50 protein-coding genes (1 of these 50 cut by a window edge) are annotated in these 57,025 nt (G+C 67.3%); 27 read left to right on the top strand and 23 right to left on the bottom strand.

Annotated elements, in window-relative coordinates; all coding sequences use genetic code 11:
• Nucleotides 1-500, bottom strand: partial view of a Bug family tripartite tricarboxylate transporter substrate binding protein gene (locus ACU0BR_RS12800; RefSeq protein WP_446157217.1) — the 5' portion only. 490 nt of this gene lie to the left of the window's left edge; the window shows 500 of its 990 coding nt (coding positions 1-500); the start codon lies at nt 498-500; its stop codon lies off the left edge, out of view.
• A gap of 209 nt (nt 501-709) precedes the next feature.
• Between ACU0BR_RS12800 and ACU0BR_RS12795 the strand changes: the two genes are divergently transcribed.
• Complete coding sequence (locus tag ACU0BR_RS12795) at nt 710-1,666, top strand: LysR family transcriptional regulator (RefSeq protein WP_446157216.1); 957 nt, start codon at nt 710-712, stop codon at nt 1,664-1,666.
• Nucleotides 1,663-2,421 (top strand): sulfite exporter TauE/SafE family protein, encoded by a 759-nt coding sequence (locus tag ACU0BR_RS12790; protein ID WP_446157215.1) that lies wholly within the window; start codon nt 1,663-1,665, stop codon nt 2,419-2,421. Before ACU0BR_RS12795 ends, ACU0BR_RS12790 begins: the two co-directional genes overlap by 4 nt.
• Before the next feature lie 12 nt (nt 2,422-2,433).
• Here ACU0BR_RS12790 and ACU0BR_RS12785 read toward each other — a convergent pair whose 3' ends face one another.
• The 4 genes from ACU0BR_RS12785 to ACU0BR_RS12770 form a co-directional block, all read right to left on the bottom strand.
• Nucleotides 2,434-3,627, bottom strand: a complete 1,194-nt coding sequence (locus ACU0BR_RS12785) for a mandelate racemase/muconate lactonizing enzyme family protein (RefSeq protein WP_446157214.1) — start codon at nt 3,625-3,627, stop codon at nt 2,434-2,436.
• A 216-nt stretch (nt 3,628-3,843) separates the two neighbouring features.
• Nucleotides 3,844-5,367, bottom strand: a complete 1,524-nt coding sequence (locus ACU0BR_RS12780; protein WP_446157213.1) for an ATP-binding protein — start codon at nt 5,365-5,367, stop codon at nt 3,844-3,846.
• Entirely contained in the window at nt 5,364-6,038 is a 675-nt protein-coding gene (locus ACU0BR_RS12775) for a winged helix-turn-helix domain-containing protein (RefSeq protein WP_446157212.1), read from the bottom strand. Before ACU0BR_RS12775 ends, ACU0BR_RS12780 begins: the two co-directional genes overlap by 4 nt.
• Nucleotides 6,039-6,138: 100 nt before the next feature.
• On the bottom strand, nt 6,139-6,546 hold the full coding sequence (locus ACU0BR_RS12770) for a PepSY domain-containing protein (RefSeq protein WP_446157211.1): 408 nt from the start codon (nt 6,544-6,546) through the stop codon (nt 6,139-6,141).
• 290 nt (nt 6,547-6,836) lie between these two features.
• Here ACU0BR_RS12770 and ACU0BR_RS12765 point away from each other — a divergent pair, with 290 nt between their 5' ends.
• Both ACU0BR_RS12765 and ACU0BR_RS12760 read left to right on the top strand, forming a co-directional pair.
• On the top strand, nt 6,837-7,661 hold the full coding sequence (locus ACU0BR_RS12765; protein WP_446157210.1) for a COG4705 family protein: 825 nt from the start codon (nt 6,837-6,839) through the stop codon (nt 7,659-7,661).
• Between the two features lie 217 nt (nt 7,662-7,878).
• Complete coding sequence (locus tag ACU0BR_RS12760) at nt 7,879-8,979, top strand: cytochrome c oxidase assembly protein (protein WP_446157209.1); 1,101 nt, start codon at nt 7,879-7,881, stop codon at nt 8,977-8,979.
• 66 nt (nt 8,980-9,045) lie between these two features.
• On the opposite strand, the gene ACU0BR_RS12755 is transcribed toward ACU0BR_RS12760, so the two are convergent.
• The 3 genes from ACU0BR_RS12755 to ACU0BR_RS12745 all read right to left on the bottom strand — a co-directional run bounded on the left by ACU0BR_RS12755 (nt 9,046) and on the right by ACU0BR_RS12745 (nt 11,262).
• Complete coding sequence (locus ACU0BR_RS12755) at nt 9,046-9,954, bottom strand: cation diffusion facilitator family transporter (protein ID WP_446157208.1); 909 nt, start codon at nt 9,952-9,954, stop codon at nt 9,046-9,048.
• Nucleotides 9,955-10,049: 95 nt separating this feature from the next.
• The gene (locus ACU0BR_RS12750; protein ID WP_446157207.1) at nt 10,050-10,739 is read right to left on the bottom strand and encodes a ZIP family metal transporter; all 690 of its coding nucleotides are present in this window, start codon (nt 10,737-10,739) and stop codon (nt 10,050-10,052) included.
• A gap of 94 nt (nt 10,740-10,833) precedes the next feature.
• On the bottom strand, nt 10,834-11,262 hold the full coding sequence (locus ACU0BR_RS12745) for a MerR family transcriptional regulator (RefSeq protein ID WP_446157206.1): 429 nt from the start codon (nt 11,260-11,262) through the stop codon (nt 10,834-10,836).
• Nucleotides 11,263-11,435: 173 nt separating this feature from the next.
• On the opposite strand from ACU0BR_RS12745, the gene ACU0BR_RS12740 reads away from it, so the two are divergent.
• Entirely contained in the window at nt 11,436-12,218 is a 783-nt protein-coding gene (locus ACU0BR_RS12740) for a ZIP family metal transporter (protein WP_446157226.1), read from the top strand.
• 16 nt (nt 12,219-12,234) lie between these two features.
• Here ACU0BR_RS12740 and ACU0BR_RS12735 read toward each other — a convergent pair whose 3' ends face one another.
• The gene (locus ACU0BR_RS12735) at nt 12,235-14,574 is read right to left on the bottom strand and encodes a heavy metal translocating P-type ATPase (protein ID WP_446157225.1); all 2,340 of its coding nucleotides are present in this window, start codon (nt 14,572-14,574) and stop codon (nt 12,235-12,237) included.
• A gap of 307 nt (nt 14,575-14,881) precedes the next feature.
• On the opposite strand from ACU0BR_RS12735, the gene ACU0BR_RS12730 reads away from it, so the two are divergent.
• From ACU0BR_RS12730 to ACU0BR_RS12720, 3 genes are all read left to right on the top strand, one after another.
• The gene (locus tag ACU0BR_RS12730) at nt 14,882-15,556 is read left to right on the top strand and encodes a potassium channel family protein (protein WP_446157205.1); all 675 of its coding nucleotides are present in this window, start codon (nt 14,882-14,884) and stop codon (nt 15,554-15,556) included.
• Entirely contained in the window at nt 15,553-16,902 is a 1,350-nt protein-coding gene (locus ACU0BR_RS12725) for a TrkH family potassium uptake protein (protein ID WP_446157204.1), read from the top strand. The genes ACU0BR_RS12730 and ACU0BR_RS12725 overlap by 4 nt, the downstream gene beginning before the upstream one ends.
• A gap of 129 nt (nt 16,903-17,031) precedes the next feature.
• Nucleotides 17,032-18,450, top strand: a complete 1,419-nt coding sequence (locus tag ACU0BR_RS12720; RefSeq protein ID WP_446157203.1) for a TrkH family potassium uptake protein — start codon at nt 17,032-17,034, stop codon at nt 18,448-18,450.
• Nucleotides 18,451-18,523: 73 nt separating this feature from the next.
• On the opposite strand, the gene ACU0BR_RS12715 is transcribed toward ACU0BR_RS12720, so the two are convergent.
• From ACU0BR_RS12715 to ACU0BR_RS12705, 3 genes are all read right to left on the bottom strand, one after another.
• Nucleotides 18,524-19,807, bottom strand: a complete 1,284-nt coding sequence (locus ACU0BR_RS12715; RefSeq protein ID WP_446157202.1) for an HlyD family efflux transporter periplasmic adaptor subunit — start codon at nt 19,805-19,807, stop codon at nt 18,524-18,526.
• Entirely contained in the window at nt 19,804-21,600 is a 1,797-nt protein-coding gene (locus ACU0BR_RS12710; RefSeq protein ID WP_446157201.1) for a type I secretion system permease/ATPase, read from the bottom strand. The genes ACU0BR_RS12715 and ACU0BR_RS12710 overlap by 4 nt, the downstream gene beginning before the upstream one ends.
• 94 nt (nt 21,601-21,694) lie before the next feature.
• Entirely contained in the window at nt 21,695-22,636 is a 942-nt protein-coding gene (locus ACU0BR_RS12705) for a 2-hydroxyacid dehydrogenase (RefSeq protein WP_446157200.1), read from the bottom strand.
• Between the two features lie 180 nt (nt 22,637-22,816).
• Here ACU0BR_RS12705 and ACU0BR_RS12700 point away from each other — a divergent pair, with 180 nt between their 5' ends.
• The 3 genes from ACU0BR_RS12700 (at nt 22,817) to ACU0BR_RS12690 (ending at nt 25,983) form a co-directional block, all read left to right on the top strand.
• Nucleotides 22,817-23,839 carry a histone deacetylase family protein gene (locus ACU0BR_RS12700; RefSeq protein WP_446157199.1) on the top strand — a complete coding sequence of 341 codons (1,023 nt, stop codon included), beginning with the start codon at nt 22,817-22,819 and terminating at the stop codon, nt 23,837-23,839.
• Nucleotides 23,840-23,878: 39 nt separating this feature from the next.
• Nucleotides 23,879-25,264 (top strand): aspartate aminotransferase family protein, encoded by a 1,386-nt coding sequence (locus tag ACU0BR_RS12695; RefSeq protein ID WP_446157198.1) that lies wholly within the window; start codon nt 23,879-23,881, stop codon nt 25,262-25,264.
• Between the two features lie 71 nt (nt 25,265-25,335).
• Nucleotides 25,336-25,983 carry a TenA family protein gene (locus tag ACU0BR_RS12690; RefSeq protein WP_446157197.1) on the top strand — a complete coding sequence of 216 codons (648 nt, stop codon included), beginning with the start codon at nt 25,336-25,338 and terminating at the stop codon, nt 25,981-25,983.
• Nucleotides 25,984-25,990: 7 nt separating this feature from the next.
• Here the strand turns inward: ACU0BR_RS12690 and ACU0BR_RS12685 are convergent, their stop codons facing one another.
• Nucleotides 25,991-27,127, bottom strand: a complete 1,137-nt coding sequence (locus ACU0BR_RS12685; RefSeq protein WP_446157224.1) for a THUMP domain-containing class I SAM-dependent RNA methyltransferase — start codon at nt 27,125-27,127, stop codon at nt 25,991-25,993.
• A 350-nt stretch (nt 27,128-27,477) separates the two neighbouring features.
• Here ACU0BR_RS12685 and ACU0BR_RS12680 point away from each other — a divergent pair, with 350 nt between their 5' ends.
• The 4 genes from ACU0BR_RS12680 (at nt 27,478) to ACU0BR_RS12665 (ending at nt 32,679) form a co-directional block, all read left to right on the top strand.
• Entirely contained in the window at nt 27,478-28,470 is a 993-nt protein-coding gene (locus ACU0BR_RS12680; protein ID WP_446157196.1) for a diacylglycerol/lipid kinase family protein, read from the top strand.
• Nucleotides 28,463-29,263: a metallophosphoesterase family protein gene (locus tag ACU0BR_RS12675; protein WP_446157195.1), complete on the top strand. Its 801-nt coding sequence runs from the start codon at nt 28,463-28,465 to the stop codon at nt 29,261-29,263. The genes ACU0BR_RS12680 and ACU0BR_RS12675 overlap by 8 nt, the downstream gene beginning before the upstream one ends.
• Before the next feature lie 126 nt (nt 29,264-29,389).
• Nucleotides 29,390-30,592 (top strand): 3-oxoadipyl-CoA thiolase, encoded by a 1,203-nt coding sequence (pcaF, locus tag ACU0BR_RS12670; protein ID WP_446157194.1) that lies wholly within the window; start codon nt 29,390-29,392, stop codon nt 30,590-30,592.
• Nucleotides 30,589-32,679 carry a 3-hydroxyacyl-CoA dehydrogenase NAD-binding domain-containing protein gene (locus tag ACU0BR_RS12665; RefSeq protein ID WP_446157193.1) on the top strand — a complete coding sequence of 697 codons (2,091 nt, stop codon included), beginning with the start codon at nt 30,589-30,591 and terminating at the stop codon, nt 32,677-32,679. Before pcaF ends, ACU0BR_RS12665 begins: the two co-directional genes overlap by 4 nt.
• Before the next feature lie 26 nt (nt 32,680-32,705).
• Here the strand turns inward: ACU0BR_RS12665 and ACU0BR_RS12660 are convergent, their stop codons facing one another.
• On the bottom strand, nt 32,706-33,731 hold the full coding sequence (locus ACU0BR_RS12660) for a GlxA family transcriptional regulator (protein ID WP_446157192.1): 1,026 nt from the start codon (nt 33,729-33,731) through the stop codon (nt 32,706-32,708).
• A 186-nt stretch (nt 33,732-33,917) separates the two neighbouring features.
• A complete protein-coding gene (locus ACU0BR_RS12655) occupies nt 33,918-34,085 on the bottom strand; it encodes an SDR family oxidoreductase (RefSeq protein ID WP_446157191.1) in 168 nt (55 codons plus the stop codon).
• 142 nt (nt 34,086-34,227) lie between these two features.
• Between ACU0BR_RS12655 and ACU0BR_RS12650 the strand changes: the two genes are divergently transcribed.
• The 4 genes from ACU0BR_RS12650 to ACU0BR_RS12635 all read left to right on the top strand — a co-directional run bounded on the left by ACU0BR_RS12650 (nt 34,228) and on the right by ACU0BR_RS12635 (nt 40,973).
• On the top strand, nt 34,228-35,784 hold the full coding sequence (locus ACU0BR_RS12650) for an ATPase domain-containing protein (RefSeq protein ID WP_446157190.1): 1,557 nt from the start codon (nt 34,228-34,230) through the stop codon (nt 35,782-35,784).
• Between the two features lie 94 nt (nt 35,785-35,878).
• Nucleotides 35,879-37,849: an ATP-binding protein gene (locus ACU0BR_RS12645; RefSeq protein ID WP_446157189.1), complete on the top strand. Its 1,971-nt coding sequence runs from the start codon at nt 35,879-35,881 to the stop codon at nt 37,847-37,849.
• A gap of 82 nt (nt 37,850-37,931) precedes the next feature.
• On the top strand, nt 37,932-39,566 hold the full coding sequence (locus ACU0BR_RS12640) for an MFS transporter (protein WP_446157188.1): 1,635 nt from the start codon (nt 37,932-37,934) through the stop codon (nt 39,564-39,566).
• Between the two features lie 303 nt (nt 39,567-39,869).
• Nucleotides 39,870-40,973 (top strand): HPP family protein, encoded by a 1,104-nt coding sequence (locus ACU0BR_RS12635; protein WP_446157187.1) that lies wholly within the window; start codon nt 39,870-39,872, stop codon nt 40,971-40,973.
• 100 nt (nt 40,974-41,073) lie between these two features.
• On the opposite strand, the gene ACU0BR_RS12630 is transcribed toward ACU0BR_RS12635, so the two are convergent.
• The 5 genes from ACU0BR_RS12630 to ACU0BR_RS12610 all read right to left on the bottom strand — a co-directional run bounded on the left by ACU0BR_RS12630 (nt 41,074) and on the right by ACU0BR_RS12610 (nt 44,839).
• Complete coding sequence (locus ACU0BR_RS12630) at nt 41,074-41,892, bottom strand: COG4705 family protein (protein ID WP_446157186.1); 819 nt, start codon at nt 41,890-41,892, stop codon at nt 41,074-41,076.
• 493 nt (nt 41,893-42,385) lie between these two features.
• A complete protein-coding gene (locus tag ACU0BR_RS12625; RefSeq protein WP_446157185.1) occupies nt 42,386-42,901 on the bottom strand; it encodes a hypothetical protein in 516 nt (171 codons plus the stop codon).
• A gap of 185 nt (nt 42,902-43,086) precedes the next feature.
• Nucleotides 43,087-43,350: a hypothetical protein gene (locus tag ACU0BR_RS12620; protein ID WP_446157184.1), complete on the bottom strand. Its 264-nt coding sequence runs from the start codon at nt 43,348-43,350 to the stop codon at nt 43,087-43,089.
• An 83-nt stretch (nt 43,351-43,433) separates the two neighbouring features.
• Nucleotides 43,434-44,039, bottom strand: a complete 606-nt coding sequence (locus ACU0BR_RS12615) for a DedA family protein (protein ID WP_446157183.1) — start codon at nt 44,037-44,039, stop codon at nt 43,434-43,436.
• On the bottom strand, nt 44,036-44,839 hold the full coding sequence (locus ACU0BR_RS12610) for a DUF502 domain-containing protein (RefSeq protein WP_446157182.1): 804 nt from the start codon (nt 44,837-44,839) through the stop codon (nt 44,036-44,038). The genes ACU0BR_RS12615 and ACU0BR_RS12610 overlap by 4 nt, the downstream gene beginning before the upstream one ends.
• A gap of 83 nt (nt 44,840-44,922) precedes the next feature.
• On the opposite strand from ACU0BR_RS12610, the gene ACU0BR_RS12605 reads away from it, so the two are divergent.
• The 3 genes from ACU0BR_RS12605 (at nt 44,923) to mprF (ending at nt 49,350) form a co-directional block, all read left to right on the top strand.
• Complete coding sequence (locus tag ACU0BR_RS12605) at nt 44,923-45,246, top strand: YidH family protein (RefSeq protein ID WP_446157181.1); 324 nt, start codon at nt 44,923-44,925, stop codon at nt 45,244-45,246.
• 114 nt (nt 45,247-45,360) lie between these two features.
• Nucleotides 45,361-46,506, top strand: a complete 1,146-nt coding sequence (locus tag ACU0BR_RS12600) for a Do family serine endopeptidase (protein ID WP_446157180.1) — start codon at nt 45,361-45,363, stop codon at nt 46,504-46,506.
• Nucleotides 46,507-46,722: 216 nt separating this feature from the next.
• Nucleotides 46,723-49,350, top strand: coding sequence for a bifunctional lysylphosphatidylglycerol flippase/synthetase MprF (gene mprF, locus ACU0BR_RS12595; RefSeq protein WP_446157179.1), 2,628 nt, complete (start codon nt 46,723-46,725; stop codon nt 49,348-49,350).
• 117 nt (nt 49,351-49,467) lie between these two features.
• Here the strand turns inward: mprF and ACU0BR_RS12590 are convergent, their stop codons facing one another.
• On the bottom strand, nt 49,468-50,772 hold the full coding sequence (locus ACU0BR_RS12590; RefSeq protein ID WP_446157178.1) for an NAD(P)H-dependent oxidoreductase: 1,305 nt from the start codon (nt 50,770-50,772) through the stop codon (nt 49,468-49,470).
• Between the two features lie 155 nt (nt 50,773-50,927).
• Here ACU0BR_RS12590 and speB point away from each other — a divergent pair, with 155 nt between their 5' ends.
• Nucleotides 50,928-51,890, top strand: a complete 963-nt coding sequence (speB, locus tag ACU0BR_RS12585) for an agmatinase (RefSeq protein WP_446157177.1) — start codon at nt 50,928-50,930, stop codon at nt 51,888-51,890.
• A 444-nt stretch (nt 51,891-52,334) separates the two neighbouring features.
• Complete coding sequence (locus tag ACU0BR_RS12580) at nt 52,335-52,652, top strand: hypothetical protein (RefSeq protein WP_446157176.1); 318 nt, start codon at nt 52,335-52,337, stop codon at nt 52,650-52,652.
• 844 nt (nt 52,653-53,496) lie between these two features.
• Here ACU0BR_RS12580 and ACU0BR_RS12575 read toward each other — a convergent pair.
• A complete protein-coding gene (locus ACU0BR_RS12575; RefSeq protein WP_446157175.1) occupies nt 53,497-54,390 on the bottom strand; it encodes a LysR substrate-binding domain-containing protein in 894 nt (297 codons plus the stop codon).
• A 118-nt stretch (nt 54,391-54,508) separates the two neighbouring features.
• Between ACU0BR_RS12575 and ACU0BR_RS12570 the strand changes: the two genes are divergently transcribed.
• On the top strand, nt 54,509-55,213 hold the full coding sequence (locus tag ACU0BR_RS12570; RefSeq protein ID WP_446157174.1) for an SDR family oxidoreductase: 705 nt from the start codon (nt 54,509-54,511) through the stop codon (nt 55,211-55,213).
• 10 nt (nt 55,214-55,223) lie between these two features.
• Complete coding sequence (locus tag ACU0BR_RS12565) at nt 55,224-55,451, top strand: DUF6552 family protein (protein WP_446157173.1); 228 nt, start codon at nt 55,224-55,226, stop codon at nt 55,449-55,451.
• 12 nt (nt 55,452-55,463) lie between these two features.
• On the opposite strand, the gene ACU0BR_RS12560 is transcribed toward ACU0BR_RS12565, so the two are convergent.
• Nucleotides 55,464-55,991 (bottom strand): TetR/AcrR family transcriptional regulator, encoded by a 528-nt coding sequence (locus tag ACU0BR_RS12560; RefSeq protein ID WP_446157172.1) that lies wholly within the window; start codon nt 55,989-55,991, stop codon nt 55,464-55,466.
• Between the two features lie 70 nt (nt 55,992-56,061).
• On the opposite strand from ACU0BR_RS12560, the gene ACU0BR_RS12555 reads away from it, so the two are divergent.
• Nucleotides 56,062-57,025: zinc-binding dehydrogenase (locus tag ACU0BR_RS12555; protein WP_446157171.1), on the top strand; the 964-nt coding region annotated here is incomplete at its 3' end.

The raw sequence follows: 57,025 nt of genomic DNA, 5'->3' as shown, positions 1-57,025 counted from the left end.
GCCAGATGCAGCAGCGACCCCACCCCGGAGGAGCTGTAGCTCACGCCGCCTTCCTTCACCTTGGCGACGAGATCATCCATCGACGCGATGCCGGAATCGGGGCGTACCGCGCAGACCACGGGGTTGATCTCATAGACGGTGACGAAGCGGAAATCGTCGAGCGTGTAGGGCAGCGTGGCCTTCATCGCGGGATTGACCGAATGCGAACCCACCCGCGCGAACAGCATGGTATAGCCGTCGGGCTTGGCGTTCTGCACGGCGACCGATCCGGTCGCCCCGCCGGCGCCGGTGACGTTCGACATGATCAGCGGCTCGCCCACCGCATCGCCCAGAGGCTGCGCGATGGCACGCGCGGAAATGTCGGTGGCCCCGCCCGCACCATAGGGGATGATCATGTTGATCGGCCGTTCGGGATATTCCGCGAGCGCGGGCGATGCCAGCAGCCCGGCGCTCAGCCCGGCGCCCAGGACGCCCGCGATGGCGATGGATCTCAGGTTCATATGTATTTCCTCCCAGTCATTGATTGATCGCTTTGTTTTCGGGCCTCAGTTCGTGCCTCAGTTCGGGCCGCAGTTTTCGGGGCTGGCCGGCGCTGCCTCCCACGGCGCCGGATCGCTTGTTGACAATTCTTATGGATAAGGCATTCTTAATAAAAGATGGTTTTTCTAAAGATCAGTGTTAGAAAATCTTACACCCTTACGGGGACGGAATGTCAATCAAGACCCTGAGGACGCTGGTTGCCGTGCAGGATCACGGCACATTCAGCGCCGCGGCCGAAGCTGTTTTCATCACCTATTCGGCGGTATCCCAGCAGATGAAGGCGCTGGAGGAAGAATATCAGCTCGCCATTTTCGACCGCAGCAAACGCACACCGGAGCTGACGCCCATCGGGCTGGCGCTGGCGGCGCGGGCGCGCGAGATCGTGCGCGCCTATGACAATCTGCTGCCCTCGATCATGGGCGAGGATGCGCTGAAGGGCGAGGTCATGCTGGGCGCGGTGCCTACGACGCTGACGGGGCTGGTGCCGCTGGGCATCTCGATTCTCAAGCGCGAATGCCCCGAGCTGCATATCCGGGTGACGCTGGAGCTGACGAACGCGCTTCTGACCCAGATCCGCCGGGGCACGGTCGAGGCGGCCATCATCTCCGCCCCGTCGATCGTTCCCGAAGGCCTGGTGATGCAGGAAATCGTGGAGGAACCGCTCCAATTGCTGGTTTCCGACAAGCTCGACAGCGATGACCCGTTCGAGATTTTGCGCACCCAGCCCTTCATCCGCTTCAACCGCGGCGCGGTGGTCGGCGAAGGGATCGAGCGCTGGTTGCAGCACAAGAAGATAACCGTGCACGAAAGCATGGAGTTGCAGGGCCTCGAGGCGATCTCCTCGATGGTCATGGCCAATCTGGGGGTGTCGATCTGCCCGCGGCCCTCGGTCGTGACCACGCAGATGCCCGGCACCCGCACGCTGCCACTGGGCGATGACGCGCCCAAGCGGCTTCTGGGGCTCGTGACGCAGGAAAGCAGCGCCAAGCGGCTGGTGGTGGACCGCATCTACGCCTCGATGCGGCGCGCGGTCGAAATCGGGCGGTTTCCGCCGGATATCGCGACCGGCGCCGCGCCCGCGCCGCCCATCGAACTGCCGAGCAACACCGGGAACGGATCTCAATGAGCTTTCACACCTTCGCCCTGCTGATCGCGGGGGCCGCGGCGGGCGGCTTCATCAACGGTCTGGCGGGTTTCGGCACGGCTCTGTTCGCACTGGGGTTCTTTCTGCAAATCATGGACCCGGTGCAGGCGGTCGCGGTGGTGGTCGCGCTGTCGGTGATCAGCGGGCTGCAAGGCATATGGGTCGTCCGCCAGACGATGCTGAGCGAAAAGCGCCGCCTGATGCGTTTTCTGTTGCCGGCGCTGGCGGGCATCCCGCTGGGCGTGTCGGTGCTGAGCTATCTCGAACCGCATAGCCTGAAGATCGTGATCGGCTTTTTCCTGGTCCTTTACGGCGGGTTCTTTTCGCTGCGCAAGACCTTGCCCCGGATCGAGGGCGCACGGCCCGGCACCGACATGACCATCGGCTTCGCGGGCGGCGTGCTGGGCGGTGCGGCGGCGCTCTCGGGCGCGCTGCCGACGATGTGGTGTTCGATGCGCAACTGGACCAAGGCCGAGACCCGCGCCGTGTTGCAGCCCTACAATGTCGCGGTGCTCAGCATCACGGCAGTGATGTTCATCGTGCAGGGGGCCTATACCCGCGAAAGCCTGATCTTCATCGCCGTGGCGGTGCCCGTGACGATGCTCATGGCGCAGATCGGGATCGCGGTGTTTCGCCATGTGCGCGACGATCATTTCCGCCGGTTGCTGATCGTGCTGACCTTCGTGTCGGGGGCGATCCTGCTGGGCCGGGAATTCTTCGCGTTCATGGCGTCCTGACGGCGCGGCGGGTCACCTGGCGATTTCGCGCCGCAGGGTGACGGTGCGCAGGACCGCGTCGGGCAAGCCCGCGATCCCGAGGCCGGGGTCCGCGCCCAATGTCCAGGCGCCCGCGTCCATCCGATCGGAAGGCGTGGCGAAGGCATCGCGAAGCGGATTGGGATTCACATCGACCTCCAGCAGGCCGGGGCCACCCGCGGCCGCCAGCAGATGCGCCGAGGCCGCCAGCCCGATACCGCCGCCCAGAAAATGCGGGCAATAGACGCGCCCCGCCGCAAGCGCCCGGCGCGCCACGTCCAGACAGCCGCTGCACCCGCCCCATTTCGCCACATCGGGCTGGATGTAGTGCAGATCGCCCTGATCCAGCGCGGCGGCGAAACCGGCGGCCCCGGCGATGTTCTCTCCGCCCGCCAGGGGCGTGGCGCCCGCCGTGCGCACGCGCCGCCAATCGGCGGGCGGGCAATCGGCGCGCATGGGTTCCTCCAGCCAGCCGATGCCCGCACCTTCGATGCGGCGCATGAAATCGACGGCCTGCTGCGCAGACCAGGCCTGATTGGCATCGCAAAAGAGCCGCTCGCCCGCGCCGAGATCGGCCGCGAGTTCCTGCAACCGTGCGGCATCGCGGGCCAGATCGAATCCCACCTTGACCTTGAAGGCGGTGAACCCCTGCGCGCGGGCCGACGCGACCATGCCGTGCGCCGCGTCGATATGGATGCCGCTGGCATAGGCGGGCACGCGCGGGGTCGGGTTGGGGATCGAGGTTTGCGCCCCTGCCCCGCCATCCGCGACCGACGCGGCCAGATGGGCGGCAAGGGTCTGGCCCGCGCGCCGCGCCGCCATGTCCCAAAGCGCGGTGTCGATGCCCGCCAGCACCTGCCGGAACGGTCCGAATTCACCGCATTGCAACGCGCGCACCTGCGTCTGCGCGTCGAGCCGCGCCGACAGCGCCTGCGGGTGACCGTCCGGCCCATGGGTGGCCAACCCCAGCACCAGCGGCGCGATGTCGTCGATCAGCAGGTTCACCCGATGCTCGGCGCCCGCGGCCGGCCAGTTGGCGAAAACCTCGCCCCAGCCGACGCCGCCGTCGCTGTCGCAAAGCCGCAAGAACACCGCCGGACGGTCGCGCATGATGCCGAAGGAGGTGGCGACCGGCGTTTCGATCCTGCTGCGGCAGGCCCAGGCTTCGATGTGAACGATGTGCGGCATGGCGGCTCCGGTTCGTGGCGCGGCGGCGGGGACTGCCGACACCGTCGGGTACCCTCGATACCGGCTTTGCCCCCGTCCGCCAAGGGCGCGGGGCAGGCGTTTGTGCGGCAGGCCCTAGCGGGTCGGGCGCGGGATTGGACGCGCGCTGTCAACGGGCTGACAAAGGGCGGGCGCCGGATCTGTCTTCGCGCGGCCCGTCCTCGTGCACCTCTGATCTCATGCGGAGCCGGAGCCGGAGCCGAAGCCGGAGCCGACGGCGGCGGCGCGGCCACTGTCGCGCATGGCGGGAAATTCCAGACAGACGGCGAGCCCGGGCTCTGCGTCTTCCAGCCGCAGCTCGGCGCCGTGCAGCTCCGCGATGGCGGCCACGAGGCTCAGCCCCAGACCGCTGCCCTCGCTCGTGCGGCTGCGTTCCAGCCGGTAAAGGCGGCGCAGCACGTTCTGGCGTTCGTGCTCGGGGATGCCGGGGCCGGTGTCGCGCAGGCGCATCAAGATCCGGCGCCCCCCGTCGAGGCGCGACAGCCCCACCGTCACGGTGCCGCCGGCCGGTGTGTGGCGCAGGGCGTTTTCGATCAGATTTGCCAGGATCTGCCCCAGCAGGTTGCGATCGCCCATGACCATGAAGGCGCCCCCGGGCCCAGTCTTCGGGCCTGCCTTCGGGCCTGCCTTCGGGCCAGTCTGCGGGCCAGTCTGCGGGCCAGTCTGCGGGCCTGCCTGGGGGCCATTTTCGGCCTGCCAGCGCAGCACATGGCCCGATTCCGCCGCGGCAGGCTCGAACACTTCTACCAGGCTTTCGGCAAGCGCGCCGAGATCGACGGGCACGAAACGCTCGCGCACCGCGCCGCCTTCCAGCTGGGCGATCTGCAACAGCGACTGGAACGTGCGCACGATATCGACGGTTTCCGACTGCGCATGCTCGACGATCTGGCGGGCCTCGTTGCTGAGCCCGGGCGTGTCACCCAACCGTTCCAGCAGAACCGACACGCGCTGGATCGGCGTTTTCAGATCATGAGCGATATCGGCCGAAATCTGGCGCAGCGAATCCACCGAGGCCGCCTGCGCCGCGCCCATCCGGTTGACCGACAGAGCGATCTGCGACAGATCGTCGGTCGCCTTTTCGGCCCCCGCGACGCGCGCGTCGAGCCGCCCGGCGGTCATCGCCTCCAGCGCGGCCTGGATGGCCTCCACCCGCTTTCGGGCCTGGCGCGCCACCCAGAATCCGATGGCCGAGGCGATCAGCAGCGTCGGCAGGAAGCTGAACATCAACACGGTCGAGAAGATCTCCGCCAGCTCGATGATCTGATCGCGCCCCTTTGCCACCAGCAGCACGCCGCGCCCGACCACCGCGCTGGAGACGAGATAGCTGTCGGCCGGATTGCCCTCGACCGCCGCCATGTCCTTTTCGTTGATGATCCGCCGGCCGGTCATCACCGGGAAGTTGTCGAAATTCGTGATCCGCCGCCCGCGGTCGGTCAGATAGACCAGCACCGTGTTGCGGTGGTCCACGATCGTCACATCCTCGGCGATGCGCTCTTCCAGCTCGGCCTGGCTGGAGAGGGAGCTGTAGGATTGGAAGATCTGCGCCAGCTCATGTTCCAGATCGGAATTCAGCTGGTTGCGGATCACCATGAAGGTCGCCCCGAACCCCGCCAGCATCGACAGCGAGAAGACGAGGATCAGAATGCCCGCCAGACGGACAGGGGTGGAGCTGAGCGTGGGGGCGGCAAAGCGCGATCTCATTGCGCCTCGATACGGTATCCGGCGCCGCGCACGGTCTGGATGAGGTCATGATCGAACGGCTTGTCGATTTTGGAACGCAACCGGCTGATATGGGTCTCGACCACATTGGTCTGCGGGTCGAAATGGATATCCCAGACGGCTTCCAGCAGCATGGTGCGCGTCTGGATGCGTCCGCGCCGGCGCAACAGGTGTTCCAGCAGCGCGAATTCGCGCGGCAACAGGTCGATCGTCTGGCCGCCGCGCGTGACCTTGCGCGTCAGCAGGTTCATTTCCAGATCCCCCGCGCGCAGGGCGGTGGGTTCATCGCTCATCTGCGGGCGGCGTCCCAGCGCCGCGATGCGCGCCGACAGCTCGCCAAAGACGAACGGCTTGATCAGGTAATCGTCGGCCCCCGCGTTCAGACCCTCGATCCGGTCATCGACCCCGCCAAGTGCGGTCAGCAGCAGGATCGGCGTCAGGTTCTTGGCGCCGCGCAACGTGCGTACCACCGACAGCCCGTCCAGCCCAGGCAGCATCCGGTCGACGACCAGCACGTCATAGGACGCCACGCTGGCCTGGATCAGCCCTTCGGACCCGGTGGGGATCAGATCGACCGAATGCCCCTCCTGCCGCAGCCCCTCGGCCACATAGGCGCCGGTGGTCTTGTCGTCTTCGATGACGAGTATCTTCATTGGTCTCTCTTGCTTGTCCCGCCCCGGTCATAAAGGCGGCCCCCGCAGGGGCCACCGTCATCTTCCGCCATCATAGCGCAATCACGGCCCATCGGGCCACTCAATTGACCTCGTTGGCCTCGTCCTGGCTTTCGTCTTCGCCGTCGCCACCGTTTTCGCCCATGGAATTTTCATCCTCATTGGCCTTGGCCGATACCTTCACGCTGCCGTCCGCGGGGTTGATCATCGCGAAGACCGGCGTGCCGTCGCTTTTCAGCAGCTCGACCTCATAGGTGGCCATCTGGCCGTTGCCGTCCGCACCCTCGAAAGAGGCATCCATCGCCTTGGCGCCGGTCTTGGTCTCGGCGGCCTTGATCGCGTCGCCCAGCGAGATCTTGGCCGATTGGAATGCCTGAAGCTCCGCCGCGTTGCCCGCGCCCTCGCTCGAGGCCATTGCCATGCTGCCGCCGATAAGGCCCAGGGAAACCGCCGTAGCCGCGCCGATAGTGCTGATCATCTTGCGTTTCATCTTGATCTCCTTGCATTGCGGGCGACGTTGTGCCGCCTCTGCCAATCAAGGTGCGAACGGTGTCCGACAAATGCCTTACGGCTATATTACAGAAGCGCAATTTGGTCGACACATGGGGAAATCCGGCGCCGCGGGGGTTTTGCGCCCTGCAAACACCCGCGGGCCGCGCATTGCAGAAACGTAACATTGGCGGAAGGCCGCCGATAGGAAGGATGCGCATTTTTGCACTCCGCGCGCCCCGCAACGGGCGTGCCTGCCGAGAAGAGCCTTTGAGAAGGACGGAAAGCCCAATGCCCGGTCCCTTGCCAGTTTCGCGCCCCTCCGTGGTTTCCGCTTTGCCGCGCGAGACCGGGCACCGCGAGATCTTCAACAAGGCGCCCGAAATCACCGCGTTCTTCTGGATCATCAAGGTGCTGGCCACGACGGTGGGCGAAACCGCGGCGCAGCTGCTGTCGCGGGACGCGGGCCTGGGCCGGACACCCGCGTTCCTGCTGGTGGCCGTCGCCGCCGTGCTTGCGCTGGGGGTCCAGTTCCGCACCGCGCGCTACGTCGCCTGGATCTACTGGCCCTGCGTGCTGCTGCTGGGGGTTCTGGGCACGTTGCTGGCCGGGATCATGGTCGGCCCGCTCGATCTTGAACCGCCCGTGGCCTCTGCGATGCTGGCCGCGCTGCTGAGCACGGTCTTCGGGCTCTGGTATGTGGCGGAGGGCACGCTCTCCATCCATGCGATCCTCACCCCGCGGCGCCAGACGTTCTATTGGCTGGCGGTGCTGCTGGCCTTCGCGCTGGGGACGATCGCGGGCGATCTGGTCACCGACGCGCTGGATCTGCGTTTCGGACCCGCGCTGGCGCTGTTCGGCATCCTGGTCGGGCTGGTCTATGTCGGCTACCGCAGCCATGCGATCGCCGCGGTGCTGGGGTTCTGGGCGGCCTTCGTGCTGACCCGCCCGCTGGGCGAGGCGGCGGGCGATCTGCTGGCGCAGGCGCGTGGCGGGCTGGGGCTTGGCGCGCTGGAAACCAGCGCGATCTTTTCTGTCGTGATCGCGGTGCTCGTGACCTATCTGAGCATCAGCGGCACCGATCTCGAACCCCTGCGCGAGGACATGAGGGCCTGACCCCCCAACCACCGGAATTCGGGTGTCACGCCCGCCGCATGCTGACGCCCGCGCGCGCGCCCTCCCCTGCGTCTGTCCCCTGCCCCTGCGTTTGCCCGCTGCCCTCTGCCGCTGCCCTGCGACCTATCGTTGCGGTTTTGCGTTTTGCACATCGGCCGCCTCGCACTTCGGGCGGCGCGGTGCTAAGCGGCGGCAGCAGCTGAAAGGGGCCCGTGCCGTGCGAAAGCTTTCCCGTCCGATCCTTCTTGCCACCCTCGCGCTGTCGGCGCTGCACGCGCCGCCGGCGCTCGCGCATGGCGACGCCGTCATCGACAGCCACACCGCCTTCAGCGCGTGGAACATCACGCCGGGGCTGTCCGGCCTGCTGGTGCTGACGGCGGTTGTCTATGCGCGGGGGGCCTTGCGGCGGCGCGGCAGCAAATCCTCGATCGGCCTGACCCGGCTGCGCCACGTGCTGTTCGCGGGCGGGTTGCTGGCACTGTTCATCGCGCTGCAATCGCCGCTGGACGCCATCGCGGAGCGTCTGTTCTTCGGCCATCAGCTTCAGCACCTGCTGCTGCGCATGGTCGGGCCGATGCTGCTTGTCCTGTCGCGCCCGCAGGCTGCGCTGATCGCGGGGCTGCCGCGCGGGGTGCGGCGCAAGGTGCTCGGGCCGGTCCTGGCCAACCCGACCGTCAGCGGCACGTTCAGCTGGCTGACGCGGCCCTGGCCCGCCTTCGTGCTGTTCGTGCTGTCGCTATACGTCTGGCAGGTTCCGCCGATCCATGCGGCCGCGCTGCTGAACCCGGCGCTGCATTATGCGATGCATGTGACGATGATGCTGGCGGGCTTCATCTTCTTCGCGATGATCTTCGATCTGCGCGACAGCCCGGCGGGCGCGCCCTATGGGCTGCGGGTGTTCCAGCTGTTCGCCACGATCGTCACGAACATCCTGCTGGGGTCGCTGACCACGTTGAAATCGATGGTGCTTTACGATGTCTACGACATCCAGGGACGCCTGTTCGACATGAGCCCGCTCGCCGACGAGACGGCGGGCGGCTTTGTCATCTGGGTGCCGTCCAGCATGATGATCATCATCGCGATCATCCTGACCATGCGCGGCTGGAACCGGATCGAGGTGCAGCGCTACGCGCGGCGCTATGAATGGACCGGGTCCAACACCGCCGCGCTGGAATTCCCCGAAACCGCCGAAGAGCTGCGGATGAAGGTGCGCGGCGCGAACCTGGCGGTGGCACAGGGGCTGGGCCTGGGCGTGTGCACGCTGTTCCTCGTGGTGATGACCACCGCCGTGACGGTGGTTTCGCTGTCGCATACCTGAGGCCGCAGGCACGCCGCCCCGTCCCGACCGCGCCAGCCCCGCCCGGCAAGGCAGGGGCGCCGGGGCTCAGCCGTGGCCGTATAGTGCCGCGCCCGCGTGCATGCAGGCGCTTTTCTCGAATTCCAGGGTCGAATGGTGGATGTCGAAACGTTCCGCCAGCACCCGCTTGATCGCGGCCTTGATCTGTTCGACATCCTCCCAGCGGCCTTCTTCGATCACCACATGGGTGTCGAGCGCGGATTCATGTTCCTGCATCTGCCAGAAATGCGCGTGATGCACATCGGCCACGCCATCGACACCCGCGACCGCGTCGATCACCGCGTCAGTTTCGACCTCGGGCGGGCTGCCCAGCATCAGGGTGTGGATCGTGCCGCCGATCTCGGTGAAGGCCAGATAGAGGATGTAGAGCGCGATGCCGATGGTGATCGCCGGATCGACCCAGCGGATATCGTAAAGCAGGATCAGCACACCGCCCACGATCACCGCGACCGAGGCCAGCGCGTCCGACAGGTTGTGCACGAAGAGCGCGCGGATGTTCACGCTGTCCTTCTGCATCGAATAGGTCAGCACCGCCGTGGCCGTATCCACGATCAGCGCGATGGTGCCCAGCCAGACGACCCACCACCCCTTGACCTGCGGCGGGTCGATGAAGCGCATGCCCCCTTCGTAGATGAGATAGATCCCGATCACGATCAGCGTGGTGTAGTTGATCAGCGCGGCCACCACCTCGACCCGGCGATAGCCGAAGGTCATGCGCGCGTCGGCGGGGCGCCGGGCGATCTTGCGCGCGCCGAAGGCGATGACCAGCGACGCCACATCGGAAAAATTATGCAGCGCATCCGCGATCAGCGCCAGGCTGCCCGCGATGATCCCGCCCAGCAGCTGTGCGGCGGTCAGGATCAGGTTGGCGGCGATGGCGATGCCGACTTTGCGGTCGCCCGCTTCGGGGTCGATATGGGCGTGGTCATGGGGCAAGGGCGGCTTCCTTATGTCTCTCAAAGCGGGTTCGGGCGTTGCGGACCGCGGTGCCGGTTGCGGTCGCGGTCGTGGTCAGGATTTTGATCGGGGGGTCAGGCCATCATCTCCTCCAGCGACATCAACAGCAGGAACCCCACAAAGAACATCGCCGTCACCCAGGGCTTGTCCGGCACCTCATGCGCCTCGACCAGCAGTTCCTCTGTCACCAGATAAAGCAGCGCGATCAGGCCAAAGCTGAGGAACCCCGTGACATAGACATCCGGCAACGCCGCGATGGGGGCGGACACCAGCGCGCCCAACGGCATCAAAAGCGCCATGCCAGCCACGATCAGCAGGATGCGCGCGCGGTTTTTCACCGTTTCCGACAGCTCCGTCGTGACCGCCAGCCCAAGGAACAGCACCTCGAGGCTCAACGCGACGGTCAGCAGCAACCCGGCCTTGGCCCCGGCGGCAAAGCCGATGCCAAGCACCAGACCGTCGATGAAGATATCCGCCCCCACCATCGTCAACAACCCCGACGGCCCCTTCACCACCCGTTCCATCTGCCGGATGCCCAGCATCACCGCGATGCCCAGAAACCCGCCCAGCAATGTGGCCGTCAACGAGCCGCCATGCATCACGTCCGGCATGATTTCCCCCGCCGCGGCGGCAAAGACCACGCCGGCGGCGAAATGCTGGATCGCGCTGACCAGAACGGGACCGGGGCGCAGTTTCACCGCGACCGCCGCGCCCAGAACGGTGATGGCGGCGGGGATGAGCGTGTAAATCCAGGCGGCGGTCATATTGGCATTCCGATAATCGAGACGGGGCGCCCCGCGCCGCGGGCGGGCGGGTTTTCAGGGGTCAACCATGTCGGCGCGCCTCCTGTTCCCCGCCTCATCCGCCGATGTCGTCATGTTGGGTCAGACATTCGGAATGGTCGCGCAACACTTCGAGCACGCGACAGTCGGCTACCGCGCCGCCACTGCATTGCTCGATCATGCGCTTCAGCTCGGTTTCCAGCGCCTGCAGGCGCAGCAGCCGCTGTTCCACCTGCCGCAGCTGACGCCGCGCGATGGAATCCGCCTCGGCGCAGGAATGCCCGGGACGATCGGCCAGATCCAGAAGCTCTCTGATCGCCTCCAGCGGGAAACCCAGCTGCCGCGCGTGGCGAATGAACGCCAGCCGGTCCAGATCCGCCACGTCATAGCGCCGCTGTCCCCCGGCGGTGCGTCCGGGTTCGTTCATCAGCCCGATCTGCTCGTAATAGCGGATCGTCTGGGTCTTGGTTCCGGTTTTGGTCGCGAGTCGTCCGATGGTCAGCATGGGGTCATCCGTCTTGCCTGGTTCCGGTCATGCCCTGTCCGCCCGGGGATGGCGAACAGGGTACATGTCGAATTTGGGGGTTGCGCGGGGAGGGGGCGGGCAGGTACTGCTAATGAGAACCGTTCGCAATTCTGCGATCCGGTCGTCATGTGCGAGAGAATGGAATGGATAGTTTGCTGACGCTTTCCCCGGTCATGCTGGGCCTTCTGGGCAGCCTTCTGGCGGGCCTGATGACCAGCGTGGGGGCGGCGCCCGTCCTGCTGGGGCGCACCCCCTCGCCCGAATGGCGCGACACGTCGCTGGGCTTCGCCGCGGGCGTCATGCTGGCGGCGTCGTTCTTTTCGCTGATCATCCCCGCGCTCGTCGCCGCCGAAACACGCTTCGGCGAAGGCCCGATCCCCGCGCTGATCGTCTGCGTCGCCATCCTGATCGGCATGGGCGCGGTGGCGCTGGTCAACGAGTTGATCCCGCACGAACATTTCAGCGTCGGGCGAGAGGGGCCCGAGGCCGCGTCCCTGCGCCGGGTCTGGCTGTTCATCATCGCGATCACCATCCACAACGCCCCCGAGGGGCTGGCCGTCGGCGTGGCCTTCGGCGCCGAGGGGATGGACGGCGGCTTTCCCGTCGCGCTGGGGATCGGATTGCAGAACGCCCCCGAGGGGCTGGCCGTCGCCGTCGCCCTGCTGGGCGAGAAATATTCCGCCCGCCGCGCCTTTTTCATCGCGGCGCTGACCGGCCTGGTCGAGCCGGTCACCGGGTTCCTCGGCGCTGCGGTCATCGTCTATGCGCAGCCGCTGCTGCCCTGGGGGCTGGCCTTCGCGGCGGGTGCGATGCTCTATGTGATCAGCCATGAGATCATCCCCGAAACCCACCGGCGCGGGCATCAGAACCGCGCCACCGCCGGTCTGGCGGTGGGGCTGGTGGTGATGCTGTTCCTGGATGTCTGGCTGGGCTAGAGGCGCCCGCCCGCGATCAGTGGCCATGGGCGAGCGCGGAGCCTGACACGGGCATCGCGGCGGCGCGGACCGGGTCGCGATGTGTCACCCCCTCGCCGCCCGAGGGCGCGGCGGGATCGGTGCCCTTGGCGCGCAGCAGCCGCAGCGCGTTGCCGACAACCAGCAGCGACACGCCGACATCGGCGGCAATCGCCCCCCACATCGTCGCCATGCCAAAGGCGGTCAGCGCCACAAAGGCGGCCTTGGTCGCCAGCGACAGGCCGATGTTCTGGCGGATGATCCCCAGCGTGCGCCGGGAATGGTCGACCAGCCAGGGCACCCTGGCGATATCGTCGGTCATCAGCGCGATGTCGGCGGTTTCGATCGCCGCGTCCGAACCCACGGCGCCCATCGCGATGGCGAAATGCGCCCGCGCCATGGCCGGGGCGTCGTTCACCCCGTCGCCGATCATCGCGACGACCTTGTGATCCGCGACCAGCGCCTCGATCGCGGCAACCTTGTCTTCGGGCAGCAGCTCGGCGCGCACCTCGTCGATGCCCACCGCATCGGCCACCGCGCGGGCCGTGCGGGCATTGTCGCCGGTCAGCATGACGATCTTCTTCACGCCCTGCGCATGCAGCCGCGCCACGATCCTTTCCGCCTCGGGGCGGATACGGTCGCGCAATTCCAGCACCCCCAGCAGGCCGCGGTCGTCGCCCACCGCGACCAGCGTGCTGCCCGCGCCCTCGATCCGCTCCACGATCTCGCGCGGCAGTTGATCCGCCAGCTCCTTTTCACGCGCGAAACGATCGGACCCCAGCCAGACGGCCCGCCCCTGGACCTGCCCCTCGACCCCCCGGCCGGGCACGTTGCGCGTGTCGTCAGCCGCGCCGACAGCGATGCCCAGCCGCTTGGCCTGCGCCAGGATCGCCTGTGCCAACGGGTGCGACGACCGCGATTCCAGTGCGGCGGCGGCGGCGATCAGATCGTCCTGCGTCGTGCCGTTCAGCGGATGGATGCCCGCCACCTCGGGGGTGCCCATGGTGATGGTGCCGGTCTTGTCCATCGCCAGCGCCTCCAGCCGGGCGGGGGCCTCGACATAGGCGCCGCCCTTGATCAGCACGCCGTTGCGCGCCGAAGACGCCAGCGCCGCCACGATCGACACCGGGGTCGAGATCACCAGCGCGCAGGGGCAGGCGATCACCAGCAGAACCAGCGCGTTGTAAAACCAGAACGCCCAGGCGCCGCCAAACAGCAACGGCGGCACCACGGCCAGCACCACCGCCAGAACCATCACGATGGGGGTGTAGATGCGCGCGAATTGCGTCACCCATTGTTCCACCTCGGCGCGGCGCGAATGGGCGTCGCCCACCATGCGGATGATGCGCGCCAGCACCGTGTCGCCCGCCCGTTTCGTCGCGCGCACCGTCAACGTGCCGTCGCCGTTGATGGTGCCGGCATAGACCTCGTCGCCCTGCTCTTTCGCGATCAGCGCGCTTTCCCCGGTGATGGGGGCCTGATCGACCTCGCCCGCGCCATGCTCGACCGTGCCGTCCAATGCGATCCGGTCGCCGCCGCGCACGATGAACCGATCCCCGACCGCCAGCTGGCTGGCCGGCACGTCCTCTTCGCTGCCATCGTCACGCACCAGCCGCGCGGTGGGCGGCGCCAGATCCAGCAAGGCAGAGACGGCGTTGCGCGCGCGCCCCACGCTCCAGCTTTCCATAAACAGCGACAGCGAAAAGAAAAAGGCGACCGTCGCGGCCTCGAACCAGGCGCCAAGCCCGATGGCCCCGGCCACCGCGACCACCATCAGCAGGTTCATGTCGGGCGCCATCCGGCGCAGTGCCGACCACGCCTTGGGCGCGACCAGCCAGACACCGGCCAGGATCGCCAGCGAAAAGGCCGCGATTTCCGCCCAGGGCATCGCCGTCGCGCCATGATCGGTAAAGATCCGCAACATGCCCGCAGGCCCCGTCTCCACCGCATGATAGAGGAAACCCACAGCCCAAAATCCGCCCGACAGGCCGGTGAACAGCTTTTGCCGTTTCAGATGCTCTGCCCGGTCGGCATCGGCGCGATCCGCATCCCACAGGCTGGCGGACATGCCGGTCTTGCCGATCAGCGCGATGATCTTGTCATCGGGCAGCGGCGTCGCGCTGTCGAGCACGGTCATGCGCCCGTTGATCACGTCGAAGGCCAGATGTTCGGTGCCCCCGACCGAGGGCCCCAGCGCCTTGTTCAGGATCGAAACCTCCTCTGCGCAATCCAGCCCGTTGACCAGAAAACTGCGCCCGGCCGCATCCACATCGCCCACGGGACCGATATCGCCGCACATCGTCCCTTCTGCGCCATGGCCGCAACAGCCACCCCCCATGCGGTGGGGGTGCGCGTGTGCGTGGTAATTCCCATGGGGGTGGCCGCCCCCGGCTTCGGTCTTGTGGCCGTCGTGCGGCTCCGCGCTATGATCGTGCGGCATCGGTTCGCTCCTGGATTCGTGCGTCCAGCAACAGATAGGAGCTACAGCCACTAGAGGTTCAAGAGAGTTTTTTCGCCTTCCCTTCCGTCCGCGCCAAGCTGTCGCTAGGCTGCCGCCGTATCAGCCGGGCCACGGCGCGACCGGCACCCGACAGGGCACCCCGAGGCCGCGGCCCGCCCCGGCGCTCAACAAAGGAACGACACCAATGGCACCTTCCCCGATGCGCAGCTTCGCCGTGATCGGTCTGGGCACTTTCGGCAGCACCGTCGCGACCGAGCTTGCGCGGTTCGGCAACCCCGTGCTGGGCATCGACAGCGACGAGCGGCGGGTCAACCGGGTGGCCGAGGACCTGACCGAAGCCATCATCGCCGACGGCCGCGATGAAAATGCGCTGCGTGAAGCTGGAGTGGGCATCTACGACGTGGTGCTCGTGGCCATCGGCGAAGATCTGGAATCCAACATCCTGTGCACGATGAATGCGCGGCTGCTGGGGGTAAAGACGGTCTGGGTCAAGGCGGTGAACCGAACGCATCACCGCATCCTGTCCAAGCTGGGGGTCGACCGCGTGATCTTGGCCGAACAGGAAATCGGCCAGCATATCGCGCAGATGCTGCACAACCCGCTGGTGCGCGACTATGTCAGCCTCGGCAACGGATATCATGTGGTCGACCTGCAGGTGCCCGAGCAGCTCGACGGGCAGCATGTCGCCGACAAGAACCTGCTTCCGCCCTTCGATCTGGTGGCGCTGGGGCAGATGCGCGAGCAGACGTTCATACCCTGCAACGAAGACGCGATTCTGAAAACCGAGGACAAGCTGCTGCTGCTGGGTCGGCGCCAGGATCTGCGCCGCTTTGCCGAAAGCTTGCGGTCGGCCACGTGACGCGTCCCTTCGTCAGGCATGTCGACGCGCGGCTGCTGCGCCGGGTGCCGCCGCCCCTGGTTCTGATGCTGCTTTACGCGGCGCTGATCGTGCTGGGCACGTTGGTGCTGAAGCTGCCGCCTGCCGTCACGACCCCCATCACCTGGTCCGCCGCCCTGTTCACCGCGACCTCGGCAGTCACCGTCACCGGGCTGTCGGTCATCGACACCGGCACCGGGTTCACCTTTTTCGGGCAGGCCGTGATCGCGGTGCTGATCCAGCTGGGCGGGCTGGGTCTGATGAGCTTCGCGGTGCTGATGCTGTCGCTGCTGAAGCAATCGGTCGGCTTTTCGTCCAAGTTCTACCTGCGCGAGGACCTCAACCAGACCTCGCTGAGCGATCTGACGCGGCTGGTGCGGGTGATCCTGCGCGTCGTGCTGACCTTCGAGATCATCGGTGCCCTGCTGCTGGCGCTGGTCTTCGTGCCGCGCTACGGCTGGGCGCAAGGCATGTGGGACGCGGTGTTCCACGCGGTCTCCGCCTTCAACAACGCGGGTTTCGCGCTGTTTCCGGACAATCTTGCCGGGTTCGTCGATCACCCGCTGATCAACCTCGTGATCCCGGCGCTTTTCATCGTCGGCGGGCTCGGGTTCACCGTTTTGTCCGATCTCAACCGCAAGCGGAACTGGCGGCACCTGTCGCTGCACAGCAAGATCATGCTGTCGGGCACCGCCCTGCTGATCGCCTGGTCGGTCGTCGCCTTCGCGCTGCTGGAATGGCATAATCCGCGGACGCTGGGCCAGCTGGACGGCACCGGCGCGCGGCTCATGGCCAGCTGGTTTCAGGCGGTGACGACGCGCACCGCAGGGTTCAACACCGTCGATATCGCCTCATTGCATGACAACACCTCGCTGATGATGATGGCGCTGATGATGATCGGGGGCGGCAGCACCTCCACCGCGGGCGGCATCAAGGTCACCACGTTTGTGGTTCTGCTGCTGGCGACACTGGCGTTTTTCCGGCGCCGCTCCACGTTGCATGTGTTCGGGCGCAGCCTTGGGGTCAGCGAAGTGATCAAGGTCCTCGCCCTCAGCATGATGAGCGTGCTGACGGTCATGACCGCGATGTTTTTCATCCTGCTGTCGCATGACGGGGAATTCCTGGATCTGGCCTTCGATGTGGTTTCGGCCTTCGGCACCGTGGGGCTGTCGCGCGGGGCGATGGTCGACATTGACGGGTTTGGCCGGATCATCATCATGGCGCTGATGTTCGTCGGCAGGGTGGGGCCGCTGACGCTGGGATTTTTCCTGGCCACCCACCTGCCCCCGCTGATCCGGTATCCACCGGGCACCGTGCATCTGGGCTGAGGCGAAACCGGCCCGAAGCGCCGCCCGCGCGTCTTTCGCACGTCGGCGCGCGCCGCCTGCCCTCTCGACATTTGCGCGCCATGAGAGGATACCGGCCCGTGACTCCGGTTCAGACGCATTGAACGGCCCATGAATTTTGTCATCTTCGTCAACGGCCTGCTGCTGGTCGCAATGGCCGCCCTCATGGCGGTGGACGGGCTGTTCTTTCCCGCCACCGAAACTCTGTTCATGGAATCGGCCGTGCTGACGGGCACCGTCGGCGTCAGCATTTGCCTCGCCTCGGCCACGCGACTGGAACAGCTGCACAGGCTGCACACCTTCCTGCTGACCGCCAGCGTCTGGGTGACCGGCGCCGCGGCCGGTGCCTTTCCCCTGTGGATGTGGAACATGACCCCGACCGACGCCTTCTTCGAGGCGATGTCCGGCATCACCACGACAGGTTCCACCACATTGACCGGCCTCGACCGGACGCCGCAGGGCATCCTGCTGTGGCGTGCGTTGTTGCAGGGGCTGGGCGGGATCGGGTTCATCGTGACCGGCATCGCGCTGCTGCCGATCCTGCGCGTGGGCGGGATGCAGCTGTTCCGCACCGAAAGCTCGGAGCGCGGCGACAAGGAAATGACCAGCGCCAGCCGTTTCGCCCTGGCGACGGTCTGGATCTACCTGGGGCTGATCGTGCTGTGTTTCATGGTCTATCTGGGCGGCGGCATGACCGGGTTCGAGGCGCTGATCCACGCGCTCGCCACGATCTCGACGGGCGGCTATTCGACCTCCGATGCCTCCTTCGGCTATTTCGACAGCGCCTTTCTGGAATGGTCGGGCACGGTCTTCATGTTGGCGGCGGCGCTGCCCTTTGCCTGGTACATCCGCATCGTGCACCGGAAACCCTTCGGCAATGAACAGGTCCAGGCCCTTGTCACCAGCCTGATCGTCGTGATCGCGGCGCTGACCGCCTGGCGGGTCATCACCGGCGAGGTGCCGGTGTTGCAGGCGCTGCGCCACGTGGCGTTCAACGTGGTCTCGGTGGTCACGACGACCGGTTTCGCCACGGCCGATTACACCTCCTGGGGGCCGCTGGCGGCGGTGGTCTTTTTCATCCTGACCGCCATCGGGGGCTGCACCGGGTCCACCGCGGGCGGCGCCAAGGTCATGCGGTGGATTATCTTCGTCCGGTTTCTGGTCTCGCAGATCCGCACGATCCACAAGCCGCACGGCATCTTCATCCCGCGCTACGAGGGCCGCCCGGTCAGCCTGGACGTCATGAATGGGGTTATCACCTATTTCGTGTTCTACGCCGCCACTGTCTTCTTTCTGGCGGTATCGCTGGCGTTTTTCGGGTTGGGATATGAAACGTCGCTGAGCGGGGCGCTGACCGCGGTGGCGAATGTAGGCCCCGGCATCGGGCGGGTGATCGGGCCTGCGGGCAATTTCTCCTCCCTGCCGGATGGGGCGAAGTGGCTGTTGTCCTTCGGCATGTACGCCGGGCGGCTGGAAATGCTGACGATCTTCGTGCTGATGGCGCCGGGGCTCTGGCGCGAAATCGCCTGAGGCGGCACAAATCGCGGCATAAGGCCATGAGCGCGGCAAGCCGGGGCGCCTGAACCCGAAGGCGCAAGATCGCTCAACCAGGTTCATGGACGATGCCTTCCAGCTGCTGGCCGTCGCGGATCACATCCGCCCTCACCAACTCCGGCAGCAGCGCGTCGGGCAAGGCCAGTTCGACGGTAAACACGTCCTCCTGGCGGCCCTGGCTGCCGATCCTGCGCGGCGTGATCGCCGCTATGCGCGCCTCCACGACATCAGCCCCCGCGGCCGGAGGGCCGATGGCGTCGGCAGCGCGCCCCGGCCCCGTCGGCAGGGTGATCGAGACCCTTTGATCCATGGCGACCTTGTGCACCTCGTCAGGCTGCAGCAGGAAATGCAGCCGCAGCGCCCCCTGCGCCGGACGAAGCGAAAGCAGCGGCGGCCCGCCGGGCGTGACATGCGCGCCCGTCGTCGCCGCAAGGCCCTGCACCACCCCGTCGAAGGGCGCGGCGACGGTCAGCCGGTCACGCCGCAGCCGCAGCGTGCGAAGCTCGACACGCAGCGATGCCTCCGCCGTCGCCGCATCCAGCAAGCCGACGTGGGCCGCATCCCATTTCGCCATGAGCCCCTGCGCCAGTTGCGACTTTCGCAGCCGGGTCTCCTGATGCAGCCGCGCCCGGCTGAGCCGCACGAGCGCCAGCCTTTCGCGGGTTTTTTCAAGCTCGATCCGCGCGGCAAGCAAGAGCTGGGATCTGCCGAGTCCCCGCTGGTGCAGCGTTTCCTGATCTTTCAGATTGGCGGCGAGGAGATCCTGCTGCCGCCTCAATGCGGCTTCGTTGCGGCGCAGCGCGTCGGTCTTGAGGCGCACATCCTGCGCGTCGCGCAACCCGTCCAACCGCTCGATCCGCGCGCGCGCGCGGCGGTTCTCGATCATGTCCTCCAGCCGCTGCGCATCGCCTGCCCCGCCGCCACCCCGGGGCGTCAGGCTGACGGCGACCGGCAATGCGGCCGCATCCCCCCCCTCGAGATCCACCTGAAACAGCCGCTGGCGGGCGAGAACGTCGGCCAGCTCGATTTCCTTGCGGGCGATTTCCGAGGCGATCAGCCGATCATCGAGCCGGAGCAGCCGGTCGCCTTTCGCCACGCGCGCGCCATTGCGCACCGACACCTCGGCGATGCGGCCCGGCGCGGGCGCGCGCAGCACGAACACCGGCACCTCGGGCCGGACGACGACCGCGACCGCGAATCCCCGCGATGTCGTCGCGAATGCCAGCCACGCCGCGACCAGCAACGCCAGCAAGCCCAGGGTGATGCCGCCGCCCCAGATGGCGCCGCCGAATGAAAAGGCCTGCGCTGGACCAGTGGCAAGGGCGCGCGTCATGTCGGGCGGCTTTCGGCGGGCAGCAGTTGCCGATCGGGCGCGGGGGGACCCGCCGAAAGGCCGTTCGTCTTCGGAAGGCCGGGCGGTGGCCCCAGCGACCGGACGCGCCCATTTTCCAGCAGCAAGACGGTGTCGCAACGCGCAATCACCGTCGGTCGATGGGTCATGATGACCATGGATTTGCCCTGCGCCCGGAATGAGGCTGTCAGCCGTTCGAGCGCGGCGATTCCGTCCGCGTCGGCCTGGCTCGCCGGCTCATCCAGCACCAGAAGCTGCGGGTCGTGGAAGAGCGCGCGGGCCAGCGCGATTTGCTGAAGCGCGCCCATCGACAGGGCAGGCGCATCCGCCCTTACGTAGGTGTCGTATCCCTCCGGCAGGGCGGCGATCAGATCATGCGCGCCGGAGGCCTTGGCCGCGGTTTCGACCGCGCTCAGCCCCGCCCCGGCGGCAAACCCCGCGATGTTCTGCGCGATCGTGCCGTCGAAGAAGATCTGCTGCTGCGGCAGGTAGCCGACGCCGCCATGCATCGTCCCCGCCACGGGCAATGTAGCGTTGCCGAGCCGCATCAAGCCCGCCGCCGGCGCCCATTGGCCGGTCAGCGCGCAAGCCAGCGCGGATTTGCCCGCGCCGGTCCGTCCGATCACGCCCATCGCCTGCCCCGGCTGCACGGTGAAGGAGATGAGCCGGAGCGCCGCCCTCCGGCGGCCGGGTGCGAAGACGGTCAGATCCCGGACCACAAGCGCCCCCTTCGTCGGCCGTGGCCGAGCCGGTGCCATGGCGGCGGGGTCCTCCAGCCGCGCCAGGCGTCGCCAGGCCGCCAGGGCGTTGCGCAGGGCGGGCAGCTGCGCGATGGCGCTTTCGACCGGGACCAGCGCGCGGCCCAGCAGGATCGAACATGCGAAGATCGCGCCCACCGACAGCGCGTCGCGCAGGACCAGATAGGCCCCCGTCCCCAGAATGAGCGATTGCAGCATCAGGCGCAGGGTCTTGCCCGCCGCGATGGCCGTGCCGGCCGTATCCTCCGCCCCGAGCCGCGCGATGAAGCCGGGCAGGCGGTGGACCTTCCAGCCATGCGCCATCACCGGCGCCGCCCCCAGCGCGCGGACAAGGGCCGGATTGCGCGCGACCGCGCGATCGAGCGATCCCGCCGCGCCCTCGGCCATGGCCGCGCGGTCGCAGGCGGCGCGGGTCCAGACCCGCCTGAGCGCGCCAAGCCCCACCAGCGCCCCGGCCCCGAAAAACGCCACCGCACCCAAAAGCGGATGGAACAGCCCGATGGCCAGGATGAAGATCGGCGTCCAGGGCAGATCGAGCACCGCCGCCGCGCCACCCGCGCCCAGGGCACGGCGCACCGCGTCCAGATCGCGCAGCGGATCGTTCCGCGCCGCGGCCCCGGCTTCGGCGCCTTCCGCCCCTGTGCCGGAGCCGGCACAGGCCCCGGGCCCCGCCAAGCAGGCCCGATGTGCCCGCGCCTGCATCGCGGCGTAGAGGCGCATCCCGCAGCGCCGGAAGATGCGCCCGCGCGCGTCCTCCAGCGCGCCCATCGCAAGATAGAGCACCACCATCAGCGCCGTCAGCCAGGCCAGCGTTTCCACCGACCTATGCGCCAGCACCTGATCGTAGATGCGCAACATGTAGATCGGTCCGGTCAGGACCAGCACATTGACCAGCACGCCCAGAACGGCGGCTGCCGCGAGGGGTCCGCGCAGCGTGCGCAACGCGGCGTCGGCATTTTCGGGTCTGGCCGTGCGATCGGGCCGGCCCGTGCGGTGGATTGCGGTTGTTGTCGCCATCTGGCATCACCACGGTCATTGCCGTGCCAGAGTGGCGCTCGAGAATGAAGAAATCCTTTCGCGCGGGCATCCGTATCGCGCGAATTTTACTCAATCACTCCTGACCCTGTGAGCCGCCCGCGCCATCGCGCTGACGGTCGAGCGCGGCCAGACCGCTCAGGACCGAGGCCACGATGGCGGGCGGCTCGGCCTCCGATGCGGTATGGGGGGTGACCAGAATGCGCGGATGCCGCCAGAACGGGTGATCGGCGGGCAGCGGTTCCTGCGCGAACACATCGAGCGAGGCCCCCGACAGCTGACCGCTGGCCAGGGCGCCGAGCAGATCGGCCTCGTTGAGCTGCGCGCCGCGTCCCAGATGGATCAGCGCCGCGCCATGCGGCAGGTCATCGAAAAGCGCGGCGTTCAACATGCCGCGCGTCGCGTCGGTCATCGGCAGCACGTTGATCAATATGCGGCAGCTGGAAAGAAAGGCGGCGCGGGTGTCCTGTCGATGATGCGTGACGCCGGGTTCGGGGTCCGGCGCACGTCGCGTCAGGCTGAGCACGGGATACCCAAGCCCCACGAGGGCACGCGCGATGCTGCGGCCCATATGGCCAAAGCCGAGGATGCCCACGGGCACCGCGGCGGGGCTGCGTCCGCCGCTGACGCGCGACCACCGGCCCTCGGCCTGCGCGCGCAGCGTCGCGAAGATGTCCCGATGATGCCAGAGCGTCTGGAACACCGCGAAGCCTGCCATCTGATCGGCCTGATCGGGGTCCTCGACACGGCGCAACAGCACATCGCGCGGCAACGAGGGGCAGGCCAGGATCGGATCCATCCCCGCGCCGACGGAAAACACCGCCCGCAGGTTGGGGAAGGGCGCGAAGGCATCCGGCGCGGGCTTCCACGCGAGTGCGAATTCCACCTGTGCGGGATCGTCTATGTCCTGCGGCGCGCGCAGGTCGATCTGCGGGGCCAGGTCCGCGAATGCGGGCCCGTAGTCCTCCAGCAGCGCGGTTTGCGAACACAGCGCCACGCCTTTTCGTCTGTCCTTCACGCGCCCCTCCTGCCTCAACTGTGCCTTCGGTACCATGGGGCGTACCCTACCCGCCCCGATGCGGCAAACGCCAGCCCCGCGCGGCGCGAATTGCCCCGCCGCTAAGCCCGCCGACAAGCCCCGTCGACAAGCCCGCGCACACCGCCTAGGTTGCAGCGAAACCGTGACGAGGACCCCCAGATGAGGTGCTTTTACGCCCAGGATTCCGCGCTGCACGATCCGTCCTTTCGCCTGACGCACGGCCGTGTCGCGGCAAACGCCGAAAGCCCCCGCCGCGCGGAGCTGCTGTTGCAGGGGCTGCACGGCATCGGGCTGCAGACCGAAGAGCCGCCAGCCTGCGACCCCGCCCTGCTGTCGGCGGTGCATACCCCGCGGTTTCTGGAATTTCTGGAAACCGCCTGGAACAGGTGGCAGGCGCTGCGCGATCCCGGCCCCGAGGTCGTGCCCAACACCCACCCGCAGAAAGCCGACGCCACCTATCCGCAAAGCCTGGTCGCGCGGGCCGGGTGGCACATGGGCGACGCCTCCTGCCCGATCGGCCAGCACAGCTGGACCGCGTCGCGCCGGGCGGTCGATTGCGCTGTCGCGGCGGCGCAGGCGGTTCTCGAAGGCGCGCCCGCAGCCTATGCGCTTTGCCGGCCGCCGGGGCACCATTCGGATGCCGATACCGCCGCGGGCCATTGCCTGCTGAACCCCGCCGCCATCGCGGCGCAACATCTGCGCGGCGCGGTCGACCGGGTGGCGATCTTGGATATCGACGTGCACCACGGCAACGGCACGCAGGGGATCTTCTACGCTCGGGCCGATGTGCTTTTCGTGTCGATCCATGCCGATCCGATGGATTACTATCCCTATTACACCGGCTACGCGCATGAAACCGGCAGCGGCGCGGGGGTGGGGCACACCGTCAACCTGCCGCTGCCGCGCGACAGCGGCGACGCGGTCTGGCTGGACGCCGTCGCCCGGGCACTGATGCGCATCGCCGCCTATGCCCCGCAGATGCTGGTGCTGTCGCTGGGGCTGGACGCGCATGAACACGACCCGTTGCGCGGGCTGGCCGTCACCACCCCCGGATTCCACGCGGCCGGCCGCGCCATCGCCGCCGCGCGCCTGCCCACCACCATCGTGCAGGAAGGCGGCTATCTTTCCGACGACCTGCCTGACAATCTTGCCGCATTCCTGTCCGGCTTTCTCGACATCTGACCGGCAGGCGCGAACCGCAACCATTCAGGGGACCACCTCATGAGCATTCTGTCCAACTCGCTGGCGCAGGCCGACATCGAAACCGCGCTGCACCCCTATACCGACGCCCGCGCCCATGCCGAGCACGGCCCACTGGTCATCACCCGCGGCGAGGGGGTGCATGTCTTCGACGAGGCGGGCAAGCAGTATATCGAGGGGCTTGCGGGCCTGTGGTCCGTCGGCGTCGGCTTCAACGAACAGCGGCTGGTCGAGGCCGCGCACCGCCAGATGCAGGCCCTGCCCTATTACCACAGCTTTGCCCACAAGGCGCATGAGCCGTCGATCCGCCTGGCCGAAAAGCTGGTGGAAATGTCGCCCGAGAACCTGACCCGTGTCTTTTTCACCAATTCCGGGTCCGAGGCCAACGACACCGTCGTCAAGATGCTGTGGTACATGAACAACGCCCTCGGACGCCCCGAGAAGAAGAAGTTCCTGGCCCGCGCCAAGGGCTATCACGGCATCACCGTCGCCTCCGGCTCGCTGACCGGGCTGCCCGCGAACCACCGCGATTTCGACCTGCCCGCGATCCCGGTCAGCCACCTGAGCTGCCCGCATTTCTACCGCTTCGGCGCGGAAGGCGAGAGCGAGGCCGGTTTCACCGCCCGCCTGCTGGCGGAGGCCGAGGAGCGCATCCTCGCCGAAGGCCCCGAGACCATCGCGGGCTTCATCGGAGAGCCGTTGATGGCCGCAGGCGGCGTCATGCCCCCGCCCGAGGGCTATTGGCCCGGCATCGAGGCGCTCTGCCGCAAATACGACATCGTGCTGATCGCCGATGAGGTCATCAACGGCTTCGGCCGCCTGGGCAGCAGCTTCGGCGCGGTGCACTACGGCTTTACCCCCGACATTATGGTGACGTCGAAACAACTGACGTCGAGCTACATGCCGCTGGCCGCGATCCTGTTTTCCGAGGCGATCTTTGACGCGATTGCCGACAACAGCCACAAGATCGGCACCTTCGGGCATGGCTTCACCGCATCGGGCCACCCGGTCGCCACCGCCGTGGGGCTGGAAAACCTCAAGATCATCGAGGAGCGCGACCTGATCGGCAACGCGGCCCGCATGGGCGCGCTGATGCACCGCCAGCTTGCCCCCCTCGCCGATCACCCGTTGGTGGGCGAGGTCCGCGGCACCGGCCTGATCGCGGGGATCGAGCTGGTGGCCGACAAACCTGCCCGCACCCCCTTCGACCCCGCGCGGAAGGTCGGCATAAAGGCGTTCGAGATTGGCCACGAAGAGGGCCTGATCTGCCGCAACACGGGCGACACGCTGGCGCTCTGCCCGCCGATGATCGTGACCGAGGACGACGTGGAACGCATCACCGCGCGGATGACGAGGATCGTCGAGCGGACCTGGGATTGGGTGCGCGCCGAGAGGCTGGTCGGCTGACGCCCGACCGGATTTGCGGGCTGTGGCCTGCCGGACCCTCCGCACAACGCCGGACAGAGAAAGGGAACCATATGCGCCCCACCGAAAAGATGCGCGACAGCGTCAGGGCGGATTGGGATGCCGCCACCGATCATCCCTTCTGCAAGGCGCTTGCCGATGGCACGCTGCCTCTGGACAAGATGCGCTGGTATCTTGTTCAGGATTACAAGTTCATCGACCAGTTCGTGCGGCTGCTCGCCTCGGCGGTCGCCCATGCGCCGACGCTGGCCGACGCGGTCCCGGCGGCGCAGTTCCTCGGGCTGATCACCAGCACGGAAAACACCTATTTCCTGCGCAGCTTCGAGGCGCTGGATGTCTCTGCCGAGGCGCAGGCCGCGGACCCCGCCCCGCAAACGGCGGCCTTCCAGAAGCTGATGGCCGACGCCCGCCATTCCGGGCGCTACGAACAGATGCTCGCCGTGCTCATCGTCGCGGAATGGAGCTATCTCGCCTGGGCGGAACGCTATCGGCATTATGACCGGGCGCTGCCGTTCTGGTTCGCGGAATGGATCGACCTGCACAGCGGCCCGGGGTTCGAAGCCGTGGTGCGCTATCTGCGCGATCAACTCGACACCCTGTGGACGGATCTGAGCCCGCAGCAACAGGCCCTTGCAACGGCAAGCTTTCAAGAGGCCGTGCGCCTGGAGCGCGCTTTCTTCGACGCGGCGGCAGCGGCCTGACGGAAAGCTAAAGCCGCCCCGTGCGGTAAAGCCCCACCTTCAGCCCGCCAAAGGCCACCGGCGGATCGCGGTCGGTGAACCGCAGCCCGGTGGCCTTCGCCAGGCCCGGCTCGCTGGTCACCAGCCCCACGCGCCAGCCCGCGAACCGCGCGCTCAGCACCTGACCCAGCGTGCCGTAAAGCGCGTACAGCAGGTTCTTGTTGCCGATGCGCCCGCCATAGGGCGGGTTGACGATGACCAGCCCCCCACACCCCCCATTCGGGCCTTCCCGGGGGCCTTCGGGCGGGGTCAACGCGCTGATCGGCTGGGCCGTGAAACAGGTCAGACCGGCCACGCCCGCGCGTTCGGCATTGGCCTGGCTGGACCGGATCGCGCCGGTGTCGCGGTCGTGGCCGTAAAACCGCACTCCACGCTCGTGTGGCAGCCGCGGCGCGCGCATCGCGGCCCAGGCGTCCGCATCGAAGGGCGCCAACTGCTCGAACGCAAAGCGGCGCGAGCGTCCGGGCTGCAGCCCCGCCGCGATCTCTGCCGCCTCGATCACAAAGGTGCCCGACCCGCACATCGGATCGACCACCGTCTCGCACCCGTCAAAGCCGCATCGGCGCAGGAACAGCGCCGCCAGGTTCTCGCGCATCGGCGCCTTGCCGACGGCCTCCTTGTGGCCGCGCCGGTGCAATGGCGCGCCCGAGGTATCGACGCTGATCAAGACGTTGTTGTCGTCGATCCGCACCTTCAGCACGATCTCCGCCTCGGGGCTCAGGGTCGCGCCGAATTCCTCGCGCAGGGCGGTTTCGATGCGCTGGGTGGCGGCGCCCGCGTGATAGATCTTCGACTTGCGGCAGGTGACCTCCACCCGCAGCGGCACATCGGGGCGCAGCACCGCGCCCCAGTCGAATTTGCGCGCCCGCTTGTCCAGCTGCGCCAGATGGAACGCCATGAACCGGCCGATCCGCGCCAGCACCCGGCCCGCGCCGCGCAGTTCCAGATTGGCGCGCCAGACCTCGGCCCAGCCGCCGCGGCAGGTGACCCCGCCCGGCAGCGTCGCCAGCACGTCGAAGCCCTTCTCCCGCGCCTCGGCGGCCAGCATGTCCTCCAGCCCCGGCGGGGCGGCCAGAAAGATCTCGAGGCTGTCGGGGTCGTGCATGTCATCGCTCATGTCCTCGGCATACAGCCTGCGCACGCGCTGCGCGACCGCTAAACCGCCGCTTCTTCTGGTCGCAAATATCCCGGGGGCCCGGGGGCGGCGCCCCCGATCCGCGAAGCGCGCGTCGCCCGCCCCCGTGCCCATACCCCGACAAAGCGGCTTCTTTCAGGGCCGATGCAACCAAAGCGCGCGCCGCGCATTTATTGCACAGACGCGAACGCGGCAAACGAAAGCAGAGGTTTCATGTTCTCCAGATTGTCCCGCCATCGGCCCCCGATGCTGCCCCGAAACCCTGCCTGCCCGACCGGGGACGCACGGATGGCAGCTGCGCGCGTGATCGCGCCCGGCGCATGAGCATGGCGGACATCTGCATCATCATGAACGCGGGCTCGGGCAAAGGGTCGGAAAAGCTGGACCGCGACGGGCTGAAGGCGCTCTGCGACGCGCATCCCGGCCGGTTCGACCTCTCGCTGTTCCAGCCGGGCGAGGACGTGGGCGCGGTCACGCGAAAGGCGCTCGACAAGGGCTATTCCACAATCGTGGCCGCCGGGGGCGACGGCACGATCTGCGGGGTGGCCGACACGCTGCGCGGCCAGAAGGCGCGGCTGGGGGTGCTGCCGCTGGGCACCTTCAACTATTTCGCGCGCTCTTTCGGCATTCCCGAAGACCCCGAACAGGCGCTGAAGGTCATCGCCGCGGGCCATGGCCGCGTGGTGCGCGTGGGTCTGGTCAACGACCGCGTGTTCCTCAACAACGCAAGCCTCGGCGCCTATGCGTCGATCCTGGCCACGCGCGAAGGGGTCTACAAGCGCTGGGGCCGCAGCCGCATCGCCGCCTATTGGTCGGTGATCCTGACGCTGGCGCGGTTCCGCACGCCGCTGTCGATCCGCATCACGCTGGACGGCCAGGGCCGGAAATTCAAATCCCCCCTCGTGTTCGTGCTCAACAACCAGTTCCAGCTGGATCAGCTGGGGCTGGGGGGCACGCAATGCGTGGCGGAGGGCAAGTTCGCCATCCTGGTGGCGCCCGATTGCGGACGGCTTGGCCTGATCCGCCGTGCGCTTTCGCTGGCCGGGCACCGGTTGGACCCCGACAGCGACTTCGAGCTGCTCTGCGGCCGGGACGTGGTGATCGAGACCCGGCGCAAGCGCCGCCTGGTCGCCCGCGACGGGGAACGCGATGTGATGCGCAACCCGTTTCATTTCCGGGTGCTGGACGATGCGTTGCAGGTGATCGTGCCCGAGTCCGGCGCCACGCGATCCGACCCCGCGCCATCCGGCGTGCGGGGGGCCGAAGGGAACACGGAACGCAACCCAGATCGCGGCGGCGCCGCCCATGCGTAGGATCGTCCACCTGTCCGACATCCATTTCGGCCGCGACCGCGCCGATCTGGAAACACCGCTGCTGGCCGCGATCAACGCGATGGCGGCGGATCTGGTGGTCATCTCGGGCGATTTCACCCAGCGCGCCCGCGAGTCCCAGTTCCGCCGTGCGCGCACCTTTCTCGATCGCATCGCCGCGCCCACGCTTTGCGTGCCGGGCAACCACGACACGCCGCTGGACAATCTGTTCGTGCGGCTGCTGACGCCCTGGGCGCGCTACCGCCGCCATATCGACGAGGATCTGGAGCCTGCGCATATCGACGCCGAGGTCGCGGTGATCGGCGTGAACACGGTCAACCCCTATGTCTGGCAGCGCGGCCGCATCGCGCGCAAGACCGTCCGCCGCGTCTGCGACGCGTTCCGCGCGGGCCATGACGGGCGGTTCCACGTCGTGGCGCTGCACCACCCGCTCGAGCACGGCCCCGAAGAGACGAAATCACTGACGAAGGGCGCGGGAAAGGCGCTCGACCGGCTGGGTGCCTGCGGGGCGGACATCGTGCTGTCGGGCCATCTGCACACCTGGCGGGCGGAGCCCTTCGCGCGCAAGATCGGGCGCGATTCCTTTCTCCAGGTGCAGGCGGGCACCGGCCTGTCGTCGCGGGTGCGGGGCGAGGACAATGATTTCAACCTCCTGATCTTGGACGGCGACCGGGTCGAGATCCACCGCCATACCGCACCCGAAGGCCACAGCGCCTTCGCGTTGCATACCACCGCCCGGTTCCGCCGCACCGCCGAGGGCTGGCAGGCGGAGTGATGTGCCAAACCTCCCGCGAAACCTCCCGCCAGGCCGCCCGCCTGGCCGCCGCCCCTCGGCGCGCAGGGGTCCCGCGCATGAATTCCCGGCTGGGCGCCCGCGCCGCGATGCGCTACGCCTGAGGGCATGAGCGACGTCTTTCTCTGCGACTATATCCGCAGCCCGATCGGGCGCTACGGCGGGGCGCTGTCGGGGGTGCGCGCCGACACGCTGGCCGCGCATCCGCTGCGCGCCCTGCGCGCGCGCAATCCGGGCGTGGACTGGGGCGCGCTCGACGATGTGATCCTGGGCTGCGCCAATCAGGCGGGCGAGGACAACCGCAACGTCGCGCGCATGGCGGTGCTGCTGTCGGAGCTGCCGGACACGGTGCCCGGCGTCACGCTGAACCGGCTTTGCGGATCGGGGATGGATGCGGTGGCCCTTGCCGCGCGCGCGATCGCGTCGGATGAGGCCGCGCTGATCGTGGCGGGGGGTGTCGAATCCATGTCGCGGGCGCCGCTGGTGATGCCGAAGCCCGATACCGCCTTTTCCCGCCGCGCGGAAATCCACGACACGACCATCGGCTGGCGCTTCGTCAACCCCGAGATGGCGCGGCTTCACGGCACCGACTCGATGCCCGAGACCGCGGAAAACGTGGCCGAGGCCTTCGCCATTTCGCGCGCCGATCAGGATGCGTTCGCGCATCGCAGCCAGATGCGCGCCGCCGCGGCACGCGACAGCGGCAGGCTGGCGCGTGAAATCGAGCCGCTCGAATTGCCCGCGCGCAAGGGCCCGCCGGTGATCGTGGACCGCGACGAACATATCCGCACCACCACCCCCGAGGCCCTGACCGCCCTGCCCACGCCGTTTCGCGCGGGCGGCAGCGTCACGGCGGGCAACGCCTCCGGGGTGAACGATGGCGCAGGCGCGATGATCCTGGCCTCGGCGGATGCGGTACGCGCGCATGGGCTGACGCCGCGGGCGCGCTATCTGGGGGCGGCTGTCGCGGGGCTCGCGCCGCGCGTGATGGGCATGGGTCCCGTGCCCGCCACGCGAAAACTCTGCGCGCGGCTGGGCCTGCAACCGTCGGATTTCGACGTGATCGAGCTGAACGAGGCGTTTGCCGCCCAGGGGCTGGCCGTGCTGCGCGAGCTGGGCCTTGCCGACGACGCGCCACAGGTCAATCCCAACGGCGGCGCCATCGCCCTGGGCCATCCCCTAGGCATGTCGGGCGCGCGGCTGGTCGGCACCGCCGCGCTGGAACTGGCGCTGACGGGGCGCGGGCGCGCGCTGGCCACCATGTGCATCGGCGTGGGTCAGGGCATCGCGCTGGCGATGGAGGCAATATGACGGATCAGCCCGAAGCCGGCCCCGGATCTGGCCCCGAATCTGGCCCCGAATCTGGCCCCGGATCTGGCCTCGAACCTGGTCCCGTCACCTGGCGCCGCGACGGCACGCTGGGGATCGTGACCATCAACAACCCGCCGGTCAATGCGATCGGACAGGCGGTGCGCCTGGGCCTGATGCAGGTGCTGGAACGCGCCGCCGCCGATACCGATCTGACCGGGCTGGTGCTCTGCTGCGCCGGACGCACCTTTGTCGCAGGGGCCGACATCACCGAACTCGGCCAGCGGCTGGACCCCACCCTGCCGCAGGTCATCGCGCGGCTGGAGGCGCTGCCCTTTCCCACCGTCGCCGCGATTCACGGCACCGCGCTTGGCGGCGGGCTGGAACTGGCGCTCGGCTGCACCTTTCGCGTCGCCGCGCCGGGCGCGCGGCTGGGTCTGCCCGAGGTCAAGCTGGGGCTGTTGCCGGGGGCGGGCGGCACGGTGCGCGCCACCTATCTGATCGGCGCGCGGGCCGCGCTGGATCTGATCGGCACCGGCAATCCCCTGCCCGCCGACGCGGCACGAAACCTCGGCCTGATCGACGCGGTGGCAGGCGCGCAGGACGCGCCGACGCGCGCGGCCTGCGATCACCTGCGCCGCCACAACGCGCAGGGCGCCATTTCGCCGCCGGTCCTGCACCGCAAAGATGCGATGCCGCCGCCCGATATGGCCGCCTTCGGCGATCACGCCCGCAAGCTGCTGCGCAAGGCGCGTTCGGCGGCGCCCGTGGCGGTGGTCGAGGCGATCCGAAACGCGCTGGTCTTGCCGCCCGTCGAGGCGCTGGCGCGCGAACGCGCCCTTTTTCAAGCCGCGCTGGAAAGCCCCGTTTCCGCCGCACGCAGGCATCTGTTCTTTGCCGAACGCAAGGCCGCCCGGCTGCCTCGGGATATCCGCGACGCCGCGCGGGGCGACACCCATCCCGGCGCCCTTCCCGGTCCCCGTCCCGAAGCCCGCCACCTCGCGCGGGCGGGCGTGGTCGGCGCGGGGCTGATGGGCAGCGGCATCGCGATGGCGCTGGCCGACGCGGGTTTCGATGTCACCCTGCGCGAGGTCTCGCAGGAGGCGCTGCAAAAGGGCCTCGCGCGGATCGCCCGAAGCTATGACAAGGACGTCGCGCGGGGGCGGCTGAGTGCGCCTCAGGCGCGGACCCGCCGCCTGCGCATAGTCGGCACCACCGATCTGGCCGCGCTGTCGGAATGCGATCTGATCATCGAGGCGGCGTTCGAGGATCTCGCCGTCAAACAGGACATCTTCCGCGATCTGGATCGCATCGCGCGGCCCGGCGCGATTCTGGCGACGAATACCTCCTACCTCGATCTCGATGCGATCGCCGCCGTCACCGCCCGACCCGCGGATGTGGTCGGGCTGCATTTCTTTTCCCCCGCGCAGCGCATGACCCTGCTGGAGGTCGTGCGTGGCGCGCGCACCGCCCCCGACGTGCTGGCCAGCGCGCTCGCGCTTGCGCGCAGGATGGGCAAGCAGCCGGTCATCGTGGGGGCGGCGCGCGGCTTTGTCGGCAACCGGATGCTGGCCGCGCGCAATGCGCCGCTTGCCCGGCTGCTGCTCGAAGGAGCGACACCTGCCGCCGTCGATGCCGCCTTTCGGGACTTCGGCTGGCCAATGGGCCCGTTCGAGATGCAGGACATGGCCGGGCTCGACATCAGTTGGCGCAACAGGAAGGCCACCGGACAGGCGGAGCCGCTGGCCGATGCCCTGTGCGAGGCGGGCCATTTCGGGCAAAAGACCGGCCGCGGCTGGTACCGCTATGAGGATGGCGCGCGCACCCCCCTGCCCGATCCGCATGTCACCCGGCTGTCGCGCACGCTGGCCGCGCGACGGGGGGTTGCGCCCCGCGCCCTCGAGGCGGCGGAAATCATCGCGCGCACGCATGGCCCGTTGGTCGACGAAGGGCGCGCGATCCTGCGCGAAGGTATCGCCGCGCGCGCCTCCGACATCGATGTGATCTGGACCCACGGCTACGGCTTTCCCGGCGATCTGGGCGGCCCGATGTACTGGGCGCGGACACAGGGCCTGATCGACGACGGCTAAGCGTCGGTACGGGCTGTTCCCGGCCCCTACCGCGGCGGCAGGGGCCGTTCGGCGTGGTGGTTGAACCGGCTGGGCGGCGTGCCGAAACGTTTGCGGAAATTGCGCGAGAAATGCGCCAGGGATTCAAATCCGCAGGCGGCGGCAATCTCGCCCAGCGACATGTCGGTATCCGCCAGGATGCTGCGCGCCCGGTCGAGCCGCAGGTTGCGGTAGAACGCCGACGGCGACTGGTCGAGCAGCTGACGGAACTGCCGCTCTATCTGCCGGCGCGAATAGCCCACGCGCCGCGCCAGCGCCTCCAGGCTGAGCGGCTCCTCGATGTGTTCATGCATCAGGCGAACGACGGCGATCAGCCTGGGGTTGCGCGTGTGCATCGCCGCCCCGAGCGAGCTGCGCTGATCGAGCGCGCCTGGCACCTCGCTGCGGCGCAGACACATATCCGACACGATGGCGGCGAAATCCGCGCCGTGGTCGCGTTCGATGATCGCGATCATCATGTCCATCGCCGCCGCGCCGCCCCCGCAGGTCAGCAACCGGATGTCGGATTCGAACTTGTTGGCGGTCGGGTGCAGATCCGGGAAGGCTTCCTGAAAGGCGGGCTGGTTTTCCCAATGCAGCGTGAACACCCGCCCGCCCAGCACCCCCGCACGCGCCAGGGTCACGGCGCCGGTGCAGATCCCGCCCAGCGTGCCGCCGAACCGCTGGTGCCGGTTCAGCGCGGCCAGCGTCTGCGGGCCGGCCGACACGCCGCCCTGATTGCCCGAGCAGACGAACAGCTTCACCTGCGGATCGAGCGGCGGCAACGGCCCGTCGACATTGATCGACACCCCCGAAGAGCTGCGCACCGCCGCGCCGTCCTCGGAATGGATCTGCCAGCGATAAAGCGGCTTTTGCGACAGTTGATTGGCGATGCGCAGCGGATCGACGGCGGAACTGAACGCCAGCAACGTGAACTGCGGCAACAGCAAAAAGGCATAGCGCTGCGGCCCCCCCGCCTGCGACACCGGGAAATAGGCCGCTCCCATCGGTACGATGGATCCGATTTCCTGCATGATGATCCCTTGCCAGGTCGGCTGGATGCCCGGCGGTCCGCCCGGCTGAGGGTCCCATGTTCGGGCCTGCGCGGCGCCGATGCAAGATGGCCCGATGCGTCCGGGCGGCAGATTGCCGCCGGACATGTGCATGTGGTCCGGGTCAGCCCGCGGTCCAGCCCCCGTCGAGCTCCGTCGGGCCCCCGTCTAGCCCCCGCCGACCATATGCGCCGATCCCGTCACCAGCGCCGCCGCATCGGATGCAAGACAGATCGCCGCGCCCCTGATATCGTCGGCCCGGGCCGCGCGCCCCAGCTTGATCCTGCTCTCGATCCGGGCGCGATTTTCGGCGTTGTCGAAGGTGGCCTGCGTCAAGGGCGCCTGAAAGGGTCAATTCCACCCGCCCGCCTTGGCAGGCAAAAATACACTCTATATCCCTCAGGGCTGGCGCCCTTACCGCGCCGCCTCGCATCTGCTACACTCTGATGCGTTGCAATACTCACGGACGGAGCAGCGAATGTCATCGGGCGACAAGGCGGAAACCGGGGTTCCCGGAATGGACGACATCCTGGCGGGCGGCCTGTCGCGCGGCCACGTCTTTCTGCTCGAAGGACATCCCGGCACCGGCAAGACCACGATCGCGCTGCGCTTCCTGCTCAAAGGGGCAGAGGAGGGCGAAAACTGCCTTTACATCACCTTGTCGGAAACCGAGGCGGAGCTGCGCAACGGCGCGGCCTCGCACGGCTGGGATGTGGGCGATAATTTCACCATCTTCGAGCTTGTCCCGGCCGAAAGCCTGCTGGACGCCAACCAGCAGCAAAGCCTGCTCTATTCCTCCGATCTGGAGCTGGGCGAGACGACGAAACTGATCTTCGAGAAATTCGAGCAGCTGCGCCCCGACCGCGTGGTGATCGACAGCCTGTCGGAAATCCGCCTGCTGGCGCAGTCCTCGCTGCGCTACCGCCGCCAGATCCTGGCGATGAAGCATTATTTCGTCCGCAACGGCGCGACCGTGCTGCTGCTAGACGACATGACGACCGAGGCATCCGACCGCACGGTGCACAGCATCGTGCATGGCGTCGTGCAGCTGCAGGAACTGTCGCCCGAATACGGCGCCGAGCGGCGCCGCCTCAGGGTGTCGAAATACCGCGGCCAATCCTACCGCGGCGGCTATCACGACTTTGCCATCAAGACGGGCGGGGTGGTGGCCTTTCCGCGCCTCGTCGCGCTGGAACGCCGCGCCCGGCAGACCCGGGCGCAGGTGTCCAGCACCGTGCCCGAACTGGACGCGCTGCTGGGCGGCGGGATCGAGCAGGGCTCCAGCACGCTCGTCCTGGGGCCTGCGGGGGCGGGCAAGAGCCTCTTCGCGATCCAGTTCATCGCCGCCGCGATCGAACGCGGGGAAAAGGCGTCGCTCTTCGTCTTCGACGAGGAACTCGGCCTGCTGTTTGACCGGATGCGCGGCATCGGCTTCGATCTGGACAAGATGGAAAGCGCGGGCCTGCTGCATGTCGAACAGATCGACGCGACCGAACTGTCCCCCGGAGAATTCGCCCACCGCGTCCGCCAGAGCGTCGACAAGTTCGGCTGCAAGACTGTCGTCATCGACAGCCTCAACGGGTATCAGGCGGCCATGCCCGAGGAAAACGCGCTCGTGCTGCATATCCACGAGCTGCTGCAATACCTGAACCGCTCCGGGGCGGCCACCTTCCTGACGGTGGCACAGCACGGGCTTGTCGGGGACATGAAGGCGCCGGTGGATGTGACCTATCTGGCCGACACGGTGGTGCTGCTGCGTTATTTCGAGGCGATCGGACAGGTGCGCCGCGCGGTATCGATCATCAAGAAGCGCACCGGCCGGCACGAACAGACGATCCGCGAATTCAAGATCGCCGCCAAGGGGCTGACGCTGGGCGATCCGTTGATGGGCTTTCAGGGGGTGCTGCGCGGCGTGCCGCAGATGGTGGACGGCAGCAAGCTGCTGCATCCCTCGGGCGCCGCGCAGGCGCAGCCTCAAGCAGGGGCTGGCGACACGCCGATCCCCGGCGGTTTCGCAACGACTGCCAAGGATTAGTGCGATTCCCGAGGCGCAGACACCCACGGCCCTGATCCTCGCCCCCCACGGCAGGGATGCCACCATTGCCGCTTCGCTTTGCAGGGACGCGGGCATGCGGCCCAGAACATGCGACAGCGTGGCCGCTTTCGCCGATGCCCTGTCGCATGATCTCGCGATGGCCGTGCTGACCGAGGATGCGGTGCACCACGCCGATCTGTCCGGGATCGCGCGGTTTCTGCACTCCCAGCCGCCCTGGTCATCGTTGCCTTTCATCCTGCTGACCCGCCACGGCGGCGGCCCCGAACGCAACCCCGAGGCCGCGCGCCTGTCAGAACTGCTGGAAAACGTCACCTTCCTGGAACGGCCCTTCCACGCGACGACCTTCATCAGCCTGGCCACCTCGGCGCTGCGCAGCCGCATCCGCCAGTTCGAGGCACGCAACCGCATCGCGCAGCTGCGCACAAGCGAGGAAAACCTGCGCACAGCGCTGCGCGCAGGCAAGCTGGAGCCGTGGGAAATGCGGCTGGGCGGCGACAGGATCGAGGTATCCCCCAGCATCAACGCACTTTTCGGATGGCCGGTGGATGAGCCGCTGGGCCTTGCGCAGATGCTCGCCATCATTCACCACGCCGATCGGGCCCCGGTGACGGAGATGTTCCATCATTCAGGTGCGGCGGACAGGGATTTCAAGATGGAGGTCCGGCTGGTGTGGGGCGACGGCTCTTTGCACTGGATCGACATCCACGCCCGCGTGACCCACCCGCCAGACGGCGCCGCGCGGCTGATGGGGGTGATGTCGGACATCACCGTGCGCAAGCAGGCCGAAGCGACGCTGCGTGGCCAGAACGAGGATCTGGAGCAGCGCGTGCGCGACCGCACCGCCGAACTGGAACAGGCTCATAAATCCGTTCTAGACGAAATCGCGCAGCGTGAACAGACCGAGGGCCAGCTGCGACAGGCGCAAAAGATGGAAATGATCGGTCAGCTGACCGGCGGCATGGCGCATGATTTCAACAACCTGCTGATGGCGGTGATCGGCAACCTGGACCTCTTGCAGAAGCATCTGCCCGATGACCCGCGCGCGCAGCGCCTGATCACCGGCGCGGTTCAGGGCGCGCAGCGCGGTGCCACGCTGACGCAGCGGCTGCTGGCCTTTGCACGGCGCCAGGATCTGACCATCCAGCCGCTCGACCCGGTGGAGCTGATCCGCGGCTCGGCCGAGCTGATGACAAAATCCGTGGGCGATGAGATCTCGTTGCGATTTGAGCTGCCCGAGACCGCGCCGCTGACGCTGATCGACGGCACCCAGCTGGATCTGGCGCTGTTGAACCTTGTCGTGAACGCGCGCGACGCCATGCCCGAGGGCGGCTCGATCACCCTATCCGCCCATCAGGCCAGCCTGACCGAGGCGCAGGAGGAGGCGGCGCCCGGGGATTATGTCGTGCTGAGCGTGACCGACACGGGCGTCGGCATGGATGAGGAGACGCTCAAGCAGGCGACGCAGCCTTTCTTTTCCACCAAGGAATTGGGCAAGGGCACCGGGCTGGGCCTTGCGATGATCCAGGGGCTGGCGCAGCAGATGCACGGGGCGCTGCGCCTTTTCAGCACCCCCGGCGAGGGGACTCGGGCCGAACTGTGGCTGCCGGTGGCCCCCGAGACCGCGCCGAGCGCGCCACCCGCGCCGGACCCTGTCCCGGCTGCGCCGCCTGACGCCGCCCCCGCGCAGCCGCATCGCGCGCTGCGCATCCTTCTGGTCGATGACGACGTCCTGATCGCGATGAGCAGCATGGAGCTGCTGGAGGATCTGGGCCATGAGGTCACCGGCGTCTATTCCGGCACGGCGGCGCTGAAGGTGCTCAACGACGGCAAGACCTTCGATCTGATGATCACCGATTTTTCCATGCCGCGGATGAACGGCGGGCAGCTGTCTAAGGCGGTCCGCCAGATGCATCCGCAGCTGCCGATCCTGCTGGCGACGGGCTATGCCGAACTGCCCGACGACGACGACCTGGATCTGCCACGCCTGGCGAAACCCTATATGCAGCACCAGCTCGAGGCGGAAATAAACAAGCTGGTGGGCTGAGGCCGCGCCTCCTGCCGGGGCCCGCTTGTTCCCACGTTGCGATCTATCTATCCATGACGTCGGGTCATACGGAAAGCCTTGAATGCCGGAACGCAGCCAACCCCTGTCCCTGCTCGCCAACCGGTCCTTCCGGATGTTGTGGGTTGCCGCGCTGGTCTCCAATTTCGGCGGGCTGGTCCAGGCGGTGGGCGCCGCCTGGCTGATGACGAGCCTGTCGAGCAACCCCTCGATGGTGGCGCTGGTGCAGGGATCGGTGACGCTGCCGATCATGATCTTCTCGTTGCTGGCGGGGGTCTTTGCCGACGGCTACGACCGCAGGCGGGTGATGCTGACGGCGCAAAGCTTCATGCTGGGGGTCTCGGTCCTGCTGGCGGCGCTGGCCTATCAGGGGCTGCTGACGCCCTGGCTGCTGCTGGGGTTCACCTTTCTGATCGGCTGCGGCACGGCGCTGCACAACCCGTCGTGGCAAGCTTCGATGGGCGATATCGTGCCGCGCGACGATCTTCCTTCGGCTGTGGCACTCAACAGCATGGGGTTCAACCTGATGCGCAGCGTGGGTCCGGCCATCGGCGGCGCCATCGTGGGCATCGCGGGCGCGCCCGCCGCCTTCGCCGTCAATGCCGCAAGCTACCTGGCGCTGATCGCCGCGCTCAAGCGCTGGCGCCCGCCCGCCGCCAGCGCAAAACTGCCGCGCGAATCCTTCGGCAGCGCCTTTTCCGCCGGTCTGCGCTATGTCGCGATGTCGCCCAACCTGATCCGGGTGATCTTTCGCGGCTTCGTCTTCGGCTTGGCGGCGGTGGCGATCCTGGCGCTCCTGCCCACCGTGGTGAAGGAGGTCCTTGGCGGCACCGCCTTCGCCTATGGCGTGCTGCTGGGGTGTTTCGGGCTGGGCGCGGTGGGCGGTGCGCTTGGCAATACGCGTCTGCGCACGCGGATGAACAACGAACATGTCGTGCGCGCGGCCTTCGCGGGTTTCGCGCTGGCCGGCGCGGTCATCGCGCTCAGCCCGTATCTGTGGCTGTCGGGCGCGATGCTGCTGCTGGCCGGCGCCTGCTGGGTGGTCGCGCTGTCGCTCTTCAACGTCAGCGTGCAGCTGTCCACGCCCCGCTGGGTCGTCGGGCGCGCGCTGGCGCTTTACCAGACGGGCGTGTTCGGCGGCATGGCGGGCGGCAGCTGGCTGTGGGGATCGCTGGCGCGCGCCTTCTCGCCCGGAACGGCGCTCTTGCTGGCGGCGGGTCTGCTGGTCGGCGGCGCGCTGGTCGGGCTGTGGGTGCGCCTGCCCGAGTTCGCGCATCTCAACCTGGCGCCGATGGGCCGCTTCAAGGAGCCGCCGCTGCGGCTGGATCTGCGCTATCGCAGCGGGCCGATCATGGTGATGGTCGATTACAACATCGCGCAGGAGGACGTGTCGGAATTCATGGCCGCGATGAACGAGCGCCGCCGCATCCGCATCCGCGACGGCGCCCAGCAATGGGCGCTGCTGCGCGACATGGAAAACCCCGATCTGTGGACCGAAAGCTACCACGTGCCGACCTGGGTGGAATACATCCGCCACAACGAACGGCGCACCCAGTCGGACGCGGATGTCAGCGACAGGCTGCGCGCCTTGCACCGGGGTCCGGGCAAGCCGCGCGTGCACCGGATGATCGAACGCCAGACCGTCCCGCTGAACGACGACATGCCCCTCGTGCAGGGGCAGGGGCAGGACATGCACTGATCGTCCCCGCATCACCGCCACGTCGCGGCTGATGATGAGACGGGCGATGCCGGATTCCCGCTTGCGCGCCGGAAGCCGGTCGAGCACGCGCTGTTGCACGCTGGCATCGGGCGCCGAGACGTTTTCGCCGGCGATGATCGGCCGCGGTTGCAGCGCCAGCGCGAGTTGCGCCCGGTTCGCGCGGGACGCGGCGCAATGCCGCGGCGCGCGCCGACCGCGTTTCTTTTCGCCCCAAAATGACGCAAGGGAAGCAGGTCGCGCAAAACGGGCGCGGCGAAACGGGCATCAACGGGGGGCTGTCAGTTGCGATCGTCTCATCACCTTCTGCCCGCCATGTCCGCCTTTCGCATGGCCGAGCAGATCCGGGCCGCGACGGGCGCGGGCGTGGGGCTGGTGCTCTGCGGGATGCTGGTCTCGCTCGGCAGTCCGATGCCGGGGGTGTCGGTGATGCTGGTCGCGCCGCTGGGGGCGACGGCGGTGCTGGTCTTTGCGGTGCCCAACAGCCCTCTCGCACAGCCGTGGTCGGCGGTTGTGGGCAACATCGTCTCTTCGCTGGTGGCGCTGGCGGCGCTCCTGCTTGTGCCTGCACCATGGACGGCGGGCGCTGCGGTGGGCGGCGCGATTCTGGCGATGATGCTTGTACGCGCGCTGCACCCGCCGGGCGGCGCCGTGGCCCTGCTGAGCGTGCTGGACCCCGAGCCGGTCCTGGCGGCGGGCGCGTGGTTCGCGCTACTGCCGGTCGGGCTGACGACATCGGCGCTGGTGGGCGCGGCCATAGGCTACAACCGGCTGACGGGCCGGGTCTATCCATTCCGTCAGGCCGATGCGCCCGAAAGTCGGCAGGCCGCGCTGCAACTCGGGCTGACGAATGAGGATCTGGGGGCGATCCTCGCGCGCTTCAACCAATCCACCAACCTGGGCACAGCGGATCTGGCGCGGCTGCTGGCGGCGGCCGAACATGACGCCGTGCAGCACCGGTTCCAGGGCACGAGCTGCGCCGACGTGATGACGCGAAAGCTCATCAGCGCGCGCGCCGACACGCCCTTTCCCCAGCTGGTCGACCTCTTCCGCGCCAACGCGATCAAAAGCGTGCCGGTCGTCGACGCGCGGGGGGCGCTGCTGGGGCTGGTGATGGAGGCCGACCTGCTGGCGCCCCTGATCGAGGTGCGCGCCATCCCGCGCCTGCGCCGCAAGCCCGCGCCGCCGGTGGTGGCGAGCGACATCATGCGCCCCGCCCCGCCCGCGGCCGCGCACGATCTGCCGGTGGGCCTGCTGCTCGACCGGCTGGCCGCGCAGGGTGCCGAGGTGGTGCCGGTCACCCGAGACGAGGTGCTGGTCGGCATCCTGACGCGATCTGACATCATCCGGCTGCTGTTGCACGGATCGCAAGACCACCGCGCCGCCTGAGGTCGGCTTTCTGACCGGCGCGAGCTGCGGCGGGCCGCCGCCGCCACGCAAAGAGGCCCCCGTCAGGGGGCCCCGGCCGGTCGTTCGGCTGTCGCGGCGGTCAGTCCTGCGCGACTTCCAGCCCGTCCTTGCTGCGCGTCATGTACCAGACCGTCGCGCCGATCGCGGCGAAGAAGATCAGGCTGGTGACGATGGTGCCCAGTCCCAGCCCGCCGTTGGCGACCGGCTGCGACAGGTAATCGCCGAAGGATGCGCCCATCGGACGGGTGATGATGTAGGCCAGCCAGAACGCCAGGATGCCGTTCATCAGCCCGCCGTAGAACAGGCCCGCGATCACCGCGATGACGGCGGCATACATCAGCCCCGACATCAGGAAGCCGACACCCAGACCTTCGGCCAGCTGATCGCCCGCCGACGTGCCGAGTGCAAAGGTGAACAGGATCGCCAGCCAGTAGAAGGCCTCGCGCCGGAAGGTATAGATCGAGTGGATCGAAAGCGTCTTTTCGACCATGTACCAGACCGCGAATGTCGCGGCGAGCGCGGCGGTGAACGACAGGGTGACGGGGGTAAAGCTCCACCCGAGGTTGTCGATGAAATTGTCGGTGATCAAGGTGCCGACCACGCTGACCAGCACCACGGTGGTCCAGTAATAGACCGGCACATAGCGTTTCTGCGCGAACTGGAACACCAGCGCGACGATCAGAAAGACCGACATCAGCAGCGATGTGTTCGTCAGCCCCAGCCCGAGGCTGGTGTTGATGAGGTCGGCGGCCGTTTCGCCGACCGTGACCGCCAGCAGCTTGACCAGCCAGAAATCCCAGGTGACCTGCGGCACGCGGTTATAGCGTGTCTCGCCGGTATGGGGGTCGGTCACGGCTGTGGCGTTGCCCTGTGTGTTGAAAGCGTCGGTACTGGTCATGTCCGTCTCCTGCGCGGAAAAAATTGATGGCCGCAGCGCGTCCACGCGCGCCGCCCGGCCCATCGGTCGGGTTGAAATCTGCTGTCGAGAGGATCCGCGCAGAGGCTCGGCGGGGCGCGTCATGCCCAAGGGCAGGCGATCCCGGGGCCGGTGCGGGACCGGTCAACAGATTGAATGATGCAGCGCGGCATATGCCTTGCCCTTGCGTGAAGGTTACGGATGCGTAAATTTGCGAAATTCGCTTGATCGCCGGGCACTTGGCTCGCGGGAGGCATTGCTGCGGCGCCGGAGTGTTCCGGGGCATTCCGGGGGCGTTCGCTCCTCTCGGCGGGGTCGCGCACTCGCCGCCCGGGGGCCGCCAGGAACGGGGGCACCGACAGCAAGGAGGGCCGGGCCTGCGCAAACGTCAGGGGCGGCCCCGCGCGAGGGCCGCCCCATCTGAAATCGTCAGAATTCAGTCACCCGGCTCAGGGACCGGGTCGGCTGTCGTGGCTCAGTTGTTGGAGGAGCCGCTTTCGCCGTCGTCGCTGCTGTCGTCGCTGCCGTCATCGCCGTCATCGCTCTCGCCGTCGTCCTGACCGCCCTGATGGTCGTCGTTCTGCTCGGACCCCGCCTCGGCGCCGTTGTCGCCGTTGTCGCGGCTGTCGTCCTCGCTCATGCCCTTGCCATCGTGATTGCTGTCATCGGCGCGCGCGTTCATGCTGCCGTCGGCCATCTTGTAAAGAACGGTCTGGTTCATGCCGTTCGCGGTCTTGACCTCGAATTCGACCGTCGCGGCGGCGCCTGCGTTCGCATCGACGAATTCCGCGCCCGTGACCTTGCCGCCGGTCTTGGCCTCGACGGCCGCGACGGCAGAGGCGACATTGGGGTTCTGGTTCAGGAACTGCTGAAGCTCCTGCGCGGAGTCGCCGTTGGCGGTGTGGCTGGCGGCCAGCGCGGCGGTGCCCGCCAGCGCGCCGAATCCGATCAATGCAGAGGTCGCGGCGATTGCCAGTTTGTTACGCGTCATGTTTCGTTCTCCGTTTGACAGAAGGACCATTCCTCCCGGTGACAAGCAGCTATGGGTGCGGCTCGTCCCCAAGATGGACCTAGGATTACATTTCCTTCATCAAACTTTCGTGACGCTTTTCCGCCGAAAACGCAAAAAGGAGCAGGCGAACGCCCGCTCCTCCCCGTTGGTCTTGCCGCTGTTGCTCAGGCGGGGACGACCGTGTCCTGTGCCGCGGACTCCTGTTCCGCGGGCGTGTCGACGGACCCGGGTTCCGACGCGTGACCGGCCTGCTGTCCGGCGCGTTCCTGCGCGCGGCGCAGCATCTCCGGCCCGCCCAGCCGCATCGCCAGCGCGAACAGCGCGCCGATCGTGATCGCAAATCCCACCGCCATCAGGCCAAAGCCCAACCCCGCCACGACAACGGCGAGGGCAAGCAGGCTGGCGGCCATCGATTTGATCTTTCTCATGTCAGGTCTCCTTGTCTGTGACATCTCACAGGTGGGAGAGACGCAGCCTGCGCGCATGACGCCGGGATTACATTCCTGTCAACTCAGCGCGCTTTGCGCAGCCGCAGATAAACGATGAGGATCATTCCGATCAGCGCGACCACGGCAAGGCTGATCACCAGGTAGAGGTGGCTCTGCACGAAGGGCATGATCGAAACCGAGCGGCCGAACTTGTAGGCCAGCACCGTCCAGAACCCCACCCACAGCGCGGCACCCAGCAGGTTGGACAGCAGGAAGGTCATCCAGTGCATTCCCGAGGTTCCCGCGACCAGGCCGTTCAACTGGCGCAGCAGCACGATGAAGCGCGCGACGATCACCATGATCGGACCGTAGCGCTGCGCGACGGCTTCGGCGCGGGCGAATCGCTCCGGCGTGATGCCGAACCGCTCGCCCCGCGCCAGCACCACGGCACGCCCGTAACGGCGCCCGATGAAATAGGCGATGTTGTCGCCCAGAACCGCTCCCAGATAGGCCGCGATCGCGACATGCCAGATGTCGATCTGTCCGGTGCTGGCGATGGCCGAGGTCACAATCAGGGCGCTTTCGCCCGGAATCGGCAGGCCCACCGTTTCCAGCGTCAGTGTCACGAAAAGGGCGATGACGCCGTATTGGTCGATCATCGCCAGCATGGTCGTCTTCAGCCAGATCATGCGCCGTCGTCTTTCGCAACTCCGAAGGGGTGCGCCTGCGCGGGATCTTGCGGCATGTCCGCCGCCCCCGTCGCTTCGGTCGCCCCCGCCGCTCCACCCGCCGCTTTGGCCGCCCGCTCGGGGCGAAAGCGCGGCAACCCGCCGTCGGCATCATCGGGCATCAGCGCGCCCAGCGAGAAATAGATTTTCATCAGATCGTCGACATCCATATGCGGCACCCGGCTGATCGCATCTTCCGCGACAAAGACCAACCCCCCCGACATCGGGACGGGAGAGGTGGGCAGATAGACCAGCTGACGGCGCTTGCCGCCGACGTCATAGACCTGCGGTGTCGTCAGCAGCGCCAGGACCTCGGCGCCCTGCTCGCCGCCGAAACGGCACATGACCACCGACATGCCCCTGAATTCATCGCTGCTGTCGACCATCATCAGCCGCACCACCTGGCTGACGGGGCGATAGATCGTGCGGACCAGAGGCACGCCCGAGAACAGACCGTCGATCCAGTTGGCCAGCTTGCGCCGCGCCTGCGCCTTGACCAGCACGCCCAGGCCCCAGACCCCCAGCAGCGCGAACCCCGCGCCCAGCCAGAACGCCATCGTGGTATGCGCAGGCCCGATCACCGCCTGCCCGCCCGTGGTCAGCAGATCGCCGAAGAACGTGCCCGGCCCCAGCGCGTCGCGCAGCTTGCCCACCAGCCATTCGATGATCAGCAGCGTCAGGATGACCGGCAGCAACACGAACAGCCCGGTCAGAAAGGCGCTGACGATCCCCTTTTGCCAGATATAGGTAAACAAAGGCATCCTGACCCCGCTTCTCGTCCGCAAATTAGTAAGTTAGTTTGATCGCATCAGGAAGTTACAGAAATTACAGGGGATGCCGCAGGGTGATAGACAGATTTCCCGAACATGCCGCGAACGAGCGTACATTCCTCGCCTGGATCAGAACCGGCGTCGCCATCGCGGGCTTTGGCGTGCTGATAGAGCGGCTGCCCAACACCCCCTCGGGGGGCTGGACCGGGCTTGCCCTGGTCGCGATGAGCGCTACGCTTGTGGCCCTGTCGACGCTGCGCTTCCTGACGATCCGCCACCAGATCAACCGCAAGCGCGACGACCGCAAGATATACGCCCTGGTCGAGACGCTTTTCGCCACGATGCTGGCGGTGCTGCTGGGGGTTCTGTTCGTGTTCCTGCTGTCGCTCGCCCAATGAGGGGGCGCGCCGGGAAAAGTGACATTACAAATATGTATAATTTTTGCTAACTGCCCGAAACCGAGGGTTCCGATCTCCGTAGCACCAAGAGTTTTCATCCACGGAGAACGTCACATGAATAGCACCCCCACGAAAGCCCGCAAAATCGCCTCCTACACGCTGGCCGCCGCGCTTGCGTCCACAGGCGTCGTGGCTCTCGCGCCGACGACGGCGATGGCCGTGCCCGCCGGCGGCTATGCCGATCTGGTCAGCACCGTGTCCCCGGCCGTGGTCCGCGTCGAAGTGTCGACGATGATCACGCCCGCCTCGCACGATGGCCAGATGTCCCAAGACCAGTTCATGCAGGAATTCCAGCGCCGCTTCGGCGGGCAGATCCCGGGCTTGCCCGGAATGCCGGGAATGCCCGGCGGTGAGGCGCCGCAGCAGCAAAAGGGGCTGGGTTCGGGCTTCATCATTTCGCAAGACGGCCTGATCGTCACCAACAACCACGTCGTCGACGGCGCCACCGAGGTGAACGTCAAGTTTTCCGACGGCAGCGACCACAAGGCGACCGTCGTGGGCACCGACCCGCTGACCGATATCGCGCTGATCCGCGTCAAGACCGACAAGCCCTTGCCGATGGTCAAGTTCGGCTCCTCCGACGCGCTGCGTGTCGGCGATGAGGTGATCGCGATGGGCAACCCCTTCGGGTTGGGCGGAACCGTGACCTCGGGGATCGTCTCGGCCAAGGCGCGCAACATCAATTCCGGCCCGTTCGACGATTTCATCCAGACCGACGCGGCGATCAACCGCGGCAACTCCGGCGGGCCGCTGTTCAACGCCGCCGGTGATGTGGTCGGCGTGAACACGGCCATCTTCTCGCCCGATGGCGGGTCAGTGGGCATCGGATTCGCCGTACCCTCGGACATGGTCAAGACGGTTGTCGCCGACCTTAAGGACGACGGCAAGATGGAGCGCGGCTGGCTTGGTGTGCAGATCAAGCCGATGTCGCCCGAGATCGCCAATGTGCTGGGCTATGACAGCAGCAAGGGCGCGGTCGTCGAGAAGGTGATGGACGGCAGCCCCGCGCAGAAGGCCGGCGTGCAGAACGGCGATATCGTGCTCAGCTTCGACGGCAAGGCGATCAGCGACGTGCGCGATCTGACCCGCGCCGTGGCCTCCACCGCCCCCGACACGGCCTCCAAGGTCGAGGTCCTGCGCAAGGGCCAGAAGATGACGCTGGACGTCACGCTGTCGACCCGCAGCGCCGACAAGGCGTAACCGGCAGCCATACCGGACCCGACGCCCGCCCGGGGCGGCCGCGCCGGGATGACCGACGCACCCCCCGGCGGGGGAAAGTGCCGGCGCCACTTGAATGGCGTCGGCACTTTCGTCATTGAGAAGCGCATGTAATTTCGGGTCCGCGCCCGCATATCCCGCCCCGCGGGCGGCCGCGGCAGCCCGGAGCGACGAGATTAACGAGCGAAGGACAGTCGAGTGCCTCAGGACGACGCCCTGCCCGCCGATACGGTTTGGAGCCGCATCAAACCCCTTCTGCCCTACATCCTGACGGCCGCGCTGTTCGCGGCGGGGACCTATGCGCTTTACCGCCTGCTGGCGCCGGTCAATTTCAGGGACGTCATGCAGCAGGTCCGGGGCACGCCACGCCACATCATCTTGCTGGCGATACTCTCCACAGCGGGCGGCTATATCGCGCTGATCGGCTATGACTGGTCGGCGCTGCGCTACATCGGAAAGAAGCTGCCGTTGCCGGTCGTCTTCACCGGCGGGTTCCTGGGCTACGCCTTCGGCAACACCATCGGCGCGGGGCCGGTGACGGGGGGCGCGGTCCGCTACCGGATCTATTCCGCGCTGGGGCTGTCGGGGTATGACATTGCGGCCATCGCGGCCTTCGGGTCGCTGGCCTTCGGCTTTGGCACCACGATCCTGGGCTTCGGCGCGCTGGCCTATCATCCCTATGCGCTGCACTCGACGGTTTCGCTCAGCCCGCAGGTGCTGCGCTGGCTGTCGGTCTGCATTCTCGTGGTGACGGTGGGCATCCTGGCGTTTTTCGCGCTCCGCCGGTCGGAGGTGACGATCCGCGGGTTCCGGCTGGTGTCGCCTTCGCCGGGGATCATGGCGGGGCAGCTGGGATTCACGGCGGTCGACCTGCTGCTGGCGGCCACCACGCTTTACCTGCTGCTGCCGCCCAACGATCTGGGCTTCGCCACCTTTCTTGCGGTCTTCGCCGCGGGGGTGATGGCGGGGGTTCTCAGCCATGTGCCGGGCGGTGTGGGCGTGTTCGAGACGGTGATCATCGCCGCCCTGCCGGCCTCGGTGCCGGTGGATCAGGCGGCGGCGGGGCTGCTGCTTTACCGGCTGATCTATTACCTTCTGCCCTTCGGACTCGCGCTGGTGATGCTGTCGCTGTCGGAAATGCGCATGGTCGGCAGCAAGGCGGGCGACAAGCCCGCGGGCAAGGGTGCGGGCGCGCAGATCGGCAGCGCGGCACCGGTATTCCGCGCGGTCAGCGCGATCGTGCCCATGGCGATGTCGGCGCTTATCTTCGCCTCGGGGCTTTTCATGCTGCTGTCGTCGCTGATCCCGCCCACCAGCGATTTCGCCGAAGAGATGGAGCTGCTGCTGCCGCTGGGCTTTGTCGAGGGCGGCGCATTGCTGTCGAGCGCGATAGGCGCCGCCCTGGTAATCATCGCCCACGGGCTGCTGCGGCGGGTCTCGGGGGCCTGGTGGCTGTCGGTGGGCGCGCTTGGCGGCGGCATCGTCGCCTCCTTGCTCAACGGGGTCGACTATGAACGCGCCGTGATCCTCGCGCTGGCGCTGCTGATCCTGCTGCCGACGCGCAAGGAATTCTTCCGCACCACCCGGCTGACGCGCAACGTGCTGTCGGTGAAATGGGTGCTGATCGTCGCGGGGGTGGCGATCCTGTCGCTTGCGGTGCTGTTCTTCGCCAACAAGGCGACGCCCTACGCCAATGAGCTGTGGTGGCAGTTCGCGACCGATAAATCCGCGCCGCGCGCGATGCGCGCCGGGCTGGTCGGCTCGCTCGTGCTGGGGCTGGTGCTGCTCATCTTCGCGCTGCGGCCCGGCAGCTTCCGTTCCGAACGCGCAAGCGACGAGGATCTGCGTCGCGCCGCCGCCATCATCGCGGCCCAGCCCGACCCCGAAGCCAACATCGCCCTGACGGGCGACAAGTCGCTGCTGTTTTCCGAAAGCGGGCGCAGTTTTCTGATGTACCGGGTGCAGGGCCGCACCTGGGTGGCGCTGCACGAACCCGTGGGCGATCCCGACGAGGCCGCCGCCCTGGTCTGGGAATTCAACGATGCCGCCCATTCGGCCAATGCCCGGCCGGTATTCTATTCCGTCTCCGCCGAAAGTGTGCCGCTGTGGATCGACATGGGGTTGGCCGTGCACAAGATGGGCGAGGAAGCCGTGGTGCCGCTGGCCGCCTTCGGGCTGGAGGGCAGCGCCCGCAAGCGCCTGCGCACCGCGCACAACCGCGCCATCCGCGACGGCCTGGAATTCAGCATCCTCGAGGCCCCGATCGACGATGCGCTGATGGGCCGCCTGCGCGAGATCTCTGACGATTGGCTCGACGACAAGAACACCGCCGAAAAGGGCTTTTCCGTCGGCGCGTTCGATCCGGTCTATTTCAGCAATTTTCCCATCGCCGTCGTCAGGCATCAGGGCCGGATCGTGGCCTTTGCCAACCTGTGGCGCACCGACCGGAAGGGCAAGGCGACCATCGACCTGATGCGCTATGTCCGCGATGCGCCGCCGGGGCTGATGGATTACCTGTTCACCGAGCTGATGCTGTGGTTCAAGGCACAGGGCTACAGCGAATTCAGCCTGGGCAACGCCCCCCTGGCAGGGCTGGAGGCCCGGCGCGGCGCGCGTATCAGCACGCGGCTGGGGGCCTATATCTATCACCACGGCGGCCCGTTCTACAACTTCGAGGGGCTGCGCAATTTCAAGGAAAAATTCGACCCCGAGTGGCGCTCGATCTATGTGGCGATGCCGATGCAGGCCAATATCATCGCCGTGACCGCCGACATCATCGCATTGATCAGCGGCGGGCTGCGTCAAACGGTCGTCAAGACGCCCTGATCCGCCCCGCCGCCCAAGTCCCGCCGCCCGCGCGCCGCCGCACGAACAGACCCGGCGGCGCGCGGGCCGGAATGACATGTCCCTGAATGACTTGGCCGGGGTTTACATCGCCCGGGATCACGCCGGTCGCGTCGCCAGTGCCGCGCGGTAAAGCGTGACCGCCTCATCCTCGGCGATCTCGACATCGGCAAAGCTGATGGGCCTGCCCGCCTTCACGGGCCTGCGCATCCTGACGCCATGCGCCAGCCCGATGGGCAGCACGTCGGTCGCGGCGGCGCGCGCGGCGGGCAGGGCCTTGCCCCAGACGGTATAGCCGCCTTCGCCGTCCAGCATCTCGCCCGTTGCCAGATCGCGCTTGGCCACCGCACCCGCACTCGCGCGGAAGCTCCCGGTGCTGCCGGTAGGCTCCCCGCGCAAGGCCGCCGACAGGACGGAAATCGACAGCTCCAGCCCGATCATGTGAAAGGGCTTGTACATGGCCGCATAGCGCCCGCTGCTGTCGGTGGGCAGGCCGTATTGGCGAAAACACGCGGCCGCATAGGGGTTCGGGGCCTCCAGCACCACATAGACGCCCCAGCGCAGGTCGCGGAACACCGGGCGGCCGTCGCGTTCGAGGCTGGAGACGACCTCGACCATGCCCGGCCCGTCCAACTGCCCGCCCTCGCTGCGCGGCCGCATGACATGGGCCAGGTCGTCGACGCCGCAGGGCGGAAAGCGCAGCCCGTCGTCGGGCACCGTCAGCCCGGTGGCATTGGCGATCGCCGCCATTTCGATCGCGCTTTTGGTGCCGTCCAGGAAAGAGTTGAACATCTGCGGGTTCATGCCCGCCCTAGCGGCCTCTTCGGGGGTCAGCCCGTAGTGCGACCACACGTCGTCGGGGGTGACCGCGTGATACTCGGGCAGATATTTCGTGCCCTTTCCCGCCGCCGCCACGCGAAAGCCCGCCGCACGCGCCCAATCCACCATTTCGCACACGAGCGCGGGCTGATCGCCATAGGCCATCGAATAGACCACGCCCGCCGCGCGCGCCTGCTGCGCCAGTGCGGCCCCCGCCAGCACGTCGGCCTCGACATTGACCATGACGATATGCTTGCCCGCGCCGATCGCGACCCGGGCATGGGCGAGGCCCGCGCGCGGGCTGCCGGTGGCCTCTATCACCACGTCGACACCGTCCATGGCCGCCAGATCGGCGCCGCTGTCGGTGAAACGCACGGCCTCCACGCGCGCCTCGTCCCAGCCGACGGCGCGGCAGGCCGCGCGGGCGCGATCGGTGTCCAGATCGGCGATCGCGGTGAGCTCCAGCCCCTCGATGGTGGGTACCTGGCTCAGGAACATGGAACCGAACTTGCCCGCCCCGATCAGCCCGGCCCGCACCGGGTCGCCCTCCCTCGCGCGTTCGGCGCACAGCTTTGCCAGGTTCATCGATCGGTCCCTCCCAGGTTGCAGTTGCGCCACTCAACCCAGACCGGGGACAAATGTCCAGCGCGCGCGACCGGGACGGCCCTGCGCTTGACATCGCCCGGGGCCACGCGTCCAGTAGCGCGGCAGGGCGCAGGGGTTTCAGCGGAGGGCATCTTATGGGCACGAACGACTACGACAGCGGGCGGCTGAACCTGCCGTTTGTCGGCATCCCGACCTTTGGCAAACGGCCCTATCACCCCGACTGGGACAGTATCGACGCCGATGTGGCGGTGCTGGGCGCGCCTTTCGATTTCGGCACCCAGTTCCGACCCGGCGCGCGCTTTGGCCCGCGCGCGGTGCGCGAGGCCTCGACGCTTTTCAGCTTCGGTCACGGGGGCGCCTATGATCACGAGGATGACGTGACCTACCTCGGCCCCGAGGTGCGCATCGTCGATCTGGGCGACGCGGATATCGTGCACACCGATACCGAACGCAGCCACGCCAACATCCGCACCGGGGTGCGTGCGATGCTGGATGCGGGGGCGTTTCCGGTGGTGATCGGGGGCGACCATTCGGTCAACATCCCCTGCATCGACGCCTTTCAGGGTCACGGCGATATTCACGTGCTGCAAATCGACGCGCATCTGGATTTCGTCGATGAACGCCACGGCGTGCGTGCCGGGCACGGCAACCCGATGCGCCGGGCGGCGGAAAAGCCCTATGTGACGGGGCTGACGCAGCTGGGCATCCGAAACGTCTCCTCCACCGCGCGCGAGGGCTACGCCGATGCGCGGCGCATGGGGTCCGACATCCTGTCGGTGCGCCAGGTCCGGCAGATGGGCACGGCAAAGGTGATCGAGCGCATTCCCCCCGGCGCGCGGGTCTATGTCACGCTGGATATCGACGCCTTCTGCCCCTCGATCGCGCCGGGCACCGGCACGCCCAGCCACGGCGGGTTCCTGTATTACGACGTGCTGGAGCTGCTTCAGGCGCTGGCGCGCCGCAATGAGGTGGTGGGCATCGATCTGGTCGAGGTGGCGCCCGATTACGACCACAGCGGCAGCACCGCGATCCTGGCGGCGCAGGTGCTGCTGAATTTCCTGGGCTTCGTGTTCCATGCGCGCGGGGCAGCCAGCTGACCGGCCTCCGGCTGCTGGAACGCGCAACCGCCCGCGCGGAATTTCGGGCCTGCGGAGGCGTCATGCCTATTGTGCTTTCGGCCGCCGAAAGCTAAGAGCCTCCGCAGGCCGCGGCTATGGTGTAATGGTAGCGCCCCAGCTTCCCAACCATAAATTGTTTGGTTTAGCGGCATTGGATTGTATTGTAAGAGCCTGTTTTGGAACGCATATTTGTCAGTGATTGCGAGGCGCTCTTGCTGACAAATCACTGGCGAAAGGCACTGACAAATGACCGCAGCACGATCCAAGCACCTCCTGTCGGACAAGTTCGCGAAGACAGCCGCACCGAACGCGCGCCACTGGGACTCAAGGACGCCGGGCTTCTTCCTCCGCACGGGCAAGACTGCGAAGACGTAGGCACTCGGACACAAAGGCCGAGTCCACAACCTCGGGCGCTATCCCGACGTGTCAGCGGCCGACGCCAGCGAAGCCGCCCTCGCGATCATGGCACCGTCCACGAACGTCGAGACATCACCGACGCTCGAACAGGCGATGGAACACTACCTCGACCGCGACCGCCTTCAGTTGGATCACAACAAGCGCGCAGTCGAGTCCCAGATGCGGAAACACATGTCGAAATTTCTCAGTCGCCGCCTGCACACGATCACGAAGATGGAAATCGAGAAGGTGTTCAAGGAACTGTCCGTCCAGCGCATTGGTAAGGATGCTCTCGGTCGCAAGTCGAAGCTCGGCGGGACGCGCACGACCCACAATCCTATATAGGAGGAAGTCACCGAGAACATTGGGGAAAGGATGGTAGCGGAGGAGCGTTCCGGGCAGAAACCCCAAGAGTTTACGCTTTGTAAAATAACGCTTCGCGGGAGGGGATGAAGGTGGCGGGAGTGACAGTGCCACCTTCGCCATCGCTTCTGCAACTGGGCGCGGACACCAGACACGATCAGTCGTGCCGGCGGAACTTCTGGTTGGCATCACCATGATCTCCGGCGAACCGCAGCGACCATCCTTGGACAGCTCGGGGTCAAGCCTGCTGTCATCGACACGCTCCTATGCCACCCGAACCCCTACAACCGTGAGCGAGTCTCGGCGGCGGCGCCGACCTACATGGTCGACACGAAGCTTCTGAGCGTCGCGGTCTATCACGAACGTGTTGCGGTGAACATGCTGGCGGATGCCTTGGCATCGATCGGCCTGCCCTGCCAGAACTCCGAGGCATCGCGCCTGAAAAAACAACACGATCCGCTCCACTCGTGCAAACCCAGTCACCATGGGCCACCACTGCGTAGGCGACTGCTTCACGAGCAAACTCTCCTTTAAAGCCACGGCTGTGAGCGGTGCGCTCAGGCGCGCCGCTCGCAGTTCGCTGGTGATGCCGTTCCACCAATCATGCGAAGATTCAGCAGTCAGCAACCGGCCCTGAGCGGTCCTCCGGCCAGAGCGCAGCGAACTTCCCCTTCTTCCGGAAGCGTTCCTGTAATCGAAATCTTGCAGCCGCTGCGTAGGGGCCACCGCCAATTGATCAGGCGCCGCGCCGCATCGCCGCGCACCGTATGGCCTCTAAGCGTGTTCCTGTAGCGGCGCGTTACGCAACGCGTTCTTTGCCACCTTTTCACCCCTCCCGAGATTCCTCGTGCGCCATGCTGAGTAGCCACTCCATCACCCGAAGTGCCGCCTCGGATGCGCCCTGATGGGGGAGAAGAGCGTAGAAGTCCTGCCCACCCTCGAGTGCGGCTTGGACGGCACGCTCCAGGCGACCCGCATCACGGTCACGCTGCACAAGGAAGCGGCTGGCCAGGGCGATACCCTGACCGGCCAAGGCTGCGTCAAGGCTCAGAGTCGTTTGGCTGAAATGCAGGCCGCGTGGCGCTGTCGGCACGGTTCCGAAAGCCGCCTCAAGGAATTGCGGCCAGAGATCGTGGGCATCGTGCAGCAGAGTCATACGGGATAGCGCGGCGGCGTCGACGTGGACGTCCGGCGCCACCAGCTGCGGGGAGCCCACTGCGATGACCTCCTGGGGAAACAGCAGCTCGGCGCGCAGGCTCGCCCCGAACGGCGGGCGCCCCTGTCGCACCGCGATGTCGATGCCGTCGGCATAGAAGCTCATGACCCGCTCGGTCGCGGTGATCCGGAGGTCGATTCCCGGGTGGGTCTCGGTGAATTCGGCGAGCCTCGGGATAAGCCATTTCGAGGCAAAGGTTGGGGTTACGCTGATCGTCACGCGCGAGGGCGTGTCCAGAAGCGCGCCAGTTGCGTCCATAAGCTGGGAGAACGCCCGGGAGACCGCGGCATGGTAGCTCCGCCCCTCTTCTGTAAAACTGAGCCCCCGCGGCTCGCGTAGGAACAAGCGCAGGCCGAGATGTTCCTCCAGCCCACGCACCTGCTGTGCCACGGCGCCCTGTGTCACGCCCAGTTCCTCCGCCGCTGCGCGAAAGGACAGGTGCCTACCGGCGGCCGAGAAAGCACGCAGGCCGTTCAAGGACGGCAGGTTGGCTTCGCTCAACACGATAGTTCTCCTACACCCACGCAACAGCTGCGCTTGGCTGGTCGCAAGCGTCTCTCCTCCGTATCTTAATACGCATAGGCGAAATAGGCGCCACGGGAAAGACGCGGAGAACTTAGACATGGCAATAGAAAAAGTAGCTTTGATCACGGCGGGCGGCAGCGGCATGGGTGCTGGAGCGGCGCGGCGGCTGGCAGCCGATGGCTTCAAGGTCGGGGTGCTGTCCTCCTCAGGCAAGGGCGAGGCCTTGGGACAAGAGCTTGGCGGCGTCGGGGTCACCGGTTCCAACCGATTTGTCGAAGACCTAAAGCGTCTCGTCGACGGCGCTATGGACCGCTGGGGGCGGATCGACGTGCTGGTGAACTCGGCGGGGCACGGCCCCAAGGGTGACATCCTCGAGATCACGGACGAAGACTGGCACGAGGGGCTCGACGTCTACCTGATGAACGTCATCCGCCCCACAAGGCTGGTCACGCCGATCATGGAAGCGCAGGGCGGCGGCGCGATCATCAACATTTCGACCTTCGCCGCGTTCGAGCCCGATCCGCTGTTCCCGACCTCGGGCGTCTTCCGGGCTGGCCTCGCCAGTTTCGCCAAGCTCTACGCCGACAAATACGCGGCACAGAACATCCGGATGAACAACGTGCTGCCTGGCTTCATCGACAGCTTGCCTGAGGCAGAGGACCGGCGCGCGCGCATCCCAATGGGCCGCTACGGGCGCGAGGCGGAGGTGTCGTCGCTGATCAGCTGGCTCGCCTCTGAGGGTGGCGGCTATGTCACCGGCCAGAACTGGCGGATCGACGGGGGGCTGACGCGTGGCGTTTGAAGCGGTTAGCTTGCCGGGCCGTGACCGCGCAGCCTTCGTCGTGAAATGGTCGGCCTCTGTCATACAGATTCTCGGCTATGCCGGCACCGCTTTCGGCTGGACGCCGTGGAACCTATACCTCTTCGTCGTTGGGGTTCTGGGCTGGCTGGTCGTCGGGGTGCTCTGGAAAGACCGGGCGATCATGTTGATCCACTTCGTCGCTCTCGGCGCGATGCTGGCAGGCATGGCCCGCACATGAAGGAGGGCGCCGTCACGCGGTGCCACTCATCCTCAGACCGTGCCCCAGCCGCTTCGCGCTGAGCACAGCGGTGTCGCGATGCAGCGACCAAGTCTGCGTGAGCCCCTCCAGGATCATCAGCAGGTCGATCTCACGGCCGTCGAGCCCGGTGGCTGCGGCGGCGCGGTGGGCCACCTCGGCCTTGTGCCGCACCAGCAGTTCAAGCAACCCTTCGCTGCTGGGGTCTGCGGCGACCGCGCCGTGGAACAAGCAGCCATGCGAGGTCTCGGTTGCCATCCAAGCCCCGACCCGTTCAAACAGCACGTCGAGCGCCGCTTCCTGCGCCTCGGGCAGACCCTCGAAGAGGTGCGAAAGGTAGCGCCCATGGCGATGCTCCAACGCCGCCACCACCATGTCGGCGCGTGAGGGCGTGTATTTGTAGAGGGTGCGCAGGCTGACACCCGCTGCATCGCGCAGATCCTCGACGCTGGGTTCGGCAAAGCCACGGGCGGCGAAGGCCCGCTCCAGCCCGGCGGCGATCTTGGTCTTGGTATCGGTCATGCTTGACGCTGTAGAGCGTTCCCTCTACTCACGCAAGTAGAGCGATCATTCTACAAGACGGAGCCACCCGATGACCCTTCCCGAAACGATGCAGGCAATGGTTCTGGCAGGCCACGGCGGACTCGACAAACTGGATTGGCGTGAGGGTGTGCCGGTGCCGCGTCCCGCTGCGGGCGAGGTGCTGATCCGCGTCGGTGCCTCGGCGGTGAACAACACTGACGTGAATACCCGGACCGGCTGGTATTCCAAGGCGGTGCGCGGCGATACGAACTCTGCCGCGGCCACTGGCTATGACGGTGCCTCGGACGCCGACGGCGCATGGTCCGGCGCGTTGAGCTTTCCGCGCATCCAGGGCGCCGATTGCTGCGGCGAGATCGTCGCAGTCGGCGACGGGGTCGACATCACCCGGGTCGGCGAACGGGTGTTGGTGCGCCCCATGTATTGTCCAGAGGGCGGAGAAGACGACGCGCTGGAGACATTCGGCTCGGAGCGCGACGGCGGCTTCGCCGCATACACGACTGTCGGTTCGGGGAATGCGCTCCGCATCGACAGCTCGCTATCCGACGCGGAACTGGCCTCTTTCCCCTGCGCATTCTCGACCGCCGAGGGAATGATACAGCGTGCGGGACTGGGCGCCGAGAGGGCGCTGATCACTGGCGCCTCGGGCGGCGTCGGCTCGGCGGCGGTGCAGCTCGCCAAGCGACGCGGCGCGCACGTAACGGCGATGACCAGCCTGGCCAAGGCGGACGAGCTGCGTGCGCTCGGTGCTGACGCCATCCTCGGCCGCGACGACGCGCTGCCCGAAGGCGCCTTCGATGTCGTGCTCGACCTCGTCGGCGGTTCGCGCTGGCCCGCATTGCTCGACGCGCTGTCGGTCCGTGGTCGCTACGTGACCTCAGGTGCCATTGCCGGTCCGATCGTCGAGTTGGACCTGCGCACCCTCTACCTCAAGGACCTGACGCTGATCGGCAGCACCCGGCAAGACCCGGAAGTCTTCACCGACCTTGTGGGCTATATCGAGCGGGGGGAGATCC

It is taken from the genome of Brevirhabdus sp. (assembly GCF_052826345.1).
The sequence above is the reverse complement of the archived record's forward strand: the minus strand, read 5'-3'. Positions and strand labels throughout refer to the sequence as shown.

Excerpts from the sequence above, each read along its gene's own strand:
- ACU0BR_RS12795 (WP_446157216.1), top strand. The coding sequence starts at position 710 with ATGTCAATCAAGACCCTGAGGACGCTGGTTGCCGTGCAGGATCACGGC.
- ACU0BR_RS12790 (WP_446157215.1), top strand. The coding sequence starts at position 1,663 with ATGAGCTTTCACACCTTCGCCCTGCTGATCGCGGGGGCCGCGGCGGGC.
- ACU0BR_RS12785 (WP_446157214.1), bottom strand. The coding sequence starts at position 3,627 with ATGCCGCACATCGTTCACATCGAAGCCTGGGCCTGCCGCAGCAGGATC.
- ACU0BR_RS12780 (WP_446157213.1), bottom strand. The coding sequence starts at position 5,367 with ATGAGATCGCGCTTTGCCGCCCCCACGCTCAGCTCCACCCCTGTCCGT.
- ACU0BR_RS12775 (WP_446157212.1), bottom strand. The coding sequence starts at position 6,038 with ATGAAGATACTCGTCATCGAAGACGACAAGACCACCGGCGCCTATGTG.
- ACU0BR_RS12770 (WP_446157211.1), bottom strand. The coding sequence starts at position 6,546 with ATGAAACGCAAGATGATCAGCACTATCGGCGCGGCTACGGCGGTTTCC.
- ACU0BR_RS12765 (WP_446157210.1), top strand. The coding sequence starts at position 6,837 with ATGCCCGGTCCCTTGCCAGTTTCGCGCCCCTCCGTGGTTTCCGCTTTG.
- ACU0BR_RS12750 (WP_446157207.1), bottom strand. The coding sequence starts at position 10,739 with ATGACCGCCGCCTGGATTTACACGCTCATCCCCGCCGCCATCACCGTT.
- ACU0BR_RS12745 (WP_446157206.1), bottom strand. The coding sequence starts at position 11,262 with ATGCTGACCATCGGACGACTCGCGACCAAAACCGGAACCAAGACCCAG.
- ACU0BR_RS12735 (WP_446157225.1), bottom strand. The coding sequence starts at position 14,574 with ATGGGGGGTGGCTGTTGCGGCCATGGCGCAGAAGGGACGATGTGCGGC.
- ACU0BR_RS12730 (WP_446157205.1), top strand. The coding sequence starts at position 14,882 with ATGGCACCTTCCCCGATGCGCAGCTTCGCCGTGATCGGTCTGGGCACT.
- ACU0BR_RS12720 (WP_446157203.1), top strand. The coding sequence starts at position 17,032 with ATGAATTTTGTCATCTTCGTCAACGGCCTGCTGCTGGTCGCAATGGCC.
- ACU0BR_RS12715 (WP_446157202.1), bottom strand. The coding sequence starts at position 19,807 with ATGACGCGCGCCCTTGCCACTGGTCCAGCGCAGGCCTTTTCATTCGGC.
- ACU0BR_RS12710 (WP_446157201.1), bottom strand. The coding sequence starts at position 21,600 with ATGGCGACAACAACCGCAATCCACCGCACGGGCCGGCCCGATCGCACG.
- ACU0BR_RS12700 (WP_446157199.1), top strand. The coding sequence starts at position 22,817 with ATGAGGTGCTTTTACGCCCAGGATTCCGCGCTGCACGATCCGTCCTTT.
- ACU0BR_RS12695 (WP_446157198.1), top strand. The coding sequence starts at position 23,879 with ATGAGCATTCTGTCCAACTCGCTGGCGCAGGCCGACATCGAAACCGCG.
- ACU0BR_RS12690 (WP_446157197.1), top strand. The coding sequence starts at position 25,336 with ATGCGCCCCACCGAAAAGATGCGCGACAGCGTCAGGGCGGATTGGGAT.
- ACU0BR_RS12685 (WP_446157224.1), bottom strand. The coding sequence starts at position 27,127 with ATGCACGACCCCGACAGCCTCGAGATCTTTCTGGCCGCCCCGCCGGGG.
- ACU0BR_RS12680 (WP_446157196.1), top strand. The coding sequence starts at position 27,478 with ATGAGCATGGCGGACATCTGCATCATCATGAACGCGGGCTCGGGCAAA.
- ACU0BR_RS12675 (WP_446157195.1), top strand. The coding sequence starts at position 28,463 with ATGCGTAGGATCGTCCACCTGTCCGACATCCATTTCGGCCGCGACCGC.
- pcaF (WP_446157194.1), top strand. The coding sequence starts at position 29,390 with ATGAGCGACGTCTTTCTCTGCGACTATATCCGCAGCCCGATCGGGCGC.
- ACU0BR_RS12665 (WP_446157193.1), top strand. The coding sequence starts at position 30,589 with ATGACGGATCAGCCCGAAGCCGGCCCCGGATCTGGCCCCGAATCTGGC.
- ACU0BR_RS12660 (WP_446157192.1), bottom strand. The coding sequence starts at position 33,731 with ATGCAGGAAATCGGATCCATCGTACCGATGGGAGCGGCCTATTTCCCG.
- ACU0BR_RS12650 (WP_446157190.1), top strand. The coding sequence starts at position 34,228 with ATGTCATCGGGCGACAAGGCGGAAACCGGGGTTCCCGGAATGGACGAC.
- ACU0BR_RS12645 (WP_446157189.1), top strand. The coding sequence starts at position 35,879 with ATGCGGCCCAGAACATGCGACAGCGTGGCCGCTTTCGCCGATGCCCTG.
- ACU0BR_RS12640 (WP_446157188.1), top strand. The coding sequence starts at position 37,932 with ATGCCGGAACGCAGCCAACCCCTGTCCCTGCTCGCCAACCGGTCCTTC.
- ACU0BR_RS12630 (WP_446157186.1), bottom strand. The coding sequence starts at position 41,892 with ATGACCAGTACCGACGCTTTCAACACACAGGGCAACGCCACAGCCGTG.
- ACU0BR_RS12625 (WP_446157185.1), bottom strand. The coding sequence starts at position 42,901 with ATGACGCGTAACAAACTGGCAATCGCCGCGACCTCTGCATTGATCGGA.
- ACU0BR_RS12620 (WP_446157184.1), bottom strand. The coding sequence starts at position 43,350 with ATGAGAAAGATCAAATCGATGGCCGCCAGCCTGCTTGCCCTCGCCGTT.
- ACU0BR_RS12615 (WP_446157183.1), bottom strand. The coding sequence starts at position 44,039 with ATGATCTGGCTGAAGACGACCATGCTGGCGATGATCGACCAATACGGC.
- ACU0BR_RS12610 (WP_446157182.1), bottom strand. The coding sequence starts at position 44,839 with ATGCCTTTGTTTACCTATATCTGGCAAAAGGGGATCGTCAGCGCCTTT.
- ACU0BR_RS12600 (WP_446157180.1), top strand. The coding sequence starts at position 45,361 with ATGAATAGCACCCCCACGAAAGCCCGCAAAATCGCCTCCTACACGCTG.
- ACU0BR_RS12590 (WP_446157178.1), bottom strand. The coding sequence starts at position 50,772 with ATGAACCTGGCAAAGCTGTGCGCCGAACGCGCGAGGGAGGGCGACCCG.
- speB (WP_446157177.1), top strand. The coding sequence starts at position 50,928 with ATGGGCACGAACGACTACGACAGCGGGCGGCTGAACCTGCCGTTTGTC.
- ACU0BR_RS12570 (WP_446157174.1), top strand. The coding sequence starts at position 54,509 with ATGGCAATAGAAAAAGTAGCTTTGATCACGGCGGGCGGCAGCGGCATG.
- ACU0BR_RS12560 (WP_446157172.1), bottom strand. The coding sequence starts at position 55,991 with ATGACCGATACCAAGACCAAGATCGCCGCCGGGCTGGAGCGGGCCTTC.